The 57,413-nt window shown below is 49.6% G+C and carries 55 protein-coding genes and 2 pseudogenes (2 of these 57 cut by a window edge); 21 read left to right on the forward strand and 36 right to left on the reverse strand.

Features of this window, described 5'->3' with window-relative positions; all coding sequences use genetic code 11:
* Positions 1-1,386, forward strand: partial view of an ATPase RavA stimulator ViaA gene (gene viaA, locus BZG82_RS02260; protein WP_077765063.1) — the 3' portion only. The gene continues 84 nt to the left of window position 1, outside the view; the window shows 1,386 of its 1,470 coding nt (coding positions 85-1,470); its start codon lies off the left edge, out of view; its stop codon occupies positions 1,384-1,386.
* On the opposite strand, the gene BZG82_RS02265 is transcribed toward viaA, so the two are convergent.
* The 4 genes from BZG82_RS02265 to BZG82_RS02280 form a co-directional block, all read right to left on the reverse strand.
* Positions 1,380-2,297: an EamA family transporter gene (locus tag BZG82_RS02265; protein ID WP_077765064.1), complete on the reverse strand. Its 918-nt coding sequence runs from the start codon at positions 2,295-2,297 to the stop codon at positions 1,380-1,382. The two genes, viaA and BZG82_RS02265, sit on opposite strands and share 7 nt — an antisense overlap.
* A gap of 149 nt (positions 2,298-2,446) precedes the next feature.
* Complete coding sequence (locus BZG82_RS02270) at positions 2,447-3,241, reverse strand: ABC transporter ATP-binding protein (RefSeq protein ID WP_077676189.1); 795 nt, start codon at positions 3,239-3,241, stop codon at positions 2,447-2,449.
* Positions 3,238-4,149 carry an ABC transporter permease gene (locus BZG82_RS02275; protein ID WP_077765065.1) on the reverse strand — a complete coding sequence of 304 codons (912 nt, stop codon included), beginning with the start codon at positions 4,147-4,149 and terminating at the stop codon, positions 3,238-3,240. Before BZG82_RS02275 ends, BZG82_RS02270 begins: the two co-directional genes overlap by 4 nt.
* A 25-nt stretch (positions 4,150-4,174) precedes the next feature.
* On the reverse strand, positions 4,175-5,143 hold the full coding sequence (locus tag BZG82_RS02280; protein ID WP_077481197.1) for an ABC transporter substrate binding protein: 969 nt from the start codon (positions 5,141-5,143) through the stop codon (positions 4,175-4,177).
* Between the two features lie 511 nt (positions 5,144-5,654).
* Here BZG82_RS02280 and nhaD point away from each other — a divergent pair.
* Positions 5,655-7,085, forward strand: a complete 1,431-nt coding sequence (gene nhaD / locus BZG82_RS02285) for a sodium:proton antiporter NhaD (protein WP_077765066.1) — start codon at positions 5,655-5,657, stop codon at positions 7,083-7,085.
* A 103-nt stretch (positions 7,086-7,188) separates the two neighbouring features.
* Here the strand turns inward: nhaD and BZG82_RS02290 are convergent, their stop codons facing one another.
* The 4 genes from BZG82_RS02290 to BZG82_RS02305 are packed head-to-tail and all read right to left on the reverse strand — an operon-like array spanning position 7,189 to position 10,602.
* A complete protein-coding gene (locus BZG82_RS02290; protein ID WP_077457664.1) occupies positions 7,189-7,629 on the reverse strand; it encodes a universal stress protein in 441 nt (146 codons plus the stop codon).
* Between the two features lie 21 nt (positions 7,630-7,650).
* A complete protein-coding gene (locus BZG82_RS02295) occupies positions 7,651-8,934 on the reverse strand; it encodes a TRAP transporter large permease (RefSeq protein ID WP_069588401.1) in 1,284 nt (427 codons plus the stop codon).
* Between the two features lie 12 nt (positions 8,935-8,946).
* On the reverse strand, positions 8,947-9,522 hold the full coding sequence (locus tag BZG82_RS02300; RefSeq protein WP_069588399.1) for a TRAP transporter small permease: 576 nt from the start codon (positions 9,520-9,522) through the stop codon (positions 8,947-8,949).
* Positions 9,523-9,579: 57 nt separating this feature from the next.
* On the reverse strand, positions 9,580-10,602 hold the full coding sequence (locus BZG82_RS02305; protein WP_069588397.1) for a TRAP transporter substrate-binding protein: 1,023 nt from the start codon (positions 10,600-10,602) through the stop codon (positions 9,580-9,582).
* 809 nt (positions 10,603-11,411) lie between these two features.
* On the opposite strand from BZG82_RS02305, the gene BZG82_RS02310 reads away from it, so the two are divergent.
* From BZG82_RS02310 to BZG82_RS02350, 9 genes are all read left to right on the forward strand, one after another.
* Positions 11,412-13,154, forward strand: a complete 1,743-nt coding sequence (locus tag BZG82_RS02310) for an AMP-binding protein (protein ID WP_241837339.1) — start codon at positions 11,412-11,414, stop codon at positions 13,152-13,154.
* Between the two features lie 134 nt (positions 13,155-13,288).
* Positions 13,289-13,837, forward strand: coding sequence for an AMP-binding enzyme (locus BZG82_RS02315; protein ID WP_077480478.1), 549 nt, complete (start codon positions 13,289-13,291; stop codon positions 13,835-13,837).
* Positions 13,824-14,297, forward strand: coding sequence for an HIT family protein (locus BZG82_RS02320; RefSeq protein ID WP_077480476.1), 474 nt, complete (start codon positions 13,824-13,826; stop codon positions 14,295-14,297). Before BZG82_RS02315 ends, BZG82_RS02320 begins: the two co-directional genes overlap by 14 nt.
* A 67-nt stretch (positions 14,298-14,364) precedes the next feature.
* Positions 14,365-14,646 (forward strand): peptidylprolyl isomerase PpiC, encoded by a 282-nt coding sequence (gene ppiC / locus BZG82_RS02325; protein WP_069588393.1) that lies wholly within the window; start codon positions 14,365-14,367, stop codon positions 14,644-14,646.
* Between the two features lie 151 nt (positions 14,647-14,797).
* On the forward strand, positions 14,798-15,970 hold the full coding sequence (locus BZG82_RS02330) for a GGDEF domain-containing protein (RefSeq protein ID WP_077765067.1): 1,173 nt from the start codon (positions 14,798-14,800) through the stop codon (positions 15,968-15,970).
* A gap of 370 nt (positions 15,971-16,340) precedes the next feature.
* On the forward strand, positions 16,341-17,870 hold the full coding sequence (locus tag BZG82_RS02335) for an ABC-F family ATP-binding cassette domain-containing protein (RefSeq protein ID WP_077765068.1): 1,530 nt from the start codon (positions 16,341-16,343) through the stop codon (positions 17,868-17,870).
* Between the two features lie 144 nt (positions 17,871-18,014).
* Positions 18,015-18,662, forward strand: coding sequence for a hypothetical protein (locus BZG82_RS02340; RefSeq protein WP_077765069.1), 648 nt, complete (start codon positions 18,015-18,017; stop codon positions 18,660-18,662).
* Positions 18,659-19,417: a DUF3307 domain-containing protein gene (locus BZG82_RS02345; protein ID WP_077765070.1), complete on the forward strand. Its 759-nt coding sequence runs from the start codon at positions 18,659-18,661 to the stop codon at positions 19,415-19,417. Before BZG82_RS02340 ends, BZG82_RS02345 begins: the two co-directional genes overlap by 4 nt.
* Positions 19,418-19,621: 204 nt before the next feature.
* Complete coding sequence (locus tag BZG82_RS02350; RefSeq protein ID WP_077678400.1) at positions 19,622-21,781, forward strand: S9 family peptidase; 2,160 nt, start codon at positions 19,622-19,624, stop codon at positions 21,779-21,781.
* A 108-nt stretch (positions 21,782-21,889) separates the two neighbouring features.
* Here the strand turns inward: BZG82_RS02350 and BZG82_RS02355 are convergent, their stop codons facing one another.
* The gene (locus tag BZG82_RS02355) at positions 21,890-22,657 is read right to left on the reverse strand and encodes a siderophore-interacting protein (protein WP_077765071.1); all 768 of its coding nucleotides are present in this window, start codon (positions 22,655-22,657) and stop codon (positions 21,890-21,892) included.
* A gap of 166 nt (positions 22,658-22,823) precedes the next feature.
* On the opposite strand from BZG82_RS02355, the gene BZG82_RS02360 reads away from it, so the two are divergent.
* From BZG82_RS02360 to BZG82_RS02370, 3 genes are all read left to right on the forward strand, one after another.
* On the forward strand, positions 22,824-23,207 hold the full coding sequence (locus BZG82_RS02360; protein ID WP_077765072.1) for a cytochrome b562: 384 nt from the start codon (positions 22,824-22,826) through the stop codon (positions 23,205-23,207).
* Between the two features lie 37 nt (positions 23,208-23,244).
* Positions 23,245-23,982: a lipoate--protein ligase family protein gene (locus BZG82_RS02365; RefSeq protein WP_443216372.1), complete on the forward strand. Its 738-nt coding sequence runs from the start codon at positions 23,245-23,247 to the stop codon at positions 23,980-23,982.
* Between the two features lie 65 nt (positions 23,983-24,047).
* Positions 24,048-24,779 (forward strand): glutamine amidotransferase-related protein, encoded by a 732-nt coding sequence (locus BZG82_RS02370; protein ID WP_077765073.1) that lies wholly within the window; start codon positions 24,048-24,050, stop codon positions 24,777-24,779.
* 93 nt (positions 24,780-24,872) lie between these two features.
* Here BZG82_RS02370 and pcp read toward each other — a convergent pair whose 3' ends face one another.
* Complete coding sequence (gene pcp / locus BZG82_RS02375) at positions 24,873-25,517, reverse strand: pyroglutamyl-peptidase I (RefSeq protein WP_077765074.1); 645 nt, start codon at positions 25,515-25,517, stop codon at positions 24,873-24,875.
* Positions 25,518-25,678: 161 nt separating this feature from the next.
* Between pcp and BZG82_RS02380 the strand changes: the two genes are divergently transcribed.
* A complete protein-coding gene (locus tag BZG82_RS02380) occupies positions 25,679-26,419 on the forward strand; it encodes a substrate-binding periplasmic protein (protein WP_077765075.1) in 741 nt (246 codons plus the stop codon).
* A 73-nt stretch (positions 26,420-26,492) separates the two neighbouring features.
* On the opposite strand, the gene msrB is transcribed toward BZG82_RS02380, so the two are convergent.
* From msrB to BZG82_RS02395, 3 genes are all read right to left on the reverse strand, one after another.
* Positions 26,493-27,638 carry a peptide-methionine (R)-S-oxide reductase MsrB gene (gene msrB, locus BZG82_RS02385; RefSeq protein WP_077765076.1) on the reverse strand — a complete coding sequence of 382 codons (1,146 nt, stop codon included), beginning with the start codon at positions 27,636-27,638 and terminating at the stop codon, positions 26,493-26,495.
* A gap of 120 nt (positions 27,639-27,758) precedes the next feature.
* Positions 27,759-28,469 carry an LrgB family protein gene (locus tag BZG82_RS02390; protein ID WP_077765099.1) on the reverse strand — a complete coding sequence of 237 codons (711 nt, stop codon included), beginning with the start codon at positions 28,467-28,469 and terminating at the stop codon, positions 27,759-27,761.
* A 6-nt stretch (positions 28,470-28,475) separates the two neighbouring features.
* Entirely contained in the window at positions 28,476-28,907 is a 432-nt protein-coding gene (locus BZG82_RS02395) for a CidA/LrgA family protein (protein ID WP_046075946.1), read from the reverse strand.
* Positions 28,908-29,036: 129 nt separating this feature from the next.
* Between BZG82_RS02395 and BZG82_RS02400 the strand changes: the two genes are divergently transcribed.
* Positions 29,037-29,936 (forward strand): LysR family transcriptional regulator, encoded by a 900-nt coding sequence (locus BZG82_RS02400; protein ID WP_077765077.1) that lies wholly within the window; start codon positions 29,037-29,039, stop codon positions 29,934-29,936.
* A gap of 139 nt (positions 29,937-30,075) precedes the next feature.
* On the opposite strand, the pseudogene BZG82_RS02405 reads toward BZG82_RS02400, so the two are convergent.
* Positions 30,076-30,305: pseudogene (locus BZG82_RS02405) on the reverse strand (type II toxin-antitoxin system RelE/ParE family toxin).
* A 53-nt stretch (positions 30,306-30,358) separates the two neighbouring features.
* On the reverse strand, positions 30,359-30,640 hold the full coding sequence (locus tag BZG82_RS02410) for a type II toxin-antitoxin system Phd/YefM family antitoxin (RefSeq protein WP_077765078.1): 282 nt from the start codon (positions 30,638-30,640) through the stop codon (positions 30,359-30,361).
* A 607-nt stretch (positions 30,641-31,247) separates the two neighbouring features.
* On the opposite strand from BZG82_RS02410, the pseudogene BZG82_RS16470 reads away from it, so the two are divergent.
* Positions 31,248-31,662: pseudogene (locus tag BZG82_RS16470) on the forward strand (transposase); the annotation flags it as partial.
* 21 nt (positions 31,663-31,683) lie between these two features.
* On the opposite strand, the gene BZG82_RS02415 reads toward BZG82_RS16470, so the two are convergent.
* The 11 genes from BZG82_RS02415 to folM all read right to left on the reverse strand — a co-directional run bounded on the left by BZG82_RS02415 (position 31,684) and on the right by folM (position 40,363).
* Entirely contained in the window at positions 31,684-32,193 is a 510-nt protein-coding gene (locus BZG82_RS02415) for a hypothetical protein (protein WP_077480462.1), read from the reverse strand.
* A gap of 555 nt (positions 32,194-32,748) precedes the next feature.
* On the reverse strand, positions 32,749-33,630 hold the full coding sequence (locus tag BZG82_RS02420; protein WP_077765079.1) for a metal ABC transporter permease: 882 nt from the start codon (positions 33,628-33,630) through the stop codon (positions 32,749-32,751).
* Positions 33,627-34,472 carry a metal ABC transporter permease gene (locus BZG82_RS02425; RefSeq protein WP_074214347.1) on the reverse strand — a complete coding sequence of 282 codons (846 nt, stop codon included), beginning with the start codon at positions 34,470-34,472 and terminating at the stop codon, positions 33,627-33,629. The genes BZG82_RS02420 and BZG82_RS02425 overlap by 4 nt, the downstream gene beginning before the upstream one ends.
* Complete coding sequence (locus BZG82_RS02430) at positions 34,469-35,350, reverse strand: ATP-binding cassette domain-containing protein (RefSeq protein ID WP_077765080.1); 882 nt, start codon at positions 35,348-35,350, stop codon at positions 34,469-34,471. The genes BZG82_RS02425 and BZG82_RS02430 overlap by 4 nt, the downstream gene beginning before the upstream one ends.
* On the reverse strand, positions 35,337-36,239 hold the full coding sequence (locus BZG82_RS02435) for a metal ABC transporter substrate-binding protein (RefSeq protein WP_077765081.1): 903 nt from the start codon (positions 36,237-36,239) through the stop codon (positions 35,337-35,339). Before BZG82_RS02435 ends, BZG82_RS02430 begins: the two co-directional genes overlap by 14 nt.
* Positions 36,240-36,393: 154 nt before the next feature.
* Positions 36,394-37,101 carry an HAD family hydrolase gene (locus BZG82_RS02440; protein WP_077765082.1) on the reverse strand — a complete coding sequence of 236 codons (708 nt, stop codon included), beginning with the start codon at positions 37,099-37,101 and terminating at the stop codon, positions 36,394-36,396.
* A gap of 38 nt (positions 37,102-37,139) precedes the next feature.
* The gene (locus tag BZG82_RS02445) at positions 37,140-37,838 is read right to left on the reverse strand and encodes a substrate-binding periplasmic protein (protein ID WP_158075971.1); all 699 of its coding nucleotides are present in this window, start codon (positions 37,836-37,838) and stop codon (positions 37,140-37,142) included.
* Between the two features lie 221 nt (positions 37,839-38,059).
* Complete coding sequence (locus tag BZG82_RS02450; RefSeq protein WP_077481839.1) at positions 38,060-38,629, reverse strand: YceI family protein; 570 nt, start codon at positions 38,627-38,629, stop codon at positions 38,060-38,062.
* A complete protein-coding gene (locus BZG82_RS02455) occupies positions 38,626-39,165 on the reverse strand; it encodes a cytochrome b (protein WP_077765084.1) in 540 nt (179 codons plus the stop codon). The genes BZG82_RS02450 and BZG82_RS02455 overlap by 4 nt, the downstream gene beginning before the upstream one ends.
* Positions 39,166-39,275: 110 nt before the next feature.
* Complete coding sequence (gene folX / locus BZG82_RS02460; RefSeq protein WP_198536724.1) at positions 39,276-39,644, reverse strand: dihydroneopterin triphosphate 2'-epimerase; 369 nt, start codon at positions 39,642-39,644, stop codon at positions 39,276-39,278.
* A gap of 20 nt (positions 39,645-39,664) precedes the next feature.
* Entirely contained in the window at positions 39,665-40,363 is a 699-nt protein-coding gene (gene folM / locus BZG82_RS02465; RefSeq protein ID WP_077457176.1) for a dihydromonapterin reductase, read from the reverse strand.
* 219 nt (positions 40,364-40,582) lie between these two features.
* Between folM and BZG82_RS02470 the strand changes: the two genes are divergently transcribed.
* The gene (locus BZG82_RS02470; RefSeq protein ID WP_077765085.1) at positions 40,583-41,179 is read left to right on the forward strand and encodes a DNA-3-methyladenine glycosylase I; all 597 of its coding nucleotides are present in this window, start codon (positions 40,583-40,585) and stop codon (positions 41,177-41,179) included.
* Here the strand turns inward: BZG82_RS02470 and BZG82_RS02475 are convergent.
* The 3 genes from BZG82_RS02475 to BZG82_RS02485 form a co-directional block, all read right to left on the reverse strand.
* Complete coding sequence (locus BZG82_RS02475) at positions 41,170-41,661, reverse strand: C40 family peptidase (protein WP_077765086.1); 492 nt, start codon at positions 41,659-41,661, stop codon at positions 41,170-41,172. The two genes, BZG82_RS02470 and BZG82_RS02475, sit on opposite strands and share 10 nt — an antisense overlap.
* A complete protein-coding gene (locus BZG82_RS02480) occupies positions 41,658-42,887 on the reverse strand; it encodes a GGDEF domain-containing protein (RefSeq protein ID WP_077765087.1) in 1,230 nt (409 codons plus the stop codon). Before BZG82_RS02480 ends, BZG82_RS02475 begins: the two co-directional genes overlap by 4 nt.
* A gap of 329 nt (positions 42,888-43,216) precedes the next feature.
* Positions 43,217-45,199, reverse strand: a complete 1,983-nt coding sequence (locus BZG82_RS02485) for an exoribonuclease II (protein ID WP_077765088.1) — start codon at positions 45,197-45,199, stop codon at positions 43,217-43,219.
* Positions 45,200-45,570: 371 nt separating this feature from the next.
* Between BZG82_RS02485 and BZG82_RS02490 the strand changes: the two genes are divergently transcribed.
* Both BZG82_RS02490 and BZG82_RS02495 read left to right on the forward strand, forming a co-directional pair.
* On the forward strand, positions 45,571-47,376 hold the full coding sequence (locus BZG82_RS02490; RefSeq protein ID WP_077480871.1) for a DEAD/DEAH box helicase: 1,806 nt from the start codon (positions 45,571-45,573) through the stop codon (positions 47,374-47,376).
* 251 nt (positions 47,377-47,627) lie between these two features.
* Positions 47,628-49,088 (forward strand): TrkH family potassium uptake protein, encoded by a 1,461-nt coding sequence (locus BZG82_RS02495; protein ID WP_077765089.1) that lies wholly within the window; start codon positions 47,628-47,630, stop codon positions 49,086-49,088.
* Between the two features lie 8 nt (positions 49,089-49,096).
* On the opposite strand, the gene BZG82_RS02500 is transcribed toward BZG82_RS02495, so the two are convergent.
* The 3 genes from BZG82_RS02500 to BZG82_RS02510 form a co-directional block, all read right to left on the reverse strand.
* A complete protein-coding gene (locus BZG82_RS02500) occupies positions 49,097-50,767 on the reverse strand; it encodes a pyridoxal phosphate-dependent decarboxylase family protein (RefSeq protein WP_077765090.1) in 1,671 nt (556 codons plus the stop codon).
* Positions 50,768-50,875: 108 nt separating this feature from the next.
* A complete protein-coding gene (locus BZG82_RS02505) occupies positions 50,876-52,786 on the reverse strand; it encodes a methyl-accepting chemotaxis protein (protein ID WP_077480865.1) in 1,911 nt (636 codons plus the stop codon).
* A gap of 411 nt (positions 52,787-53,197) precedes the next feature.
* Positions 53,198-53,434 (reverse strand): DUF3283 family protein, encoded by a 237-nt coding sequence (locus BZG82_RS02510; protein WP_077765091.1) that lies wholly within the window; start codon positions 53,432-53,434, stop codon positions 53,198-53,200.
* A gap of 151 nt (positions 53,435-53,585) precedes the next feature.
* Here BZG82_RS02510 and BZG82_RS02515 point away from each other — a divergent pair, with 151 nt between their 5' ends.
* On the forward strand, positions 53,586-53,963 hold the full coding sequence (locus tag BZG82_RS02515; protein WP_077480861.1) for a helix-turn-helix domain-containing protein: 378 nt from the start codon (positions 53,586-53,588) through the stop codon (positions 53,961-53,963).
* Here BZG82_RS02515 and BZG82_RS16710 read toward each other — a convergent pair.
* The 4 genes from BZG82_RS16710 to pdsR form a co-directional block, all read right to left on the reverse strand.
* The gene (locus BZG82_RS16710; RefSeq protein WP_198928529.1) at positions 53,931-54,137 is read right to left on the reverse strand and encodes a DUF1289 domain-containing protein; all 207 of its coding nucleotides are present in this window, start codon (positions 54,135-54,137) and stop codon (positions 53,931-53,933) included. The two genes, BZG82_RS02515 and BZG82_RS16710, sit on opposite strands and share 33 nt — an antisense overlap.
* Positions 54,138-54,214: 77 nt before the next feature.
* Complete coding sequence (locus tag BZG82_RS02525) at positions 54,215-54,883, reverse strand: glutathione S-transferase family protein (protein WP_077662480.1); 669 nt, start codon at positions 54,881-54,883, stop codon at positions 54,215-54,217.
* Positions 54,884-54,935: 52 nt separating this feature from the next.
* Positions 54,936-57,179, reverse strand: a complete 2,244-nt coding sequence (gene pdsS, locus BZG82_RS02530) for a proteobacterial dedicated sortase system histidine kinase (protein WP_108742945.1) — start codon at positions 57,177-57,179, stop codon at positions 54,936-54,938.
* Positions 57,176-57,413, reverse strand: the final stretch of a protein-coding gene (pdsR, locus tag BZG82_RS02535; protein ID WP_069588746.1) for a proteobacterial dedicated sortase system response regulator. Its footprint extends 461 nt past the window's final position; 238 of the gene's 699 nt are visible here — the last part of the coding sequence; its start codon lies off the right edge, out of view; the stop codon is at positions 57,176-57,178. Before pdsR ends, pdsS begins: the two co-directional genes overlap by 4 nt.

The following is a 57,413-nucleotide window of genomic DNA, read 5'->3' on the forward strand; positions in this document are numbered from 1 at the left end:
CACCCCCAGTTACTGCTTCTCACTGAGCGCAGCCCGGCGATCAAACATGCTGTACAAAAACAGCTCGATAGATGGCGAGGTCACACCAAGCGCAAACTCATGCAGCAAGGGTTGTCACCGGCCCTGAAGCAAGAAATTCAGCTGTATGAGCAAGCGACAGAGAAATCGGCACGCGCTTTTGACTCCGACATTCAAACACTCCTCGCTGACTTGGAGTCGGTCTCTTCGTTTCATGCGCAAGCGTCATCATTGGCGGCACAACAGGCTGAACATCCTGACCCAATGTTTCAATCGTATTTTTGCAATAAATGGCATGCGCATTTAAAGGCAGAAATCCACGCGTTGCAGTCGGAAAATTTGGAAGCGCAAAAAGAGAAGCTTTTAGACGATCTTTACCGTCGTATTGCAACCTATCAAACGATGGATGGCGTCGATCAATCCGGTGATATCAGTAAAGTGGGCCGGTTGTGGGATATGGCCGCGAGCCATTTGTCTCAACATGACGTGACCTTACTGAAACGTTTTGTCACTTTCTTAGAGAAAAATCCTGATCTTCAAGCGATTGCGGAGCAGTTGGGACGGATGGCGAATCAAGTCAGTGCCAGTGGCCCCAGCCAGCAACCGACTGAAACCTTAAAAACAGTGCCAGAGCGACAAGTTGACGTTCCTGATGATATTACGGGTATTTGTCAAAGCGACCGCGTTGATCGCTTACTTCCTAATGAAGCGGTGCTGCTCTCAGATCCTGCGCTCGAAGTGGTGTTTTACAAGCAATTGGTGGATAAACAGCTACTGAACTATCAATTGTCGGGGAAGGCGCATCGCCGTCAAAAGGTAGAAACCAATGCACCGAGTCAGTCTAAGCCTGAGCAGATCAAAGGCCCATTTATCATTGCGGTCGATGCCTCTGGCTCCATGAGTGGCTTTCCGGAACAATGTGCAAAAGCCTTGGCGTATGTATTAATGCGTATCGCCGCTACCGAGCATCGTGACTGCTACGTGATGTTGTTTTCCACTGACCATATTAGCTATGAGCTGACTGGCGAACAGGGACTACAAGAAGCGATGAGCTTTCTTTCATACCGTTTTCATGGTGGTACCGATATGGCGCCAGTGATTGATAAAGCGCTCGATTTAATGGCAGGTGACCGCTACCAAAACGCTGATCTGGTGGTGGTGTCTGATTTTATCGCGCCCAAACAATCGGATGCGATGATCGAAAAAGTGAATGCATTGAAAGCGCAGCAAAATCGATTTCACGCAGTGAGCCTGTCTAAATATGGTAATCCAGAGCTGATGGCGATGTTTGATCACTGTTGGCGCTATCAGCCATCCTTAGCGGGGCGCTTAGTTAACCAATGGTGGCCGGGCAAACGCGATCACTGAGCGGACGCAGACGTTGCTTTTTTCGCCGATGCTTTTCTTGCCTGCCGAAGATAACGCCACAGTCTCGCGCCCAGTACGGAAATGGTTAGCCCAACCACGATCAATCCTGCCCCCACCCATTCGATGGGTGATAATCGCTCCCCCAGACCTATCGAGGCGGCACTCATTCCCACAATAGGGATTAATAACGCGAACGGTGTGACCGACGCTGAGGTATGTTGATTTAATAGCCAGCCCCACAAAGCAAAGGCCACCAAGGTAGAAATGTAGCCGACGTAAGCGATGGATAACCAGCCAGATAGCGGTGTTGCTTGCAGCAACTGGAGCGGATGTTGGCTCTCCAGTAAATAGGATAGGGCGAAGAGTGGTAGGGGAGGGATCAAGCTCACCCATACCATAAAATGCATCAGATTCACGCCTGGCATCTGTTTCATCACCAGATTGGCAATGGCCCAGAAAAACGCCGCGGCGACGATCATCGTTACACCTGTGAGGGTGGCACTACCTGTGGTGGTAAGAAAGAAAAGTGCAAACCCAGAAAGGGCAATGAACAGCCCCAGTCCTTGCGCGCGAGTGACGACTTCGCGCAGTACCACCGCACTCAGTAAGATGGTAAAGATCACCTGCGCTTGCAACAGCAAAGATGCAATCCCTGCCGATGCGTCGGCGTCCATTGCCACAAAGAGCAGGCTGAATTTAATCACGCCAAGACTGAGTCCAACGGTCAATAACTGCCACAGTGGGACGCGAGGACGCGGAACAAACAATACCGCGGGGATAGCAACAATTAAAAAGCGCAACCCAGAGAAAAGAATCGGCGGTAGTGTGTGTAAGCCTACTTTGATGACAGAGAAATTCACGCCCCAAATAACGACCACGGTAAGGGCGAGTGCGATACTTTTTGCGTTCATACCTAATTCCTTGGCAATACTGGCGTTAGGCTAGCATGGAAATGTCATAACCCCTAATTGTTAGACAGCTATGCCAATAAATTAGATCTGTTGATGGGGCCATCACGAAAAAAGGCGCCGAGAGGGCGCCTTGTGGCTTGGGAGGTGAGTTAACTGAGAAGCAAACTGTCGTCTGCCAGTGTCTCGCCGCGCACTTTATTGAACATCTCAAGCAGGTGCGGCACATCCATGTTTTTGCGCTCATCGCCATGCACATCAAGCACAATGTTTCCTTGGTGTAGCATCACGGTGCGGTCGCCACAGGCAAGGGCATCTTTCATGGAGTGCGTGACCATCATCGCAGTAAGGCTAAACTCATTGACGATGGTTTTGGTCAAATCAATCACGAACGCAGCCATGCGGGGGTCGAGCGCGGCGGTGTGCTCATCCAGCAATAAGAGTTTGCTTTCCGACAAGGTCGCCATGACCAAACTGACCGCTTGGCGTTGGCCACCGGAGAGCAAACCAATACTGTCGCTCAACCTATCTTCAAGGCCTAAACCTAAAATCGCGATCCTTTCTTGAAAGAGCTTGCGGCGCTTGTCACCGAGCGCACGTGTCCAGCCACGTCCTTTACCGCGACGATAAGCCAGTGCAAGGTTTTCTTCAATGGTCAGCGAGGCACAGGTGCCTGCCAGCGGATCTTGAAACACACGGGCTGCGAGGGTGGCGCGTTCATGAACGGCTTTCTTAGTCACGTCGACGCCATCAATATTGACGCTTCCGCCGATCATTGGCGTCTCGCCCGTCACCGCTCCGAGCAGTGTTGATTTGCCTGCGCCATTAGAGCCGATAATGGTGACAAACTCTTTTTCTGGAATCGTCAGACTTACGCCACGTAAGGCACGATTTTCAAGCACAGTACCGGGGTTAAAGGTTACTTGAATATTGGCTAATGAAATCATTCCGACACCTCTGCCTGCTTGGCGCGTTTTGATTTTTGATACTGCTGACGCATTTTAGGCGCGATAAGCGCGACGGCGACCAGTACGGCGGTAACCAGGTTGAGGTCCGAGGCTTGCAAGCCAAACATACCACTGGATAGCGCAAAGGCGACGGCGAGACGGTAGAGAATCGAACCGACAATAACGGCAACCACAGCCACCCACACTTTGCGGCCCGGTATCAGTGTTTGGCCTAAAATCACAGCGGCAAGGCCCACTACAATGGTGCCGACCCCCGAGGTAACATCGGCAAAACTATTAGTTTGTGCAAATAGCGCCCCAGCAAAGCCGACAAAGGCGTTGGATAGGGCTAAGCCAAAATAGGTATACATGGCGGTACTGCCGCCCTGTGCCTTAACCATACGAGGATTGACCCCAGTGGCGCGTAGGCCGAGACCAAAATCACTCGCGAGTAAGCGGATCACCAACAAACCGCTGATAATCACCAAAACACCGACTACGAGGGGACGCAGATAGACAGGTGCGATACCCAGCTGTTCGAATGGGGTAAGAATGGTTTCCTCACCCAACAAGGCGATATTCGGCCGGCCCATAATACGAATATTGATCGAAAAAGCGGCAATCATCGTCAAAATGCTCGAGAGCAGATTGAGGATGCCGCACTTCACCGTCAAAAACGCCGTCACCAAGCCAGTGATCCCACCGGCCAGAATAGCGACTGCGGTAGCAAACCAAGGGTTGTAGCCTGCGACGATAAGTGTGGCCGCCACCGCAGCGCCCATCGGGAAGCTGCCATCAACGGTAAGATCGGGAAAATCAAGCACCCGGAACGTCAGATAAACCCCTAAGGCGACCAAGCCATAGATAAGGCCTACTTCCAAGGTGCCAAAAAAAGCAATGGCAGTCATTCACTACTCCTAAGACTGATACTGACTAGTCTTGAATACGCGCGGCACGATCCAAAATCGTGTCGGGAACCGTGATGCCAAGTCGATTGGCTGCTGCACGATTAACGGCTAAGTCAGAGCCGAGCGCGACTTTGGCCGGCAGTGAAGACACGGGTTTCCCTTCCAGTACCGCAGCAACATAATCGGACGTTTGCACACCAACGGAGTAGTAATCAAAGCCGAGCGCTACCACTGCGCCGTTAGGGATATACGATGTCGATCCGCCAATTACTGGGGTATCAGCAGAATTAGCCGCTGCGACAAGACCATCGATCGCGCTGGCAACGGTATTATCGGTTGGCGCATAAATCACATCCGCTTGGGTGGCCACAACTTGCGCAGCAGATTGAACATCTGCACTTTTTAGCGCTGTGCCTTCCACAACCTTAATGCCTTGAGCACTGGCAGCTTCACGGAGTAATTCGACTAAGGTAACGGCATTGGCTTCCCCTGGATTGTAAACCACCCCAATGGTGGTGAGCTCGGGGAGTAACTCTTTAGCCAATGCAACGTGTTGAGCGACAGGAGAGAGGTCAGACAGACCGGTTACGTTGCCACTCGGAGCATCCATATTCTTAACCAGTTTCGCTCCCACAGGATCGGTAACGGCGGTAAAAATAACTGGGATATCTTTGGTTGCTGCTGCCAGTGCTTGTGCGGAAGGTGTCGCGATCCCAACCAGCACATCAGGTTGTTCGCCAACATATTGACGAGCGATTTGAACAGCAATAGCCGGGTTACCTTGCGCTGTTTGATATTTAAAATCTAGATTTTCACCCGGCGTATATCCTTTGGCTTTTAACCCATCGAGTAGACCGTTTCGCGCGGCATCAAGCGCAGGGTGCTCGACAATTTGGGAAACCGCAACCGTCGCGGTTTCTGCCAGTGCCGTCACAGAGACGCCAACAGACAGCGCGGCAGCGCAGGCCAATGTGGCGAGTTTAGGTGCTTTCATAGTGACTCCCTTCTTCTCATCATGCATGCCATGGGTGGTGATCAAGCAAGGATGTTAGATTGCGATGTTGTGTGTTAGTTAAAATATGGGTTTTGTTTTTATAGCAATTGAATTTATTTGCTTTTTATTCAAACTTAGTCGTTTTTTGCTGACGATGACAGCGTATGTCGACTAGTAAGTTGATATTATTAAGCTTGACAGTAAGCAATGTCATCTCTTTTTTGCCGATTCACCTCGCTTAAAGATAGACGTTCACGCCACATTTGTTAATATTATGTTTGCTTTTGTGCTGCTACGCGGCAAATGAGCAAAATAAACGATTATGAAAACCGGTTGAGTGCAAAAGCGTGCGCTGTTTGAGGTCTTTTTTGAGGCTGAGAATCGTGTCACGACAGGGTGCTGGCAGGTATTTATCCCCTATCCATATAGGGTTTTAGACAACACGGCCGATTAGGCCGGTTTTTTTATGCAATGTAGAAAAGTTAGGTAATCAATACTTGGAGGCTCAAGGATGAAGCGTTTGGTTGCGGCACTGGCGGTAGTTTCGCCGAGTGCGTTTGCCGCTACGACAGGACAAGGACTGGATTTAACCCAGAACTGGGTAGGCTATGCCTCTTTAGCCATTTTTGCCGTGGCTTACAGCTTGGTGATGCTAGAAGAAAAGCTTCATTTGCGTAAGTCAAAGCCCGTGCTATTGGCGGCGGGGTTAATCTGGTTGCTAATCGGATACGCGTACTCACAATGGGGAGACATGGCCCCCGCGCATGCAGCGCTTGAGCATAACCTTCTTGAATATGCAGAGCTACTGCTATTCTTGCTGGTGGCGATGACCTATATTTCCGCGATGGAAGAAAGGCGCCTATTTGATGGCTTAAAAGCGTGGATTTTAAGCAAAGGCTATGATTTACGCACCTTATTCTGGATCACTGGGGTACTTTCCTTCTTTATTTCTCCCATTGCGGATAACCTCACAACGGCACTATTGATGTGTACGATTGTGCTAAAAATCGGCGGTGACAACCCTCGCTTTGTGAACCTCGCGTGTATCAACATTGTTGTTGCCGCGAACGCAGGGGGCGCCTTCAGTCCCTTTGGTGATATCACCACACTGATGGTTTGGCAGGCGGGCAAAGTGACCTTTGCTGAGTTCGGAGCTTTGTTCATTCCATCTGTGGTCAACTATGTGATCCCCGCTTTTATTATGTCACTGTTTATCCCACGGACTCAGCCGGATGTGATGCAAGAGCACGTCGAGCTTAAACGTGGCGCGCGTCGTATTATGGTGTTGTTTTTACTCACCATTGCCACTGCGGTTGCGTTCCATGGCTTTATTCACTTCCCACCGGTGATGGGCATGATGATGGGCCTCGCGTACTTGCAGTTCTTCGGCTTTTACTTGCGTCGTACCCTGCCGCGCTCATTGGCACGTAAGCGTGCGATTGCGGAGGCGAAGAATGACGAAGCGGCATTACGTCGCCTAGGCTCAGTGGTGCCTTTTGATGTGTTTCGTCGCATCTCGCACGCGGAGTGGGATACCCTGCTTTTCTTCTATGGGGTCGTGATGTGTGTCGGGGGACTCAGCTTGATTGGTTACCTCACCATGGTCTCAAAAGTTATGTATCTGCAGTGGGATCCTATCTGGGCTAATAGCTTGGTTGGGGTGTTATCCGCGGTGGTCGATAATATTCCTGTGATGTTCGCAGTATTAACGATGAGCCCAGAAATGTCGCACGGAAACTGGTTGCTGGTGACATTAACGGCCGGTGTTGGCGGCAGCTTGCTCTCTTTGGGGTCAGCCGCAGGGGTGGCATTGATGGGACAAGCGCACGGCAAATACACCTTCTTTGGTCATTTGAAGTGGGCACCTGTCATTATGTTGGGGTATATCGCCTCTATCGCTGTGCATTTGGTGCTTAATAGCCACTACTTTCATATTCAATAACTGATAAGTTGGCACCATATAAAAACGCCGCTAGTTAATAGCGGCGTTTTGCTGTTTAGCGTAAGGGATTTTGCCGTGTAGTGAAGCAAAAGCCATCACGGCGTTAGACGACCATCGTGGGGCAGTGGGCGCGTCCAGCCACGCGATGTGACACACTGCCGAGGAACATACCGTCTTTATCTGAATGCGTCCCGTGTGCCCCCATCACAATCAAATCTACCTCTTTGCTTTTGGCAAACTTAATGATGGTTTTAGAGGGGCGACCGCCTTTTACAAAACCTCGTACATTTTCGCCGCCATTTTCAAGCGCATGTTGTTTGGCTTGCTCGACGATGTTACGCGCGTATTCGCTTAAGGTTTGATCTGGGATTTGTAATCGATCAGGGCGCACCATCGATAGCGATGCCTCAAACAAACTGTGATGCTTAAACACACACAAAAGATACAACTCTGCACCGGTGAGTTGTTGAATTTCTAGCGCTTTATCCAATGCGTTCAAGGCTGAAAAAGAGCCATCAACCGCAACGAGTATTCGTTTAAACATCCAGTTACTCCTGTTGTTAGGTTATCCAAACGCGATATCACGCAGGAATAACGCAATCTGAGGGAACATCACCAGCAGTGCGGCGGAGAGAAGCAGCATCGCAATAAAAGGGCCTGTCCCACGGATAACTTCCCAATAGGGTTTTTTGAAAATCGCAATCGCGGTAAAAATATCGCAGCCAAAGGGTGGTGTTGCTGAACCAATCGCGACTTGCAAGGTGATCACTATCCCCACATGTACAGGATCAAGACTAGTGGCTTCTATCGCAGGTGCAAATATAGGCGTTAACACCAAGATAACTACAATGGGGTCAACAAACATACAGGCGACGAAGAAAGCGATAGAAATTGAGGCAAGGACACCCATAGGGCCCATTTGGCTAATCCCGACAGCTTCTAGAATGGTTTGCGGGATTTGTGCAAATGAGATAATCCAAGAGAACCCATTACCGACCCCCACCAAAATGAAAACCACTGCAGTGATAAGGCCGGTTGAGCGCGCGATAGTAAAGACATCTCGACTGCTTAATGATCGGAATACCCCAAACTCCAAAATCATCGCATACAGCACACACACGGCAGCCGCCTCGGTGGGACTAAACACACCGCCATAAATCCCCCCCACAATAATTAATGGGAACATCAGTGGCCAAAGTGCTTTCCGGGTCGCCTGCATACGCTCTTTCCATGTGGCCTTTGGCTCAGTCGGCACTTTATTGACCGTCGCGTAATAGAGGCAGTACAAAGAGAAAAAGCACAGAATCATCAAACCAGGGCCAATCCCAGCGATGAATAGCTCGGCAATCGAGGTTTCGGAGATCACCCCGTAAATGATCATCCCGATACTCGGTGGGATCAAAAAGGCGATATCACTCGAGTTGATAATCAGCGCGAGTGAGAACGAATCGCTGTATCCGGCGCGCAATAATTTAGGACGTAAAGCAGAACCCACTGCGACCACTGTCGCTTGGGTTGAACCTGAAACGGCGCCGAACAGCGTACACGAGGTCGCCGTACTGATGGCTAAGCCGCCACGAATATGGCCGATAAACGTCATGACCATATCAATCAAGCGTGAAGCCGATTGACCACGGGTCATAATGTCTGCAGCAAGGATAAACATGGGCACAGCAATCAAGGACGCTGGGCGGATGCCGCCTAACACTTGTTGGATAAAGGTATCCATTTGACCGACGCCACCAAACATCATGTAAAAACCAGTTAAGGCGGCAGCCGTAAGGGGAATCATCATCGGAAAGCCAAGCACGAGCAAGACGATCATGATGAACATTAAAGTCAGGGCCATAAGAGTGCCTATTTAAACTTCACTTTCAGTCTCAGCGTAACCGTCAAGCACGCCGGCGGAGAGGTAAACATCTGGAGCGGTTAGGTTTTTATAAACGGTTAGTCCGTATTGGATCCCTGTGATGACAAATCCAAGGGGAACCCAGATATAGATCCACCAAATTTCAAAACCGAGGGCGGGCAAAATACGGCCTCGGTCGTATACCGAAACGATGTATTGATAAGAAAAATATGCGAGAACCAGCATAATCAAACCAGTTACTAACGCGATAGTGATCATTAGGATCTTACGTCCCTTAAACGGCAGGGTATCGTAAAGGGCAGACATACGAATATGTCGACCATGACGAGCGGCATAGCCAATCCCCGCGAACGTGATCAGAATGATCAGAATGCGGTTTATCTCACCGGAAAAGAACAGCCCTTGACCAAAGCCAAAACGCGCCACAACGTTCACGCAGGTATTGAGCGCCATTAACAGCACGCCTGCGGCGAGCATAAAAGACTCGATTTTGCAGATCAGGGTGTCCAATTTACCAAGAAGGCCGGGAAGCTCTGAGTGATAAGTGAGAGAGTCGGAATCGGTCATTACGTATTCCTCAAAATAAACAGGCACCGCAAGGCGCGGTGCCTGAACAACTGACAACTAGTTAGTAACGGCTTCGAGATCTTTCTTAAATTGATTAAGAAGGGCTTTGCCGCTTTCGCCGGTCATTTCATAGAAGGTTTCTTCAACCTGAGGGGCACGTGCTTTGAACTTAGCGATTTGCTCATCCGTCAGGCGTGTGACAGTCACGTCGTCACTCGACGCCTGAATTTTCTCCAATGACTTCTCAGCAAGGCCACGGATATGTTTCACCGTTTCATTGAAGGCATAATCAGCTGCGTCACGGATCATGGCTTGATCGTCTTTCGACAACCCATCAAAGAAGTCTTTGTTTGCCATGGAGGCAGTCGTAAACCAACCGTGGTGTGTGAAGATCAGGTTCGGCGATACTTCGTACAAGCCGCCTGATTCAATCCAGAAAATCGGGTTTTCTTGACCTTGGATCATATTGGTTTGGAGTGCGCCATATACTTCACCCCATGGCAATGGCGTTGGCGTTGCACCAAAGGCTTCATAGGTTGATGAAAGCAGTGGGTTAGTCATGACGCGGATCTTCTTGCCTTTCAGATCGGCCGGCTCAGTCACAGGCTCGTCGGCAGTCATGACCATTTCGCCCTCAGGGTACATTTTGAGAAGCTCAAGGCCTTGCTCTTCATACAGTTTCGGGAAATCTTCATTCACTGCCTTGCTCTGACGGAAGAACTCGATCACGGTTTCCATGTTGGTTGGCATCAGATAAGGGATGAAGAAAATTTGTGCCTCTGGGATCAATGAGCCAGTAAAGCCCGGCGATTGGTTAACAAATTGAAGAATACCGGCTTGGGTTTGCTCCATGATGTCATCAGACTCACCCAGCTCGCCGAAGCGATAGATTTGCAAAGAGTGTTCAGAGTTATCTTCGATGTATTCCTTAAACTTGTGTGCATACACGTCTTGTACGTCACCTTCATACTCTTCGTGCGCATAGCGCCAAGTATCGGCGCTGGCTAGGGCTGAAAAGCCAAGCGCAGCAGCAACGCATGAAACCGCAGTCAATTGCTTAAGATGGCTATAAATGGACATCGTGTCCCTCCGATATGTGGTTTAGCTTTCACTCGTGGTTAACGAGAGTGTGATTAAGATCTTTTTCTCACTTGACGAGTTGGCACTTTGTGCCTGTCTCTCCTATACCCGTGGAAGCATCTGCCGATGTTTTTGCCACCAGACAGACTATCCCAACAGCTTAAACATCAGAGCTGTAATTATTAAAGCCAGATGAATTTTGGCGTGTTTGCACTGTGACTGAGATCTTGTTTTTGCATCAAAAGAGAAAATCTCAGCGCAAAATAACAGCGATTCACTGAAGGAAACCAGGTTTATTCAGGGGGTTGCGGTCATGTAACAACACGGCAGATAATTGGATGGTGTTTTTTTTTAATAAAAGATATAGAGACAACAGTAAATAAAAATCTACACCAATGGTCGTTAATTGAACAATTTTGATTATATCACTAACCAATCTGTGATGGTTGCTTGGTATAGGCATCGGGCATTACTAAGTGCAGAGGTGAGAAAATTCATTCGGCCATTTAACCCCTTTCCTCAAAACGGTGAACGATACGTAAATTTCACGCTGTTTGAATACCGTTTCTAGCTCAGTCAATGAGTATTCAATGGAAGATTGGTATATCACAATGTTCTGAGCTTCCCACAACGCACTCCATCTAGTTACGTATCACTTCTAATCCTATGGACTTTGATTTCACTTATTAATGTTAACTTGATGTTATCAAAATGTTGCTTTTTGATGGTTGCTGTGTTTAGCATGACTAGAAATAAATGCCAGTATGATAAATAAATTAGGCTTTTAATGAGCGTCACATAAATCATTGATGGAACTGCAATCGCAGGTTTTTAAGGAAGAATTACTCATGACCGACTACCGCACCCCTTTGGACCAATTGCAAATAAACGTTAGGCAACACCCTGATAGAGTCTGGTTACATCAACCTGTTGATCGGCAATGGTATACTTATACTTGGTTAGAAGCTGATACGTCTGCCAGGAGGGTAGCTAAAGGTTTACTTGAAGCCGGGTTAGTGGCGGGTGATAAAGTATCGATCATCGCTAAAAACTCAGCAGAGTGGTACATCTGCGATTTGGCAATCATGATGGCCGGGCTTATCAGCGTACCTATCTATCCAACCGCCAGTGCGGACAATATCAAGTATGTGATTGAGCACAGTAGTGTTAAAGCTATATTCATCGGCAAACTCGATGATAGTGAAGATCTTTGTCAAGCCTTACCCGACTCTTTGATCACTATTGCTATGCCAAATTCCAAAGTCGATTGTCAGCTTGACTGGTACGCGTGGTTGTCAAAATTAGATCCGCTTGTAGAAGTCAATAAACCTGCGCTCAGCGATACCTTTTCTATCATCTATACCTCTGGCAGTACCGGACGGCCGAAAGGTGTTCTGCTCAGTTATTTGAATGTTGCATCTTCTGCCATTTCTGGTAGTGAAATTTTTTTTCAGCCAGATGACACACGTGTGATGTCCTACTTACCTTTAGCGCACATCACAGAGCGCTGCGTGGTTGAGCTACCTTCGATCTACAATCCTGCTGAAGTCTTTTTTACTGAATCTATCGATACCTTCATTGACGACGTCAAGTACGCTCGTCCAACTGCTTTTCTTTCCGTACCTAGACTATGGACAAAATTTCAGTCAAAAATTTTGGCAAAAATGCCGAACAATCGTTTGCAACTTCTACTTAAAATTCCCTTTGTGGGTCAGCTTGTGGCAAGAAAAATACGCGAGAATTTAGGTCTGCAAGAGTGCGTATTATTTGGATCCGGCAGTGCCCCCATCTCTCCTGAAGTCCTGCTTTGGTTCCACAAAATCGGTATCAGTATTGGTGAAGGGTGGGGTATGACCGAAAGCTCAGGCCTTTCTTGCAGCAACGTGCCGTTTGATCTCAATCACCTAGGTACTATTGGTACGCCGCAACCTTGTGTCGAAATGAAGTTATCGGCGGAAGGGGAAGTATTGATTAAAGGCGATGCAGTATTTACCACTTACTACAATGACGAAGTAGCGACTCAAGCTGCCTTTGAAGATGGTTGGTTTAAAACCGGAGATAAAGGAGAGCTACAGGCTGACGGTTCTTGGAAAATCATTGGCCGGGTTAAAGAGCAGTTTAAGACTGGTAAAGGCAAGTATGTATCACCGGTACCTATTGAAAGCAGCTTAGGACGAAATCCGGACATCGAACAGGTGTGTGTGATTGGCGTTGGTCGAAAACAACCGATCGCACTTATTGTGTTGGGAGAAGGCACTCATGGGCATACCTCTCAGGTAAGAAAAGATCTTAAGGAAACGTTAATAGCGGTCAACCAAGAGCTTGAAGCGCATGAAAAGCTGGATCACTTAATCGTGGTGGAAGAGCCTTGGAGCATCGAAAACGGCCTGCTTACCCCAACGTTGAAACTGAAAAGAGATCAAATTGAGCAACGTTACCATCACTTACTCAGTTTAAATCTGCCCTATAAAGTGATTTTAGAGAGCAAAATCAAAGATTTAGGTGATCACTCTAAACCTGTCTATGCCAAGCGAGTTTCGGCTAACGCTTAAATCAGTCGCGTAACATACGGAAAAATCATGTCTCAGTTATTAACTAAAACAGACAACTTAGCTAAGTTGTCTGTGAACAAACACAACGATGCATTCCACTTTTTCAATTGGCCTGACAAAATTGAGGACGACACATGGTGGCAATCGCCGGATGTGTTAAGTGTCAGCCTGACCGAACAGTACAATCTTTGATTGGTCCACAAGTGGTTGATGGATATTGGCAAGATGTAGAGAACACGTGCACTGCATTCATGACAGGCTTACCTGATGAAAGTGGCAGAGAGCAGAGGCTCTACAGAACGGGTGATTTGGCAAGCTACGACGATAGCGGAATCATTCATTTTCATGGTCGCGCAGACCATCAAGTCAAACTGCGTGGATATCGCGTCGAGCTGCAAGAGATTGAGTCTTTGCTTCGTCAATCTATGCACTCAGATCAGTTTGTGGTGATTCCCTACCCGTACGGAGAAAAAACCTGTACCGGTCTCACCCTGTGCCATACTCATCGCGGTGTCACTCAAGAAGATATATTAGAGCGTTGCCGACAGGCGCTGCCCATCTACATGGTCCCTGATACGGTGGTTTTTTTGCAGCAGCTGCCGATGAACAGCAGTGGGAAGTTAGATCGCCGCGCGATATCTGAACAGTTAAAAGCGATGGAGGAGTGCTTTGCCAAGCCATGACGCATGTATTATTTGTGCGATTAATAGTGATAACGTAGAACACTATCGGGTTGCTGAGAAAAATGGACTAAAAGCTGTACTCGACATTTATCCCATCACCGAAGGTCATGTCCTGATTGTGAGCCGCAGTCACGCCTCGCACCTTGAGCAGCTCTCTGCGCAAGAACATACCGAGTTATTTCAATTTGCGCATCAAATCGGCAAGCGGATGTTTGACGTGATGGATAATGTGAGTGATTACACCTTAGTAGTGAATAATGGTCGCGATGCTGGGCAACATATCCCCCATGTTCATATTCACCTGATCCCGCGACGCAAAGGAGACAGTCTGCATTTTTACTGGCGACTCATGACGCGATTTATCAACCCATTGGGTGGTAAGAAACGTGTCCAGCAGTTAGTGGAGTGGCAACGAAGGTGGCGAATGCACGGTAAGCATACGGACGGCGCAGAGAGGTAAAATTCAGTCCCCTTTAATGACTGGATTCGTTATAATCGCGGGCTTTTGTGGCAAGTAGGGTGGCATCATGGCCAAGAAAGCAGCGGCGTTGCACATACTGGTGAAAGATAAAACGCAAGCGACAACAATCCTCGCTCAGCTCAAACAAGGTGCGAACTTTCAAGCGTTGGCGAAAAAATACTCGCAATGCCCATCGGGAAAACGCGGTGGTGATCTGGGCGAATTTCGTCGTGGCGATATGGCTCCCTCTTTCGACAAAGCGGTATTCAATGGTGAATTATTGCGTCCTCTTGGGCCAATAAAAACCAAATTTGGTTGGCATATCATTAAAGTGTTATATCGCAACTAACCCCTGTGCGTTAACCCTTGCGATAAGCACTTGGTGACTGAAACTGTCATAAAAGTTAACGCATAGAAATTGATATTGCGCACATCGATTGCCCCAAGCCGCCACTGAGAAAGTGGTACATTAAAATCATGCCTTGAATAATGTCCACCTTATGTTTGAACTTGATGCACCTACATTACTGATCACGCTCACAGCGATCCAATGGTTGCTTGCCGCGTTTTTGTTGGTGCAAAACCGTAAAGAGCCCGGGATTAATGGATGGGCGGTGTCTCTGTTTATCCATGGGTTTAGCAATCTTTTCTTATTTGCCCGACCACACCTTCACCCTTATCTGGGGATCGTCTTTTACAATGCGTGTGTGATGGTAGCCTTTTCTGGCAGCCATTGGGCGCTGGGGCAAGTCTTTGCCCGCGATATACCGCGTTGGCAGTTGGCGATGCCCGTCGTGCTCTCGGTGGTATTGATGGCATCACACCTCGATGATATCGGGAGCCGCGTAGTTTACGCCAGTTTAATTGTCAGTATGCAGCTTGCGTTGATGACGCGAACCATTGTGAGGAGTACAAACACCGGCGGTCAGCGTTTAAAGCGTTGGCTTATAATGGTGATGGGCGGATTCAGTGTGGCTTACATAGGCAGAGCGACGTTCGCACATTTTTATCCTGATCTGTTTACGCAGCTGCTGGGTACGTCACTATTGCAAGCGGGACTGATTTTATCGGGCATCGCTTACAGCGTGATCAACACCTTGATTATCTTTTTGTATAAATTGGAGCGCGTCCACGAGAAGCTTCATCGTGAGGCGACCCGAGACAGTTTAACGGGGCTGTTAAATCGACGTGCGTTTTTGGCTAAAGCGAAACGGCGCGTTGAGACTGCCGCTTTCCCTCTCAGTGTATTGATGATCGACTTGGATGACTTTAAAACCATTAATGACTCATTTGGCCATTCTGTTGGTGATAAAGTATTGATTCAGTGTGCTGATGTGTTCGAACAAGTGATTGATGACCATGGTATTGTCGGACGCTTAGGAGGAGAAGAGTTTGCGGTCGTGTTGCCTTACTGCGACGGTGCTCGTGCGCAGCAAATATCGGCCGAATTGCTCCGCGCCGTTCAAAACAGTCGCGCTGAACTTGAAATAAGCTTGTCTGCCAGCATAGGAGTGACGACGACTTCCGAGGTGATGGATATAGACGGTTTGTTAGCCCAAGCCGATGATGCGCTTTATCAGGCGAAGCATGATGGAAAAAATACCTTTAAAGTGTACGTCTCGGCACTGGAAAGCGTCCCTCATGACGCCGAGCATATACCTAATATCGCTTGATGTATGCATATCTAGATTTTATGCACAAAATTGACTTCACCGATGAGGTTCATTATTCTCCGACGCTCATGTTGATATTTCGACTCTCTATTATGGCTTATATTCTATTTAAGAACTTCGTAAGAAGGCTTGGCTTCGCGCAAATACACGATGAAGTGTTGCTCGGAGCTTAACATCAAATCTTCATCAGGTATTGTCATACGCCATCCGCGTAGGGTTCTCAGTATCTGATGTAAAGCCGCGATAGAGAGTTAGGCCGGTGATGCTTCATCACCGGCCTTTTTGCATTCTGATCACAGCAGAATGCATCCATTTTAATGATGACGAAAGGCCGGTACTTGTTACCGGCCTTTTTTTATGGATAAGAAACATGAGTTTATTAGTGATTGAAAACATCTGTTTTCAAATTGAGGAAAAAGTGTTGTACCAAGGTGCGAGCGTGGTGCTACATCATGGTGAACATGTTGGCGTGACGGGTGCGAACGGTGTGGGGAAAAGTACCCTGTTGAAAATGCTACAAGGGGAGCTGCTGCCGGATAGTGGCGAGATTGTTTGGCAACCGAATATCCAAGTCGGTTATTTAGACCAGCATTTAACGATCGACCCAACACTGTCTATCTATGACTTTATGGCGTTGGCATATCGCGATCTTGTTGAGGTTGAGCGAGCGTTAAATGCTATCTACGCATCGATGTCGGCGGACACGTCAGACGCGGTGCTTGCCAAAGCGGCACGACTGCAAAGCCAATTAGAGGCACAAGATTTTTACCGTATCTCCCATTGTATTGAACAGGTCTCGGCTGGGCTGGGTATCGCGCCGTTGGGCATGCAAACCGCAATGGGCCAGTTAAGTGGCGGTCAACGGCATAAAGTGATGTTGGCAAAGTTACTGCTTGAACAAGCCGAAGTGATGTTACTCGACGAGCCGACGAACTTCCTCGATGCTGAGCACGTTGCTTGGTTGGCGGAGTTTCTTAATCACTATACGGGTACCTTTATGGTGGTATCGCATGATGAGGCTTTCCTTGAGTCGATCACGACAGCGATTGTTGATATCGACCAGAGCAAGATACGCAAATACAAAGGATCGTATCAGCAAGCGATGGCACAAAAGGCGCAGCAAAGTGAAACACAGCACAAGCAATACCTCACACAGCAGAAAAAAATGGATAAGTTGGCCACCTATATTCGCAAGAACGGTGCAGGTGTGAATGCGCGTATTGCCAAGGGGCGTAAGAAACAGCTTGCGAAAATGGTGCCGATTGAAAAAAAACAGATGCGTGAGCCGGTAAGCTTTGCGTTCCAATACAAACCGTTACGGTCGCAACATGTATTGGCCGCCAAGGGGTTGCAGATTGGCTATCGAACGCCGCTTTTGCCGCCGTTGTCACTTCAGATTCAACGGGGCGAAAAAGTCGCGATTATTGGCTTCAATGGCTTGGGCAAATCGACATTGTTAAAAACCTTATTGGGAGAAATCCCTGCACTACGGGGCCACATTGACGCAGCAAACGGTATACAGTGGGGATATTTTGAGCAAGGCTTACACTGGCGCTTTCCGGAAAGCTCTCCAGTTCAGGTCGTGTGTGGAGTAGGCCAGCTCACAGATAAAACCGCGCGCCAGAAGCTGGCTGAATGTGGTCTTAGTGGTAACAAGGCGGTGCGGCCATTGCATACATTGAGCGGGGGTGAGCAAACCAAAGTAAAGCTTTGTTGTTTAGCCGTGATGGCAACCAATGTACTGGTGTTAGATGAGCCCACCACACATCTTGATGTCGATGCAAAAATGGCGTTGCAGCACGCCCTTAAAGCGTATGCAGGCACCGTAATTGTGGTTTCTCACGAGCCACAATTTATTGAGCACTGGCCGGATAAGGTGATCGATATGACCCAGCTTTAGTAGCTAACGCGTTGGTAATAGTCACGTCAGTAACAGCGAGGTCGCATGATGCGGCCTCGCTTATATTTTTGCTATTTATGGGTGAATTTGTATTTTTTGCCAAAAAAGGCTAAATTTGGCGGGGTTGGTTAACAAGGATGAATAATGGCGACAGAAAGCAAGGCACCCATTGCGGTGATCAGTGGCGATCTGGTGGATTCAACCGCCTTAAATCGAGATGAGTATGAGCGAGTACTGGCGCAAATCAAAACCATACAAGCCCATATTTCACGAGCGCATTGCGCTAATCAGCACAGCATTATACGCGGTGATGAGTTTCAATCTGTGATCCATGATGTAGCGAACGCGCTTCACTATGTCGTCATGTATCGTGTCGCCATCAAAGCACTGGGAAAACCGTTTGATTGTCGCATCAGCTTTGCGATTGCCGAGCAAGCGGATTTGCGTGAGGCGGTGTCAGAGTCAATGGGACAAGCGTTTGTACTATCTGGCCGCGGCTTAAAAGCAATGAAAAACCAGCGGCTAGCCTTTTTTTGCGCCAATGCCAATCTTGAAGACAGATTTGCGTTGTTGATCCGTTATCTTGACCGGCAACTCAGCGATGCGACATCTCGTCAATGCGAAATGATGCTGCCTTTATTACAGCGCGATCAACCACTTGCGTACGGTGAGTTAGCGGCCGCACTTGGAGTCGCGAATGCAACCGTGAGTAAGTCCCTTAAAGCGGCGGGCTGGGGGCTTATCGAGGCATTGTTGGCCGAGTTTCAGCAAGCTGTGGGGGCGCAAGTATGATGGCCTTCCTTTCTTTGCTGGTTCCCTTGTTACTGACCCATCTTATTTATGATTTCTATCTACAGCCTGCGAATTGGTGGGCGAAATCGACAACACGCGCGCGAATACTGGATTGGGCGGTTGCACCGCTCCTCTACGGTTTATGTTTACTGGTGCCTGCGGTGTTTTGGACCCAGCACGTTTCGCCGCTATTGGGTGTATTGCTGGTTGGCATGGTGACCAAGTGTGTGGTGGCAGTGCTTGATGGCCAACTCGTCGCGCAGTCATCACTGGCCCGTTTCACGGTGAGCCAAGGCATACAGCTTTTGGTACTAGGGCTCATTGCCCTGAGTTTTGTGGCGCAGCCACCTTGGGTTGGACTGACCGAGATGCCTCTGTTTAGCGAGATCGTCGCAATTGGCACGGGCTATTTATTAATCTTAAAGCCGACATCAGTATTGATTGGTCATGTGTTACAGCGCTTTACGGTCACGTTGGACTCACCCTCTGATCATCAACACAATTATCATGGCCTCGTGGCTGCGGGGGCGTTGATTGGCTATTTAGAGCGTATTCTGATCCTGACCTTTACCTTGCTTGGCAGCTATACCGCTGTCGGTTTTGTGCTGGCAGCCAAGTCGATTTTCCGCTTTGGTGAGCTGACGCGTTCTGCCGATCGCAGCCTAACCGAATACGTTTTAATTGGTTCGTTATTGTCGGTGGTGATCACGACATTAGTGGGCGTTGTGATCACACAAAGCCTTACTTTGCTATGATTAGCCTTTTATAGCTAAAAGATAAGAATTAGCTGTTTTAGGCTTATAATATGGACTGGTATTAAGAAACGATGCGTCAGCCAATCGTTTGGCGAACGATAAAAAGAATATTGTTTATTGGAACTTGCTTAATACCCTCAGGTCAGTAATAGGATGCTTGCTTGTTAAATTACTGTTATGGCTAAATAAACCTGAAGGAAAAGTATGTCCCGACACATTTTACTCACCGGAGCACTGGCGGTGTCTTTGCTCTCAGGGTGCAGTTTTCAAGGAGAGTCACACGTGAAAGCTTCCAGCCCAGGCGAACTGAGTGCGCCTGTCGCGAAAAAAATCCCTCATGAAATGACCATTCACGGCGACACGCGCGTGGATAACTACTATTGGATGCGTGATGATGCACGCCAAGATCCTGACGTGATCGCCCATCTTAATCAAGAAAACGCCTATGCCGATCAGGTGCTCGCGCACACTGAGCCAATGCAGGCCAAGCTATTCGATGAAATCAAAGGCCGTATCGTCAAAGACGATGCCTCGGTCCCGGTTAAAAAAGGCAGTTATTTCTATTCCAGTGAAGTGGAAGGTGATAATGAGTACCGCACTTACGTGCGTGCGAAAGACTTTGCCGGCACCGACAAAACGGTAATTTTGGATGTCAATGCGCTCGCGAAAGGGCATGAGTTTTACAGCATTGGCCAACTCAGCGTCAGTCCAAACGAAAACCTATTAGCCTATGGGGAAGATACCCTCAGCCGCCGCGTTTATACCATTCAAGTCAAAGACCTCACTACCGGTGAGTACCTCGATGATAAGATTGAAGGCGCCTCGAGCAGTATTGTGTGGCAGAACGATAACCAAGCCTTCTACTATATCAAAAAAGACCCGCAAACCTTGCTGGGGTATCAGGTGTATCGCCACCGTTTGGGCACCCCACAATCCGCTGATACGTTAATTTACGAAGAAACGGATACCAGCTACTACACCGGCTTGAGTAAAAGCAAAGACGGTGAGCAGATCTTTATTTGGCACTCCAGCACTGAAACCAGCGGCGTATCGCTCGTGGATGCCAATGATCCGAATGCCACCGCCCAAGTGTTTTATCCGCGAGAAACCGGCATCGAATATGAAGTGGCAAAGCGTGGTGAGTGGTATTACATCTATACCAACTATCAAGCGGTGAACTTCCGCTTGATGAAGGTACACCAAAGCGAGCGTGACGATCGCAGCCAATGGCAAGATGTGATCGCGCCAAACGATAAGGTGCAGTTAGTTGATTTTACGCTATTTGATAACCACTTGGTCTACGAGCAGCGCGAAAATGGCTTGCCGCGTACCACGGTGCGTAACCTCACCACTGGGGAGGAATATCAGCTGAGGTTTAACGACTCGGCCTATGCGTCTTACCTGACCGGCAATGCAGAGATGGATAACACCGCGGTGCGCGTGTATTACACCAGCTTGACCACGCCGGGCACGTATTACGAGTTTGACTTGGCGTCGGGCGAGCGTGAAATGCTCAAACAAAACCAAGTGCTGGGTGATTTTAATCCGGACAACTACCATTCCGAGCGGTTGATGATCACCGCACGCGATGGCGCGCAAGTGCCTGTGTCTTTGGTGTACCGTAAAGATCGCTTCAAAAAAGATGGCACCAACCCGCTCTATCAATACGGCTATGGCTCCTACGGCGCGACCATGGATCCCATGTTCTCCACCACGCGTTTAAGCCTGCTAGATCGCGGTTTTGTCTTTGCTATTGCCCATATCCGTGGCTCTGAAATGCTAGGTCGCCCTTGGTATGACGATGGTAAAAAGCTTACCAAAAAGAATACCTTTAACGACTTTATTGATGTGACCAAAGCGCTGACTGCGCAAGGCTATGGCGATAAAGACAAGGTGTTTGCCGTCGGCGGCTCAGCAGGTGGCTTGTTAATGGGAGCGATCATCAACCAAGCACCAGAGTTGTATCTAGGGGTGGCCGCGCATGTGCCGTTTGTCGATATCGTCACCACCATGTTGGATGAGTCGATTCCACTGACCACCAACGAGTATGACGAGTGGGGCAACCCGAATGACAAAACCTACTATGAATACATGCTCAGCTATTCACCATACGACAACGTCACCGCGCAAGATTACCCCAACTTGTTGGTCACCACAGGCCTGCATGACTCACAAGTGCAGTACTTTGAGCCAATGAAATGGGTCGCGAAACTACGTGAGTTCAAAACTGACAACCATACGTTGGTGTTTAAAACCGACATGGAAGCCGGCCACGGCGGCGCATCGGGACGCTTTAAGCGCATTAAAGAAGACGCACTGGAATATGCCTTCTTCTTAGACTTACTCGACAAGCAGGGTAAGTAATCAAAGGGTATCCCTCTGAAACGAGAAAAGCGCCGTTATCGGCGCTTTTTTATACGGGTAGAGACGCGATAAGCACGCTCAATATCGATAAAAACGAGGTGCTCAGGCTTACTGATTGTTCTCCGCATCTTCACGCTTGATCACTTTGTGGCCTTCTTCGGTCACGCCATTTTTCCAATAGCTGCTGATGTAGATAAACTCACGCTCAACATCACGATCGTTACGGAAGTATTGGCGCAGTGCGCGCATGCTTTCAAATTCACAGGCACACCACACGGACACTTGCCCTGCTAACCAAGGCTGTGCTTTTACTGTTTCGGCCAATGTCGGTGTGGTTAGCCAAATAATCTCCATGCCAGCGGGAGCGTCGAGTGGTTGGGCATCTTCCTCGGTATCGAGCTGGATCACTGCATAACCTTTGGCATCGCGAGGCAAGGTTTTGATCTTGGCTGATAGCGCGGGTAATGCAGTCATGTCGGCCGCCATAAAGAACCAATCCGCGTCGCGATTAATCGGCGCAATCGTCCCTGGGCCGGCAATATTAATGGTATCACCTACTTGGGCATTCAGTGCCCAACGCGCGGCAAAGCCACAATCGGCTTGCTCGATTTGATGGCGAACCATATCTACTTCAATTTGCTGCTGGTCAGGCATAAAACGGCGAATGGTGTAGGTGCGCATCACAGGGCGCTCGCCTTCTGCTAATCCGCTCAGATCGGTGCTTCCCGCTTTATCAAACAGCAGCTTGATATAGCCGCCTTCACACTCCGTTGGGAAATCCGCGAAAGCGTCGCTTTGTAAGGTCAAGCGTTGCATATTAGGTGTGACGGTTTGGGTATCAATAACGTGAGTGAGGTGATAGTTCGGCTGTTTCATATTATCTAACTTAAAATCATTATCATTTACAATTAATCATACCATTCGGATGCGGGATGTGTAAGTGCTTTACATTGTTTTACGCTTCTATACTAGGCAATACCCTGAGAAGTGAGTAAGATACAGACGCATTATTATTACTAAAAAACAATCACATGGAGCAAAAATGAAGAAAGTCATACTCACGGGTGCGGTGGCGGTGCTGCTGTCGTTGAACGTCTCGGCCTCTGAGCTCAAGCCGATCATGAAAGAAATGAAAATGACCTTTAAAGAGGCGGCGAGCGCACAAAGTATCGAAGCCATGCAAGCGCCGGTTGCGAAACTAGAAACCCTGATCGCGCAAGCCAAAGCAGGTAGCTACCCACCGGAAAAAGCGGATATCTTTATGGAAGGGTTCGATAAATTGGCGGTGACCTTGGATAAGATTGATACGGCACTGAGCGAAGGCGATCTCGACCAAGCAAAACAAGGTCTGCGCCAAATTGATGCTTTGCGTGAAGAGTACCACGACAAACGCAACCCAAGCATTTGGCAGCGCTTATTCGGTTAATTGCGCAATCAGTGAACGTGACGATAGCGAGGACATGATGGCGACTCAAAAAACGATTTTGCGTTATCCCTCGTTGTCGGTGGCGTCTGCATTTGAGAAAGAGCAGGCGCTGATCCAACGAGTAGAGCAGGGCGAACTTAACGAGGCATTACTGCTTTGGCAGCCAGATGCGCAAACCTTGGTACTGCCGGCGGGCCAAAAATGGCCACAAACGCCTGAGTTGCGCCGCGCTCTATCAGCGTTAGGTTGGCAAGTACAGAGCCGCCGAACAGGCGGGGCGCCGGTGCCGCAACTACCCGGCGTGATCAACGTGTCTTATCTGACGGTGTGGCCGGCTAACACGCCGTATCATATTCAGACGGCTTACCAGTATTTTTGCACCATTTTACAGTCTTTTTTCCATCAGTTAGGCATTGTGACGACGGTGGGCGACACGCCCGGTTCGTATTGTGATGGTGACTACAACCTCAATATTTCCGGCAAAAAAGTGGTGGGAACCGCCCAGCGTATTCTGCATTTAGGCACGGGAGCAGGCTCAGCCAAACAAACCGTAATGCTGGCGCAAGCGTGTCTGCTGATTGATGCGGATTGCCAACATATTGTTGCCCCTGTATCGCTGTGTAATCAGCTTTGTGGTCACCCTGATCGCATTGAGGCTAAGGTGCATACTCCATTAGCCGCGCACCTAGGTGAACTGCCGGCAACCGAACAGCTGTTTCAGTTGCTAACTCAAGCGTTTATAGCGAGACCTCCACTCGTGGTGGGCAAGGCTTGAGGCCGCGACTCAATATAGTATGCTTTAGCACAATCATGCGTAAAACAAATCCCAAGGAGTGAGGAATGCGCGTCCATCTTGTTATTCACGAGGCGTTTGAAGGCCCAGGTGCCATTTTAGATTGGTGTGATGAGCGTGCCTATCATGTGACAACTAGTCATTTGTATCGGGGCGAGCCGTTGCCAGAAAGTGGTGAAGGCATTGACCTGCTGGTGGTACTCGGCGGGCCGCAAAGTCCAGATACGCCACAATCTGAATGCCCGCACTTTGATAGCCAGCGCGAGCAAGCGCTGATTAAGCAGTGTATCGAACAAGGCAGTGCGGTATTAGGGATTTGCCTCGGCGCGCAACTGATTGGTGAAGCCTTGGGCGCACCGTATCAAAAAAGTCCTGAGCCCGAGATTGGCTACTTCCCCATCCAGTTAAGCGAAGATGGCCATATCGACGAGCACATTCCGCACTTCGCGCCGCAAGAAATTGTGGGTCATTGGCACCATGATATGCCGGGGCTGACACCAAATAGTCGTGTATTGGCTAGCAGCGAAGGCTGTCCGCGCCAGATCGTGAAGTACGGACCACGGGTGTATGGCTTTCAATGCCATCTTGAATTGACGCCTCTGGCGGTTGAAGGCTTACTGCAAGCCGCCTATCCAGAGGGTGAGGCCGCTAACAAGCGCTTTATTCAAGACCCTGCCTCCATTCGCGCCTTTGATACAGCTCCGATGAATGCGCACTTGTTTGCCTTTCTCGATAGCGTGCTGACTGACAACGATCTCGTCACTGAGTGGCTGTTCTAAGCAATTAGGTTAGGAGCACGGTAACCGCCACTGTGCTCCACCTACTAAGCGCCACTGTTTGAGCGTCATCGTCTGAGCGCCATCTACCGCGCGTTAGTGCAACATGCCTTCACACACGGCGGTGATATCATCATCCAATAAACTTAACTCGATGGCTATCTTCATCGCTGCCACCACATCACTTACCGGCATGCTCGGGGCGCGGTGTTTGCACGCTTGTGCTGGGCTGTAGGGAATATGAATAAAGCCGGCGCGTACCTCGGTGTGATGAGCCAGCGCATGCATTAAGCCATAAAACACGTGATTACACACAAAGGTGCCCGCGGTGTAAGAAACACTGGCTGGATGATGCGCTTCGTTTAATGCGTTCACTAAACGGTTGATCGGCAAGGTAGAAAAATAGGCATTGGGCCCAGATGGCACCACCGGCGTACCATGCGGCTGCTTACCGGCGTTGTCGGGAATAGGCGCGTCCTGATAATTGATCGCTACCTTCTCCAAGCTTATCTCAGCGCGACCACCGGCTTGGCCAAGAGCAATCACCAACACCGGACTGAGCGATTCTAGCGCGCTGTGTAACGTCGATAAGCTGTCTTCAAAGGTGCAGGGCAGGCGCACGGCTTTAACGATGCACTCTTCATTAGGTTGCCAGCCTTCTAATGCTTTTGCCACTTGCCAAGACGGGTTGTCACTCTCGCCGCCGAACGGTTCAAATCCAGTAATTAAGATGGTGTGCATGCCATGTCCCTATTGATGTGATATGCCTGAGATAAAAGGACTTTACCGCAAACACCGACAGGGGTCACCTTTGTGTTTGTCGTGATTGATGGTTAAAAAATGAGCGAGTTGGCAAAGGCCTCGCTACGCTTAGTGAGTATTGTTCACAGTTAGGGTAGACAATGAAACACTTACTTTTAGCACTGATACTTGTCGCGGTACCGGCAACCGCTGATACCTTTAGAGCACATTGTCGTGATCGTGCTCCTGAGTTGATCCCTACCGAAACGGGATGCGATGGGCCAGTGGCTGAAATCATTACTGTCGCGATTGAGAAAATGGGCCATACCGTCGATTGGTCAACGGTACCGTGGGCAAGAACGATTAACGTCGCCGAAGTCGGGGAAGTTGATATTATTCCGCGTCATTCGATGAACAACGAGCGAGAGGCTTTTCTGAATGCCGTTCCTTATGGCTACAGCATTCGTGAAGTGTTTTATATCATCGGCCCAAACATTAGCCAGCAAATCAATAGTTTTGAAGAGCTCAAGCAGTATCGGATTGGCGCACTGCGTGATAGCTTCTACTCCGATTTGTTTAACAATACCGAGGATCTCAAGCGTCGCTATTACAACGATACGGAACAAATCATTAAAGTGCTGGAAAACGGGCGTATTGATGTGGCGGTGACATCGTCGAGCCACGATATTGATAAATTCACTGCGGTGAGCGCGTTCACTCAGGCCAATTTTGTGGACCGTTTTTATAACGGACGCTATATCAGCATCCCGAAAAAATCACCGGTGGCGAATTATTTCCCTGAGTTCGAGCGCACCATTCAGCAAATGGTAGCGTCAGGTGAAGTCAGTGCCATTTTTGAAAAATTCGGTCAAACGCCGCCTGAACAAAAACCGGATAACTGATCGCTTAATCATTCACATATAAATAACGCCCCAGTGAGAACTCGCTGGGGCGTTGTTTGTTTTAGCGTTAATTTTACTGATTATCAAACAGATAAAGATAATCCTCATAGCCCGCTTTGGCCATTTTATCGACCGGCACAAAGCGCATCGCGGCTGAGTTCATGCAATAGCGCAAGCCGGTGGGGGCGGGGCCATCTTCAAACACATGGCCAAGGTGCGAATCGGCAACCTTGCTACGGACCTCGGTGCGCGTGTAGAACAGGGAGTTATCCGGTTTGGTAACCACATACTGCTCATTGATGGGCTGTGTGAAGCTCGGCCAGCCGGTGCCGGATTTGTACTTATGGGTGGAGGAGAACAGCGGCTCACCCGAAACAATATCTACATAAATCCCGGCTTGCTTGTTGTCCCAATATCGATTGCGGAACGCGGGTTCAGTGCCGTCTTCTTGAGTGACTTCATACTCAATATCTGACAACATCGCGCGAATTTTTTCATCCGAGGGGCGCGAGTATCGGGTGTTCGTTGCTGTCATCTCTTCCGCTTTTTGCGCATTAATCATCTCACGCAAGGTGACCGGATTGTCTTTGCGATCGTCACCAAAAATCTCGTCCAGATACTGGTCACGCCCTGAGGCATAGCGGTAGTAGCTATAGCGAATGCTGTGGTTTTTGTAGTAATCCTGATGATAGCTTTCTGCTGGCCAGAATTTCTCGAACGGGATCAGCTCGGTTTTCAGCGGCTTTTTGAACACGCCTAACGCTTCAATTTCCGCCATAAAATCCGCGGCAATTTGTTTTTGTGTTTCAGAGCGATAAAAGATCGCGGGACGATATTGCGGGCCACGGTCAACGAACGAGCCTTGGTCATCGGTGGGGTCGATATGACGGAAAAACTGATCGAGCACCTGTTCGTAATCCACGATTTTTGGATCATAGGTGACATCAATCACCTCAATGTGGCCACTGGTGCCGGACGAGACCTCTTTATAGGTGGGATTTTCAAGCTCACCGCCTGAGTAGCCAGATACTACATCAATCACGCCGTCGAGTTTTTCAAGATCAGCTTCCGTACACCAAAAGCAGCCGCCGGCAAGGGTCGCCTTTTGGTAGCCTTGTGATGTGGTGGCAGTGTCTTTCACCGCTGCATAACTTGCTATCGATAGCAAACTGAACGCTGTGAACGCGATAACTCGCCACATTGATTTGTGCTGTTTCATGATCGCCTCGTTATTAGGGTTGGTGAGGATAAAGACCTGCGCATCAAGCAGAAACTTTCATCCTCTCCCACTTTTCTGTTGTTACAGATAACGTAGCGCAGAAAAGCCCTTAGCGATCACCTACCAAAGCAGCTGACCTAACACAGGCGCAAGCAACACAGTGACCATGCCCGCAATCATCATTACCACACTCGACACCACCCCTTCGGCATGGCCTATTTGATAAGCTTTAGCAGTGCCCGCTCCGTGTGCTGACGCCCCCAAGCTTGCGCCGCGGCCTAAGCGTGAGCGAATCGCAATCACGGTTAAAATACTTTCACCAATCGCCATGCCAATCACCCCAGTGAGAACCACAAACAGGGCGGTGAGATCGCTTTGCCCGCCAATCGCTTTGGTGGCTTCGACGGCAAAAGGGGTGGTGATTGAGCGCATCGCCAAACTGCGTTGCAGCAGTTCAGATAGCTCAAACACCCGCGCTAGCACCACAGTACTGGTAATCGCGACCAGCACAGACACTGTGACGCCTATCGATAGCGATAACCAATGGCGGCGGATGAGCGCGCGGTTATCATACACAGGGATCGCAAACGCCACAGTCGCCGGACCCAGCAGCCACAGCAGCCAGTATGATTGCGCCATGTAGTCTTGATACGGAATATTAAACCCGACTACCACCGCGACAATCAGCAAGGGCGCGAGCAACAATGGCATCACCATAATCGAGGGATGACGGCGATACAGCCATTTACTCATGTAATAAAAGCCAAGGGTCATTAAAAAGCAGGTAACGCTTAATAACGAGGCGTGAAGCCAAGTAGGTAAAGCAGACATCATGGCTTAGCACTCCGGTTTTAAATCAGGATGATGCGTGTGGTGATGGTTACTGCGGCGGCGCGCCATTTTAACCTCAAAACGATACACCTTATCGACCACCCAAGCGGTTGACGCAATTACCATCGCGGTACTTAAAATCAGTACAACCATGATCTTACCGCCTTCTTGCAGCAATAAATCTTGGTAGTTGACCACCGCCACCACCGCCGGCACAAAAAACAGCAACATCTCGGCTAACAGCCACGCTGCCCCGCGGCGCAACCAATCGGCACGGACAATTTTCAACATTAATGCACCTAACAACAGCAACATACCGGTGAGGTTAGCCGGTAGTGGAATAGCAAAGGTTGTGACCAACCAATCAGACAAAAACCAAATGCCTGCTAAGACAAAGACTTGCAGTAAGGTAAGTAAGGCGTTTTTAATCAATTGCATCGAAGGCGAGCCAAGAATCTGTGAGATGGCTCATAGTTTACGTCTTGGCAGAGAGTGAATAAAGTGACTTTTTTTTATTTAAACTATGCCAAAATGGCATGATTAACACACAGCTTTTAAGGGCCGTTTATGGATATTCGTGCGTTGCGCTATTTTATTGCTTTGGTGGAAAAGCAGAGCTTTACCGCCGCCTCGGCGTCGTTGCATGTGACGCAACCGACAATCAGTAAAATGGTGCGTAACCTTGAGCAAGATGTGGGTCAGCCGTTGTTGCACCGAGAGGGAAGGCGGCTTTGGTTAACCGATGCTGGTGAGGTGGTGTATCAGCGTGCGCAGAGCATTATTGCTGAGTTCGAGCAGCTAAATACCGAACTCGACGATCTCAACCAACTGGCGCGCGGCCAACTCAGGTTGGGGATGCCGCCGATGATAGGGCCGCTGTATGCCAATGTGTTGCGTGAATACCGTCAACGGTACCCAAACGTGGCGCTCAGTATTGTCGAATACGGTGGGCGGCGCACCGAACAAGCGCTGATCAATGGCGAGATTGATGTAGCAATCACCATGCTCACCGACACCCAGCCTGAGTGCTTGCAAAGCTTACCCTTACAAACTCACCCCATTTATGCAGTGCTGCCTAACCAAGCCGCGTGGCGCGAGCAAAAAAGCCTGACGTGGCAGGCAGTGAAAGACGAGCCGTTTTATCTATATAGCGCTGAATTTACCTTAAGCGATCGGATTATCGCCCGCTGTGAAGAGCATGGTTATCAGCCAACCATTGCCGCGCGTAGCAGTCAGTGGGACTTTTTAGCCGCCTTAGTGAAAAGTGGTGCGGGGGTAGCGTTTCTACCCGCACCTCTATGCCAGCGCCTCAGCGCCAGCTTGGAAGACAGTGAGTTATTACTAGTGAAGCCGATAAGCCCAGCGATTGAATGGCAACTCGGCTTAGTCTGGTACGGTGAGCGCTATGTCTCACGCACCGCCGAGGCTTGGATGAAATTGTGCCAGTCGACAGAGGTGCATCGATAGACTCAGCATTTTGATCTACAACGCCTCTTAGTACGCAATATGGTGGGGATCTTAAATTCGATACTCAGAGATGGCGTGAGGTGGGACGAAAAACTCGCCAAAATTTAGTGATTGAAGACATACTCGTTATAACACAGTTTTACACGTCATCTTCCGACAACATTTGACGACAATTACGAACTGTGAGTACGCGGATCTCATGGCTTAAGCTATAGATAATACGATAGTGACCAAAAATTATTTCACGATAGTTAGTATTGGGCAGTTCAGGAACAAAGCGCCCCATTTCAGGCATACTTCCAAGTAGTTCAGTTTTGTCAAAAACTTCGTTTACCCACTTTCCGCCGCAGGTGGATTATCCAAAGATATAAATTCCGCTGCATCGCCTAATTTCTGAAGCGCTAATGGAGACTAAACTACTTTCATTTCTTAATGCGCCCCAGTACTTGAGCACGAGCATCATCATTTGAAACACCAAGGCCTGAAGCTAATTGAGCTTCAGCTGTACGCATTTCTTCCAGTAACTCGATCTTCTCTTGCATTGCTTCATACTCTGAAACATCGAGAACAACAGCTACGCCTTTGCCATGCTGTGTGATGACCAATGGACGGCGAGTCTCATTGATTTGTTTGATGTAAGAAGCCACACCTGCACGAAATTCAGATAACGGCTGAATATCTTGATCGAAATGAATACGACTCATATTGAACCTCAAGTGGTACAAAGTAACGTACAAAAAATAGTTCAATTAACCGTTTTGAGCAAGGAGTTGGAGTTGATTCTGTGTTAATGGGCATTGGCTATGATCACATTTGTACGATAATCGTAATGGCTATCCCACCTGCACCAATACCAAATAAAAACAGCCTGCTACCAAAACAAACGCCACGATAAGTTTCCCAGCGCTTTGGTTTCTTGACGGTCACAGGAACTTACTGGATCATTTTTGTAGCGGCAACGTGCAATTTGCGTGGTAGCACGAAAATCCCGGAGGCGATTGATGGCACACCAAACAGCCATACCAATTGAAACAGCCAATAAGATCATTGCGCGTTTAACTCGTTCCCACGCTCCAGCGTGGGAATGTATATGGATTTTGAATTATGGGCAGGATTCGTCAAAAGATCACCGAACTGCACTTGATCTCTGTTCTAACACTCGCGGACAGCGTCAATATCTTTAGCGAACAAGCCGGTTCAATACTCTAGGTGGCGTGATTTTACTCAGGTTATGGAACATTCAGTGTCTGAATGATAACTAGATATGCATTCCCACGCGGGAGCGTGGGAACGAGAAAAAGACTGGTGTAGTTGATTGAAGCCTGTCCTGAATATCAGACTAAAAATGCGCTCTTACAGAGCGTGCCTGGCATTGGCAGCATTGGCAGCAGCATCTATCATCAGTAACGTCCCTGAGCTAGGCTATATAACCAACAAACAAGCGGCATCTCTCATTGGTGTTGCACCCGTGACAAAAGAAAGTGGGCGATATAAAGGCAAACGGGTGATTCAAGGTGGGCGTGCTCAAGTTCGTACCGTGTTGTATATGGCGATGATGTCTGCGATGCAATGTAACCCTGTTTTTAAAGCTACGTATACCCGATTGGTCGCCGCCGGAAAGCCGAAAAAAGTCGCCATTATTGCCTGTGTGCGTAAGATGGTGGTGATCTTAAATTCGATGCTCAGAGACGGCGTGATGTGGGATAAAAATCTCGCTAAAATTTAGGATTGACGACATACTCGTTTGTTATGTTCGTAGCTTTTGTAACCCTTGTATTGCTCGGTTGGTCGAATCTATTAAGTCTGTACGCTTCAGTTTCGTTCGAATAGCCAATGCTTCAATAAACTGCTTTTCAGCGAGTTCATAGTTACCAAGCTCCACGTTTAATTTACCCAAATGTTGTAAACTAAAACTCAAAGAAAGCTCACAACCGTAATCTTGGCTTTGTAAGTATGCTCTTTCAGCACCACCCATATCACCTGCGTATTGTGACGCAATACCCAAAATATGAGTAGACCAAAACTTGTGCTTATCACTAGATGTCGACATTTGAACTTTGGAAGCTAGCCAATAGGCCAAACTACAAAACCCTATAATACGTAAACAATCGGCTACTAAAATTTGCTGCCACTCTAGCTTTTCTGTTTTGCCTAACACCTTAAATTTTAGGCATTTGTAAATAGTTAAAGCCAGTTTATGGAAAACTCTGAAAGTTACCCTATCCCTCTGATAGCCCACAATTTCCTCCAAGAACATAACATTGCATTAGTACGCATATGCGATTTACCAAAACCGTTATACGCACTATTATCTTACTAACTAGTTGTTATAAAAAGAATCTATCGCTTATCATGCATATTCCTTTTCCGCGAAAGTGTGCATGCCGCCTATCTCTACTCAGGAATTCACACTATCCCCAAGCGTGAACCTGTAAACACATGACTAATAGGCTCYTTTTTTCATCCATTCTGGGATAGTGTGAATCTATCACGGATAACCGCGCACGTTTTGCGTGTATCTGCCCGATAAGCTGGTTAACCATCCAGTGTTTAGCCATGCTACCGCCGATCAGTTGTCGGCACCTAACACACCATTGAGTTGGCAGATTTGGGATTAGTGTATCAAGGGCTGTTTTGGTTTTCGTACGCTATTGTCCAAAGTGTTAGGTAAGCCATGTTTTGTGAGGTGGGTGCAAGAAGTTGGTTAGAACACAAGGGGCGAGTCGGGTTGGTGGGGCTGTGCGCGATTGGGGCTATGCCTCCGTCTCGCGCACTGCTGAGGTTTAAACGTCGCTATGTTCGTCGATGCCGATCAGTGTGATTGCGCCGAATGGGTGGTGGCAGAGCGCGTTGCTTTTGTGGTTTGGCGCGTCGGCTGCGGGCGTTGTTGGTTGCGGTGGATTTGATATTGCTGCCAAGCAAAGGTCACCACAAAACAGCCGGTGAGGAGCAATACAATGGTCGGACCGGGTGCGCTGTCGAGGTAAAACGACAGGGTGACGCCGCTCACGGCGGTGACCAAAGCAATGGCACAGGCAATCCATAGCATGCGGCTAAATTGTTTGCTGAGCATAAAGGCGGTGACGCCCGGTGCAATCAACATCGCTACCACTAAGATAATCCCCACGGCATGTAAGCCCGCCACAATGGTGGCAATCATTACTGAAAGCAGAAGCCAGTGAAGCTTTTGTACGGGGAGCCCGAGCACGCTGGCTTGTGCAGGGTCGAACGATAGCAGCATTAAATCTCGCCCTTTAAGCAGCACGAGCGCAAGCACGACTAAGCCGGTAATGGCGGCGGTGAGCAGCTGTTGGTGGTTAATTCCCAACAGGTTGCCAAATAGAATATGATCAAGGTGCAAATCAGACGGGAACTGGCCTTGCAAAATCAGCCCCAGCGCGAAAAAGCCAGAAAATACAATCCCCAGCAAGGTGTCTTCTTTCACACGACTATTTTGTTTGAGCCAATGCACACTGGTGGCGCATGCGGAGCCGGCGGCAAAGGCGCCAACAATCAGCGGCAGGCCAAATAAGTTTGCTAACACCAATCCCGGCAGCACCGCGTGAGCTACTGCATCGCCAATTAACGACCAGCCTTTTAATACTAAATAGCAAGAAAGCAGCGCGCAGGGCAGTGCCACTAAGACGGCCATCAGCAGTGCATCTTGCATAAAAGTCAGTTGATACGGATTCATTGCAGTGCCTCCTGACGTTTGGCGCGCCGCGCGAGTAAACCGTGTTTAGGGCCAAACACAAAGGCGGCTAGGAAGAGTCCCACTTGGGCCAGCACAATCAGTGCGCCGGCGTTAAGGTTGGCGAAATAGCTGATGTACACCCCAAATAGTGAGGTGAGTGTGCCGATGACACCGCTTAGCACCAACACGGGTCCGAAGCGATCACTCAATAAATAGGCGGTGGCGCCGGGGGCGATCACCAAGCAAATCACCAAAAAGGCACCGACACTTTTAAGTGCCGCCATGGTGCAGGCGCTGAGCAGCGCAAAAAACAGCACTTTAAGCCCCACCACGGGTAAGCCAATGCAGCGGGCGTGGCTTTCATCGAAAAAGGTCAGCATAAAATCACGCCATTTCACCGCCAGTACGGTGAGGCTCACCAAGGCAATGATCAGCATTTGCACCGCATCGAGTGGGGCAATGGCGAGCAAATTACCCAGCATAATTTGTTGAATATCGACCGCGACGGGCGAAATCGAGACCAGAAAGAGGCCGAAGGCGAAAAAGCTCGAAAAAATCAAACCGATGATCGCATCTTGTTTGATGTGGCTACGTTGATGCAAAAACAGCATCACGCTCGCGGCCATGCCGCCAGCAACAAAGGCACCGAGCGAAAAGGGCAGGCCTAGCATATAAGCGCCGGCAACGCCCGGTACAATCGCATGGGAGAGGGCATCGCCCATCAGCGACCAGCCTTTGAGCATCAAAAAGGCCGAGAGCAAGCCGCACACGCCGCCAATCAAGGTGGTGACCAGCAATGCTTTTTGCATGTATTGATAGGCGAGGGGATCGAGTAAGCTCATTCGTGCCGCTCCTGTGCGCTTTGTTCGCGCTTGCCATACACCACCAAGGGCCGCTCGTCGTCGGAAATCACCGATAGCTCGCGCGGATCGGCGTCTTGGTGGAGCTGATCGCTGGGCATCACATACTGGCGCAGTTTGCCACCAAAAATGGCACTGAGGTTCTCGGTAGTAAACACATGTTCGGTGCGTCCGCCTGCCACCACCGCGCGATTGACCAACACGGTACGATCGCAGAAGTCGGGTACGGTACCGAGGTTATGGGTGGCAATTAAAATGGTTTTGCCTTCGTCTTTGAGCTCGAGCAGCAAACGCATAATCGACTCTTCACTGGTCACATCCACGCCAGTAAAGGGCTCATCCAGTAAAATCAGCGGGCTGTGCTGAGCCAAGGCGCGGGCGAGAAAAACGCGTTTTTTCTGTCCGCCAGACAGTTCGCCAATTTGGCGCTGGCGAAATGCACTCATATCAACCCGGGCCAAGGCCTCATCTACCGCTTGATGATCCGCCGCTTTGGGGCGGCGCATAAATGACATCTTGCCGTAGCGGCCCATCATTACTACATCTTCCACTAACACCGGGAACGACCAGTCGATCTCTTCGGATTGAGGGACATAAGCGACCAAGCCTGCTTTTTGCGCTTGCTTAATGGGGGTGCCGTTGACCGCAATGCTGCCACTGCCGGGATTCACAAACCCCATGATGGCTTTAAACAAGGTGGATTTGCCGCTGCCATTGGCACCCACCAAGGCAGTGATGGTTTGCGCGGGCAGCGAGAAACTGGCGTGCTCAAGCGCACACAAGCCGTTTCGATAGACGACACGTACCTCGTTGACATCTAACACACTGGGCGTGTCGTCGGTTAAATCATAGTGCGTCATGGCGCAACCCCGCTAAGACGGTTTCTGTGGTCACTGTCAGTAAGGATAGATAGTCAGGCACGGGTCCGTCAGCGCTGCTGAGCGAATCAACATATAAAATGCCGCCATAGTGCGCGTCGGTTTCCGCGGCGACCTGTTTAGCGGGCGCATCGGACACTGTACTTTCGGAGAAGACAGCTCGCACTTGGTGTTCTCGCACGGTATCAATCAGCGCGCGCACTTGTTGCGGTGTGCCCTGACGCTCGGCGTTTATCGGCCATAAATAGGCTTCGTTGAGGTTTAAATCACGCGCCAGATAAGAGAAAGCGCCTTCGCTGCTTACTAGCCAACGCTGGGATTCGGGGACTGCGGATAAGGCATCTTGCGCACGCGCGAACACGGCTTGAATTTGTGCCTTGTAGGCTTTGGCATTGGCTTGGTAGTGCGTTTGGTTGGCAGGGTCGTACTTAATCAGGGCTTGCTCGATGTTATCAACGTATCGCATTGCATCAGAGGGCGACATCCACGCGTGTGGATTAGGTTTGCCACGATACGGGCCCGAGGCAATCACAATCGGCTCCACCCCGTCAGATAAGATCACATTCGGCACCTTATCAATGTGCTGGAAAAAACGTTCGAACCAGCGCTCTAAGCCTAATCCGTTCCACATCACCACATCCGCACCTTGTGCACGCAGAATATCACCCGGAGTGGGTTGGTAATTGTGAATTTCCGCGCCGGGTTTAGTAAGCGACACTACCTCGGCATGCTCGCCCGCTACGTTGGCGGCCATATCAGCCAAAATGGTAAAGCTGGTTACCACTTTTAGCTTGTCCGCGTGTTTTAATTGGTCGGCGTGCGCCATCGGAGAGAGCAAGAGCGCCGCAATAATTAGCAGGTGTTTTCTCATAAGCGTTAATCTCGTTCATTATGCGTGTGACTACGGCGTGAGGTCGCCAGCCGATCATACGCTAAAGATAACGGTTATGATAATCATTCTCAAGTAAGTGTTATTAAAAAGGGCACATGAGGTGCCCTGTCGTCACGCTTCCTGTGATCTTTTACTAATCACGAATGGTGTCGTAGCGAGCCCATTCCATAATGGTCCAATCTTTTTCTTGGGCGTGTAGGCTTAAGTGCGGGTCAGGGTTAACCGCAAAGGCGCTGTCGACTTGCTCAAGCAAGGGGACATCCCAGTGCGAATCACTGTAACCGTATGTGTGGCCGACCGTGTCATGACGATCAGATAGCCATGCCTGCATGTAGTCATGCTTGCCACGAAAATCACGCACGCAATGGGATATGCTGCCTGTATACACGCCATTCAATGTTTCAAGCTCAATCGCAATCACGGTATCGAGTTTGAGTAGTTCGCCAATCGGCCTTGCCAAGTGTGCGGCGGTATTTGATACCAACACACAATGATCGCCACGGTTGCGATGCCACTCGATGCGCTCTAACGCTTGTGGCACCACCACAGGGGCGACGCGCCGATCGATAAAGTCGGTCGCCCATGCAGCCACGGTTTGAGTGGATTTTCCTTTGATTGGGCTCAACTGCACTTGCATATATTGCTCAAGGTTGATGCGGCCTTTTTTAAAATCCAGATACGCCCGCTTTTCTTGGTCGACCACGTTTTGCGGGGCAAGGCCGCACTGACAAAGGTATTCCAGCCACGCTTGTTTGGTGTCGGTGGCAATCAGTGTTTCGTCTAAGTCGAAGAATGCAATGTTAATCGGAGAAGTCATAGCCAAACTGATGTAATGAGACATTGATAGGCATCCTAACGAGCAACTATGACGATAGGGTTTCACTCTGCAGTGGTATCGTCTGGTAAGAGCAGCCCATATTTTTGCTTCAAATCGTCAAAGGTGCCATTCCGTTTGATTATTTCTAACCCGCGGTTAAAGGCTTGAATATATTCTTGCGCCTTAGGGTTGGCCTTGCCGGCGGTGACATGGATGTGCTGTTTGATCATCGGAGTGGGGGAAAAGTGAAAATCATCGGTATTTAGGTTTAAGGGTTCGAGCTCGTGTTGCATCACAAAGCGATTGCCCACTGCCATATCAACCCGACCGGCAGCGAGCATTTGTAAGCTCGAACTTAGCGAGGTGGTTTCTACTCGTTGAAAATAATCTGCATCTAAAAACCATGAATCATAGCCGTAGTCGCGTACGCTGGCGATACGTTTGCCAGTAAGGCTTTTGGGGCCTTTGAAGTCAAAAAAGGTATCTTTTCGCATCATGATATCGATATTGGTGGCGAAATAGGGCTGACTAAATAGTAGGAATTCACTGCGTGCGTCTGTGTACCATGTGGTGGTGAGGAGATCGATCCGCCCATTTCTCACTTCGTACAAGCCGCGCGCCCAAGGGAAGAGTAAGAATTTGGTATCATAGCCTTGGGTAGAAAGGGCAGCGGTCACTACTTCAACAGAAAAGCCAGGTCTAGCTGTATCTCGAGTGACGTAAGGAGGCCAAGCGTCGTTGACTGCGGTAATAATTTTCATCTTCCCGTACGCCGGGAGGGTGAAAACACAGAAAGTAAATACGAGGAAAAAACGCTTAAAAGAGATGAGCCTCATAGATAGGTATCCTTATCGATCAATGGATATCATCGCCAGACTAAGGCGTCGTTTTTCATCAGTATAGTGAATGTTTTAGAGATCGATAATAAACGCCCCAGCAGGTGCCGGGGCGTATGGATTTGAGGGAGAGAAAGATTGCCCTCTTATTGGCGGATACCCTCTACGTGCAGCTCCATATCGACATATGTGGCTGGGCCCATAGTGGCAATGCCGAAATCAGCGAGCTCGAGGCGAGTGTTGCCCATAAAGCCTGCGCGGTAGTTACCCCAAGGGTCATCGCCGTGGCCAACCAATTCAGCGTCAATCTCAATCGGCTTGGTTTGCCCGTGTAAGGTGAGGTCGCCTGCAATGGTCATCGAACCATCGCCGTTATCTGTGACCTTGGTGCTCTTGAAAGTGGCTTGGCCAAACTTGCTCGCGTTGAGAAAATCTGCACTACGAATGTGCTTGTCGCGCTCGGCATGGTTAGAGTCCAAGCTGGTGGTATCGACGGTCACTGTTACGCTAGACGCACCAATGTTGTTGGGATCAAATTCAAACTGACCATCGAATTTGTTAAAGCGACCTTTGGTAAAGCTGTAACCTAGATGAGGCACTTTGAAGTTGACAGAGGCATGTGCGCCCTTGGTGTCAATCATATAAGTGTCTGCCAATGCAGGCCCAGATAAGAGTGTCGCGGCGCTAATTCCCATGGCTAACATGAGTTTTTTCATTTCGGGTTTCCTCCGATCATCTTCCGTAACGTATTGTCTTTGTCGATAAAATGGTGCTTTAATGCAGCCAGTGTGTGAATAACGGCTAAGGCAATCAGGGTAATGGCAACATAATAGTGTACGTCACCTGCGATATCCGACTGATTAGGGAAAAGCTCCCCTGCACTTGGCACGGTAAACCAAGTGAACACGTCGATACCTCGGCCATCTGAGGTAGAAATTAAATACCCAGACACAAACAGTACTGCGAGGAGCAAGTAAATCGTGTGGTGTGCTGCGGTCGCTGCTTTGCGTTCCCACGCTTTGCCCTCAACCTTAGGCATTGTATGAGTCATTTTCCACCCTAAGCGCAGTATGGTGGCGCCAGCGAGCAAGATCCCAATGGACTTATGCCAATGTGGGGCGGTTTGATACCAACTGCTGTAATAGCTAAGGTCGACCATCCACAGGCCCACGGCAAACAAGCCGATAATGACCAGAGTAGAAAGCCAGTGCAGCACCCGCATTACAGGATCGTAACTCGTTTTCGCTGTCATAGTCCCTGTCCTAATAACAATTCCAACACAGTATATAAGGTAAAATGGGATTCAGAACCAAGTTACCTTGAACAAGATGTTCGAATTATTCTAACGAACTCTTTACGCGGTTACGAATCGCGCTCTGTCCAACTGAGGCTCAGTGAGACGGAGTCGGCAAACCTTAACGCATGCGGCTTATCAATAGTCACTTGGGCGTAACGCACCCAGTGGTGATCGCGTGCAATGTCGAGCACGCCGGCGACCAGTTTTTCCAACAACAAAAAGCGGCCATTCTCAACATAGTCGATAATCGCTTTGGTGATCACTTTATAGTTCAGTGCGTCGTCAACATTATCCTCTTGGCTGGCTTTGTGGCCGGGATAGTGAATTTCTACGTTAATCACCACATCTTGCTTCTTTTCCTGCTCTTCGGGGTTAAAGCCGATATATGTACGCAAACGTAGGTTGGTAATTTTGATCACAGCGTCATTCATCATTGTGCTTTCCAGTTAGGCAATTACGCTAAATGGCGTCCGCCATCGAGTTTAAGGGATTGGCCCGTCATATGCTGACTGGCAAGAATAAAGTCGCAGGCGTTGATCACTTCCTGCTCGCCGGGCACTGTGCCCAAAATCGATTTTTTGCGCGCTTTCTCACGGTAGGCATCGTCATCGCCGTCGTTGAACATGATAAGCGCGGGGGAAATACTGTTTACTTTGATGTCGGGGGCGAGTTGTTGGGCAAACGATAGGGTGAGGTTTTCAAGCGCGGCTTTACTTGCGGCATAGGCAAGGTGTTTTGCGCTGCCTTTGTGGGCCACGTAATCGGTCAGGTGAATAATGTCGCCGCTATTCATCCATCGGGTTGCCGCCATATTGATCAGATAAGGCGTTTTAGCGTGGATTTGCATCATGCTGTCAAACAAAGCCGCGAAATCTTGGCTTTGTTTTTCACTGTCCCACGATGAGGCATTGTGGATTAAACAATCAAACACCGGATTGTGCGCGTCAATGGCTTGGATAAATGCATGGATGCCGGCATCGGTAGAAAAGTCCGCCTGAATACAATGAGCGCCTCGCTCGATAAGCTCACTCACTTGAGGACGCGGTGTCCGATACGACACAGTGACTTGATGCCCTTGCGCAAGAAAGTGACAAGCAAGCGCGTAGCCGATCCGTTGTCCTGCCCCTGTGATAAGAATATGCTTTTTTGTCACGTGTTTTCCTTTATGGTTACCACTGAGAGTGAATGCACTCTGACAACAACGAGTATGTTACGTTTCATGGACTTGTAGCGATCAAAGATAGCGACATGTTAACGAAATCGACAGATTTATACCGAGTTAACTCGCTGATTTCGTGGCATGAACAACAAAATCGCGGACAATCGGAACAAATGCATTACCATCATGCAACCAACTTTGAGGGAAATTGTCATGGAACCTTGCCAATGGGCACAACAGAGTGAGTCGGAGCAGCATTATCACGATACCGAGTGGGGCGTGCCGACATTTGATGATCAAGCGATCTTTGAGTTCATTTGTTTAGAGGGCGCGCAAGCAGGATTAAGTTGGCGGCTGATTTTAGAAAAGCGTTCCGCGTATCGAGCCGCTTTTTCTGATTTCGATTTCTATCAACTGGCAAACGTGGCTGAGCCGAATATTGCTGAGATCATGGCCAACCACGAGATTGTCCGTAATCGCTTGAAAGTGGCGTCTGTGTTTACCAATGCAAAAGCGGCGGTGACGCTGGTGGAAGAGTATGGATCCTTGGCGAAGGCGCTGTGGCAGTTTACTGGCGGTGTACCGATCGTGAACCACCACCAATCGGATGCCGATGTCGCCACCGCGACCGACGAGTCCCGTGCCATGAGTCGCTTTTTGAAAAAGCGTGGGTTTAAATTTGTGGGCGAGACCATTTGTTATTCGCTGATGCAAGCGCTTGGCATGGTCAATGATCATGTCGTCACTTGTCCGCGTTATCAACCCTGTTGCGAACTGGCTGAGTCGGTAAAAGCCTCGCCTCAGAAATAACGACGGAATTGCCAGAAGCGTGCTTGCCAATATGGATTATCAAGGCGTGACACTGTCACTCCTTGTGACGTAGACGCATGCATAAATTGCTGGTTGCCGAGATAGATACCAACATGGCGCAAGCCGGGGCGAATGTGGAAGAAAACCAAATCACCCAATTGGGCATCCTTATAATCAACCGGATAGCCGCCCTTTGCTTGGCCATGAGTTGTGCGCGGTAAGGGCGTGGATAGCGCATCACGATAAACGCGCTGGGTATAGGCCGAGCAATCGATGCCTTGGCGTGAGGTACCTCCCCAACGATAAGGCGTGCCTTGCCATTGCTGATAGTGCTGCGTCAGTGCGTAGTGCAATGCTTGGCTGCTTGCGGAGTGTGAGGGAACCGAGGAGACGGGCGTTGTGCTTGAGTCCGGATCAGATGGTGAGCTGCTACATGCGCTTAGCAACAGGATGAAGGTACACACTAACCCCAGCTTTATCATTCGCTTCCTCGAATACAGTTTCTTCCCGCCTGTTTAGCTTTATACAGTGCTTGATCGGCCAGTTGCAACACTTCATCCGGTTGGCAGGCTTGCGAGGCATCGGCGAAGCCGATACTGACAGTCACATGAACGGTTGCGGTGTCTTTTTTCTGCCCTCGTTTTTGCTTGCCTTCATTCGGGTTGGTAGGGCGGTTTTCTTCACGAAGTACCAACGGGTACTGGGCGATATCCTCTCGTAATGCGTCAAGAAAAGGCAGGCATTGATCGGTGGTTTTCCCCTTGAATAAAAGGGTAAATTCTTCCCCGCCATAGCGGAAAGCGGTTGCGCCACCTTCGCATTGTGATAGCAAACTCCCCACCAGTTTTAATACATCGTCACCGGTTTCATGGCCATAGGTATCATTGAAGCGCTTAAAGTGATCCACATCGAGCATGGCGATAGTGTAACGGCGACCGAGGTGCTTTAACTCATCTTGCAGTGCCCGACGACTTGGAATGGCGGTTAAACCGTCTAAAAAGGCTAATTGATGACTAAACGCGACTTGGTTGGCAATGAGGAGCAAGCCGGCAATGGCAAAACTAAACGATGACACATAGGCCATATCAAAAAAGATCACCGTGACCGATGTACAGGTGAGCGCGATAAAGGTGGCATGATCGTCGACACTGTTTTTATGTAAAACACGTATCGCGGCCATACACAGCGCAATCAGCAGCATCACGATCAAAAGCAGGGGGAGTGGGCTAAAGGCGGGAATGCGCACAAACACTGGATGCTGATATAGCCAGGTCGCCAATTCACCATATTGCATCACTAACAGCGCGCCCCAGCCAATCTCGAGTGCCAACGCGGCAAAAAATAACAAGCCAAACAGCGAGGTCAGCTTTCTATCGCGGGTGATGCGAATATAGAGCAAATTGATCGGCAGCAATACAACCAGAAGTACATATTCCAAATAGGTTGTGCCGTCAGTCAGTGGCGATTGCAGCCGGGTTAAAATGACGGTGTAGCTAATAAGTAATATCACCACAGTCATGCCAACACGCGCACTCTTGAACAAGTGACTTAATAGCAGGGCAGTAAATAATAAATAGAAGGGCGCAGCATAGAGTAAGTTTAGGTATGGCGAAAGCGAGGCCAGCAACGGGTGATAACCTGCAGCAAAAACAAGGAAGATAAGTAGCGGCACGCCCAAACGTGCTAACGGTGAATGTAACAGCCCCATGACACCTTATATACTGCGTGGCGAGTGTGAAAAATCAATGTTTGTGTTTTAGATATCATAGTTTGCGCATGGTGAAAGAGTGCCAAATTCAGAGCCTTAAACAAACAGACTGTGACCAGCCTTGTGCTTTTTCCTCCGATGCGCCATCAAGGCTCGTTATCGATGGGATGGTGGCTCGATTACTTTGGCGCCTTGCCGTTAGATAGCGGAAAGCTAATGACTAACTTATCATTTCAAGCGCAATACGCCCAATAAAAAAGCCAAGCGGTAAGGCTTGGCTTTGAAGGGGAGTTGACTCGCCGTAGAGAGCCACAAGAAAGAGGGTGAGATTATTCGTCTTTCGCTTGTTCAGGCAGCGCAAACACTTGGGTTGGTTTTGCCACAATGGAGCGCGTGGATTCTTTGATATCCGCAATCACCACTTCCAGACTGTCGCCAAGCTTAAACTCAACGTTGCCATCAATGGTCACTGTGCCTGTTTCTTTATCACAGGCAATGCGGGTTTTGTTATCGATGATCAGCGACGATGGAATAAACGCCGGTGCGCCATTTTCGATTAGGCGAACACGCATACCCGCGCGGTTAACATCAAAGATTTCCGCTGTGTAGCGGGTTTGTGCTTCCACTTCTGGCTTCAACAAACGGACGTACAGCCAATCAGCGACATCGCGCTCGGCCATGCGGTGGTGTTTGCGATGACCAGCCAGTTCTTCACCGATCGTATCCGCAGGGGCATTGGCTTCGGTTTCGCCGCGAATGATCGCTTTGAGTAAGCGGTGGTTAATCATATCGCCGTACTTACGGATAGGCGATGTCCATGTAGCGTAGACATCAAGGCCCATCGCGTAGTGAGGAGCAGGCTCATGACCAATTTCACTGTACGCTTGGAAACGACGCAGGCGGTTGTCGAGATAGGTGCTGTCTAGGCTGTTTAACCAACGGCGCAATGCGCTAAAGCCTTCAACGGTTGCCAAGCTCTCGCTCTCGGCTTCTCCGTCATGGGCTTTGACCAACTCGACCACATCGTTCAGCTTGTCACTGTTAAAGCCTGCGTGAGTATTAAAAATACCGAAACCGAAGGATTCACGCAGTTTGCGACCTGCACAAATGTTAGCGCTGATCATCGCCTCTTCAACGATACGGTTAGCGATGCGGCGCGCGTCAGTATGAATCGCGATCACATCGTTATCTTCGCTGAGCTCAAAGCGATAGTCAGGACGATCGGGGAAGGTCACCGCATGCGTTTCACGCCATTCAATGCGGGCAAGTGCAAACTGGTGCAACTGATGGATTTGATCCGCGATGTCGCTGCTCTCTGGCTGCCATGCCGCCTGTTCGCCTTGCTCGATGTAGTCCGACACCTTGTCGTAGGCTAGCTGGCCGTGTGATTGGATCCATGCAGAGAAGAACTCGGCGTCATCGGCAATGGTGCCATCGGCAGCGATATTGAAGGTACAGCAAAGCGCCGGACGTTTTTCGTGGGCACGTAGTGAACACAAATCGTCACTCAGATCGCGAGGCAACATTGGGATGTTGCGACCAGGCAAGTAAATGGTGAAGCCGCGGCTGCGAGCCACTTGGTCAAGGTCGTCATCCGCATCGATATACGCAGTCGGATCGGCAATCGCGACTGTCATGGTAAAGCCGCCTTGCTCGTTGGCTTTTACATATAACGCATCGTCCATATCTTTGGTCGATTCGCTATCAATGGTCACGAAGGGAAGCGCGGTCAGATCGCGGCGCTCTAAACCTTGCTCCAACATCGCCCATGCTTCTTTAGGCGCAGGCTCTTGGTTTGGTAAGTTATGTTTTGCTAGCGTGACCCACCAAGGCGCAATCTTGTCATTGGCATCGGTGATTTTTTCACTGACTTGGCAGAAGAAGTTGTCGTCGCCTTTGAGTGGGTGACGGATCAGGGATGCGACAACCCAGTCGCCATCTTTGAGTTCGTCTTGCGATAAGCCGCGCTGGGTTTTGGCACGAATCGCATCTTTGATTTGCGGATGATCCGGCACAATGTTAAGACGGTTACGAATCCACTGGACGCGACCAATAAAGCGGTCAATGCTTTGCTCAATCAAGGCATCCGGCTCTGCGACCTCACGCTCTTTTTCTGTGCGAACGAAGGCTTCAACACGATCACCGTGCATCACTTTCTTCATATACGGTGGTGGAATAAAGAGGCTGGTTTTATCGTCCACTTCTAAAAAGCCGAAGCCTTTTTCAGTGGCTTTTACCGTTCCCTCTTTCTTGGGCAGGGTTTCTTGGATCTGTTGCTTAAGTTGCGCTAGCAGGGGATTGTCTTGAAACATAACATCGGTCTCGGTTTTCGAATCGCCACACTATACGTATTCGCTCACCCAAAACCAACCCGTGACCGGAAATTGCTATCGATGGTGTGGTATGTCGTGGATCCAAGTGAATCGCCAGTAATCGGTTGATGCGTAACCATACAGGGATTGTATGCGAGATAAACAATGTGCCACATGAGTACGCGAAAGCGGCAAAATTTGTGAAGTTGTTCAACTTTTTCTGGCTTTTTTCGCCTGAATAGCGCAGAATGCACACCCTTAATTACCGAGGCCCGTGGCGCTGGTGACTTACACTGTGAAAGAGCAGTGTAGCTGGTTGAGCAGAACGCTGAAGGGGCCCCGTTTCGCTACACTCATAGATTGGGATCCCAATGCAAGAATCTGTAACCAAATTTCGCCAGTTAGATCTGGCCGACACCCTTTTATCTGCACTTGACGCCATGGGCTTTGAATCGCCAACACCGATTCAAGCTGCGTCTATTCCTGTGCTGCTAGAAGGCCGTGATGCGCTAGGTAAAGCGCAGACGGGTACGGGCAAAACCGCGGCGTTTTCTTTGCCGCTGTTGAACAAAGTTGATTTAAGCCAGCATAAACCTCAAGCCATCGTGATGGCGCCGACTCGCGAGTTGGCCATTCAGGTTGCTGCCGAGATGAAAACCTTGGCGCAAAACATCAAAGGCCTCAAAATTCTTGAGATCTACGGTGGTGCGTCGATCGTTGATCAAATGAAAGCGCTGAAAAGCGGCGCGCACATTATCGTGGGTACTCCAGGTCGTGTAAAAGATTTGATTAACCGCGATCGTTTGAAGCTGGATGAAGTACATACCTTTATTCTCGACGAAGCTGACGAAATGCTCAAAATGGGCTTCGTAGACGACGTCACTTGGATCATGGAGCAAGCGCCTGAATCGGCACAACGCGTGTTGTTCTCTGCCACCATGCCTCCAATCGTTAAACAAATCGTTGATCGTTTCTTGCGTAAGCCTGCTCGCATCGACGTTGCGGGAAGCAACCGTACGGTTGAGAAAGTTGAGCAACAATTCTGGGTCGTGAAAGGCGTAGAAAAAGACGAAGCGATGAGCCGTCTTTTGGAAACGCAAGACACCGACGCATCGATTGTGTTCGTTCGTACTCGTCAAGATACCGAGCGTCTTGCGGACTGGTTGTCTGCACGTGGTTTTAAAGCCGCTGCACTGCACGGTGATATTCCGCAATCTCAACGTGAGCGTACGGTTGACCACATCAAACGTGGCGTGATTGATATTTTGGTGGCAACTGACGTTGTCGCGCGTGGTCTTGATGTGCCACGTATCACCCATGTCTTTAACTATGACATTCCGTTTGATGTTGAATCTTACATTCACCGCATTGGTCGTACCGGTCGTGCTGGACGTGCAGGTAAAGCGATCTTGTTGGTACGCACCAACCAGATGCGTATGCTGCGTACCATTGAGCGTGTCACTCAGACGCGCATGGACGAAATCCAGTTGCCGAACCGCGACAAAGTAGCGGAATCTCGCGTAGCCCGTTTGGCTAGCGAACTGGCTGAGAAAAAAGATGCTGACTCAATCGCACCTTTCGTCAGCTTGATTGAACAGCTACAAAACGACATCGAAGTTGATGCGACGACCTTAGCGGCGATGCTACTTCAGCGTCAGCAAGGCAAGCGTCCATTGTTCTACAAAGGCCCTGATCCAATGATTGCGGCGATGGAACGTGAAAACCAACGTCGTGAGCGTCGTCGTGATGATCGCCAAAATGGCCGTGACCGCCGTGAAACCAACCCGGCAGACTGGGATACCTATCAGTTAAGCGTGGGTCGTGAGCAAGGCGTACAAGTTAAAGACATCGTGGGCGCGATTGCTAACGAGCTAGGTCTAGATAAAAACAACATTGGTGCGATCAAACTGGCACCGGGACACACTTACGTACAGTTGCCTAAGACCATGCCAAAAGAAGTCTTTGCGCAGCTTCAGAAGCTACGTATTCGCCAGAAAGAAACCAACGCACAACGCGTTGAAGGCAATGTGATCCGTGACCGTCGCCCAAGCGATCGCAATGGCGGTGGCCGTGGTCGTCAAGACCGTGACAACCGTGGTCGTGGCGAACGTCGCTTCAACCGTGACCGTGGCAACGATCGCGGCTCATTCCGCGGTGAGCGTCGCCAAGCGCAGTAAATAATAGAAAGCCGGGTAGCAATGCCCGGCTTTTTTGATCCATGTCTGCGACGTAATGCCTTGTTGGCAGGGTATTAACGACGCTGATATGCCTGTGGCATTGTGGGACATTCCCAATGTGCCAGCTATATACTTTTAACGGTGCGCGGTTTAATGTGCACTTTTACCGTTGTCGCCTTTATGGCGTGATAACGCGAGTGGTTCGAAGGGCTTGCAGGCCACTGGCGCGTTAATGATGAGTTTCCCATGTCATGATTAACTTTCAAAACACACTGCGTCTATTGGGCATGCCTATTTTATGGATGGGTATTGTCCAATTTGTGTTTGGACTTCTGTCGCTATTCCTATTTCGCGATCATGTGTCGACACAGTTTTTTTATCCCTCTTTACTGATGATGATGGCCTCTTTGGTTATCTCTTGGCTATTTCGCAAAAGTAAGTTAAGCCAAGTCACCTTCCGTGATGCTTTATTGTTCTCGACCTTTACGTGGATTTTGGTCGGTATATTGGGTGGGATCCCGATTAAACTGGTGACAGGGGTGAACTTCTCGGATGCCACCTTTGAGTCGATCAGTGCACTCAGCACCGCTGGTGCCACCATACTCAGTGGGCTAGATGACATGCCCGCCTCTTTCCTGTTGTATCGCCAGTTTTTACAATGGATGGGCGGACTTGGTGTGGTTATCTTTGTGGTCGCGGTGCTTCCCATGTTGAACGTGGGCGGGATGCGGCTGTTAAAAGCAGAAACTCCCGGACCCATCAAAGACGAGAAATTGTCCCCGCGGATCTCCAAAACGGCCCACTATTTATGGGGCGTGTATGTGGTGATCACGTTAGCGTGTGCCCTTGCGTATTATTTGGCGGGGATGAGTGCTTACGATGCCATTGCCCATAGTTTCTCAACCGTTTCAACCGGTGGCTTCTCGACCCATGATGCCAGTATGTGGCACTTTCAAAGCCATTTGATGTTGATGATTTCCAATGTCTTTATGCTGCTTGGCGCGATTAACTTCGGTTTGCACTTTCGTATTTTTCGCATCGGTTGGCGGGGTGTGCGTTTGTATTTCGACGATGAAGAATCACGAGTCTTCCTCATTGTCGTTGCCTGCTTATCCCTGATGTTGGGATTGTATTTATACGGTGAATCACGCTATGAATCGGTATGGGTTGCGCTAAGCTTTGCCGCGTTTCATGTGGTGTCTTTTATTACCAGCACGGGGTTTGGTGCTGCTGATTTAAGCTCTTGGCCTGCGGCGACGGGATTGTTCTTGGTATTCTGTGCTTATTTGGGCGGCTGCTCTGGCTCTACCGCCGGCGGGAACAAAATTATTCGCGATATCATCACGTTTAAAATTATTCGTCGCCAGTTGCACCAATTGATTCATCCCTCAGCAATGCTGCCGATCCGTTATCAAGACAAAGTAGTGTCCAACGACGTGACGCAAGCGGTCATGGCCTTTATGTCTCTGGCTGCGCTGACCACTGGCGTTTTCACCTTGTTGATGATGATGACAGGCCTCGACTTTTGGTCTGCATTTACTGCGGTCGTCGCGTGTATCAATGTATTGGGCCCAGGTTTTGGAGAGGTTGGCAGCAACTTCCAGCCGGTGACTGATACCGGTATTTGGATTCTCAATGCCGCAATGATTTTGGGGCGGTTAGAATATTTCACCGTCTTGGCTCTGTTTATGCCGCACTTTTGGCGTTGGTAAGCCCGCGTTTAGGCGGGCTGTTCAGTCTCCGTTGCCATTAGGGCATCGACAAATTCACTGATATGGCGCTGCTCGGTATACGGATTAAGGAACACGGCTTTTTCGCCGGGAATAAACAAGCACTGGCCATCGGTGTCGAACTCCGTGTGGGCAATGGATTCAACCCAATTGGTATGAAGCTTTCGACCTTGCCGAGCCAAAAAGTGCTCGCGGTGAAATAAGCTGTGCTGGGTAATACTGTCGATACGCGCGCCTAACTGATGGAGTTTTTGTTCGCGCTCGAACAGGGTATCCACATCGAGGTTATCAGCGGGTTGATACAGGCGAAAGGCCACTGTGGGCCCCAAATTCTCTCTCGCGACCACCTTGCAATAAGGTAAATCGCTCAATCGTCCCTTCAGATACTCCGCATTTTGTAAGCCATGCGCAATCATAGTCTGATAGCCTCGCTTGCCCAGCATATTAAGCGCACAGTATGCACCATAAGCACCCGCTGCACCGCGAGAACACTCAATGGTAGATTGCAAATGGGTATGGGTGGTTTTGCTTGCTTCAAAATAAGAGAAATAGTGAGGGTCTTGTTTGAGGCATTCCATATCTTCGCTATTTTTGAACATCACCAAACTGGAGGTATAAGGGACAAATCCCCATTTTTGGAAATCGATCGTGATGGAATCGGCATAACGCAAACCACGGACCCGCGGGAGTAAGGCAGCGAGCTTTTGCGCGGTCACGGTGTTAATGCCGAGCGGGTTGTCGTTAAAGTCGTAATCATTGAACATGATCAGTGGCCAACCGACGGCCGCATCCACATGGATATGGGGCTTGATATCTACGTTATATTGCTGGCAAGCACGCTCTCGGATCTGATACACGCGTTCAATGTCATCAATTGCAAAAGTGTCTGTGGTCCCAAAGGTGAGTAAGATGGTGGGAACTGCTAGCCCTTGCGCCAAACAGCCGTTTAAGGTGTAGGCAAAATCATCCAAATCCATCCGGTTACGCGCATCGACTTTGACGCGAAGCACTTGATTAGGAATATCTGTCCCTAACAGGCCGAGGTTCGTCATGTTAGAATAGTGACCGGCCAATGAGTTAATCATCCGAAAGTCTTGCCCTTGCAGACCCCGCTGCCCAGACAGCGGAAACTGTTTTCTCAGCCCAAGCAAGTAACCGTAAAGGTTGCCAAAGGTGCCACCTTGGGTAAAAAGCCCCGTGGCGCGTTGGTCATCATAACCAATCAAGTTGGCGACTTGGCGTACGATAGTTTGCTCAAGCTCTACCGACAATCCCGCGTATTCGCTGTACACCAAGTTTGGATTGGCCAAAGTAGCCAGTAGTGCGCCATGAATGGCAGGGTCGCAGGGCGCGGTAATCACATTTTCGACCGCTTGCGGTGCGGTCCAGTCTTTGGAGTGTGTCGCCGCGTGTAAAGCGAGCGGCGGAAAAATATGATGACTCAGGTCACTGTGGCTCGGCACATGTTGTTGCTCAAGCAAATGTATATCGGGTGACGTTGGTGCGGGGAGCATGCCTTGCTCGAGCCACTGGGCTAAACCCGGGGTACGATAAATGGGCCAGCGGTTTGGGTCGCGGTTAAAAAAATGTGCCCGCATGGTTTGGTAATGTTTAGCAAATGTGGGGGTGATGGCATAGCCGTCGGGGTGAGCACTAGACATAACTACATCTCCAACTGCGAAGTCAGGCAGGGGGCCCTGCCTGACGATAACAACAACCGAATAAAGCGTAAGGGTGCTTGTGCCGCTTGAAACGGACTCCGTGCAAAACTACTGCAGTTTAAAATTGGATACTAAGCGATCAAGCTCCTGATTCGATTGTGATAATGAGTCAGTCGCGGAAACGGTTTGTTTGCCGCTCTCGACTAAGCTGCTCACCATGTCGCGAATCGAGAGCATGTTTTTACTCAACTCCTCCGCCACGGCACTTTGTTCTTCGGTCGCGGTTGCGATTTGGGTGCTGACATCATCAATTTCACGTACGGAGGCGCTCATGATGGTCAGGCTGTTTGAGACTTCCGACGTCTTATCCGCCGTGCTTTGACACTGCTCTTTGGTTTTTCCCATCGCCTCAACCACGCTCGATGTGCCATCAAGGAGGGCAGTCAGCATATCTGAGATTTCGGTCGTGCTGCTTTGCGTGCGCGCGGCGAGGGCACGAACTTCATCGGCAACCACCGCGAACCCACGGCCTTGCTCACCGGCCCGCGCGGCTTCAATCGCGGCGTTAAGGGCAAGCAGGTTGGTTTGCTCGGAAATTTCCCCGATCACATTGAGCACGTCGCTGATTTTGTTTGCATCCTGATTCATGCTGGTGATTCGGGCTGACATATCTTCCACTTCATCTACCAGTGCACTCACGGTGACGACGGCATTGTCGACCACTTCAAGCGATTGACTGGCTTCTTTACTGGCCGATTCTGTGATGTCATTCGATTGCGAGACGTTATGAGCAATACTGCGTGCACTTTCACTCATCTCAGTAATCGCGGTCACCACTTGTTCGGTTTCTGCCGAGTGCGCCTCGAGAACAGACTCGTTTTCTTGGGTGTTTTGCGACAGCTGAGTGATGTTGCTCGAAATCATTTGACTGGCTTGGGAGACCTTCAGCATCATATTTTGCAGGTTTTCGACAAAGGTATTAAAGCCGCGGCTGATTTGGGCCAAATCATCGTTGCCATTGACCTCAAGTCGTGCGGTGAGATCGCCGCTCCCTTTGGAGAGATCTAACACCGCTTGTTTCAATTTGATCAGTGGACGGTATGAGTAATTGATGATCAGATAGATCGCTGCCAAGCTCAGCGCCAGCAGGATGATCCCCGTCACTAAAGATTCAATTTTAGCACTGCGAATGTCTGCCAACGCCGTTTGCTGATCCACAAACACCATCAGCGTCCAATAGCGATTTTCCGTGAGGTTAACGCGCTGGAAATAGCCATCAAAATTAATGCCCATATAGGGAAAGCTCAAGTGACCGCGCTCATCGGTGCGGAACATGTTCTCCATATCACTGAAGGTGGCACTAACCTGAGAGGGCGTTTTGCCGATATCGTTCGGATCATCACTAGCAAAAAAGACTGCGTTTTGATCGGTCAGTGTCGCGGCCCCACCGGCAAAGCGCATATTGCTTACCTGAGTGATCACGCTTTCCAGTGGAATGTCACCAAGCAACGCACCGATGAAACGGCCATTTTCAAACACGGGGGCGACCGCGCTGATCACCTTACCGCCAGTCACTTTGTCGGTATAAATACCGGTTAAGTGAATGGATTGATCGGCTTTGACTTGCCGATACCAGTCGCGATCGCGGAAGTTGAATTGGTTGGTGGTCACACCATCGCCCGAATGATTCGACATAAACGAATCACCGGTTTCATACGTCATGATCACATTGGCGATACCGGCGGTGTCTGCCAACATCCTCACTTGTGCCACGTTTTCTTGCGCGGTGAGGCCCGTTGTGAAGTGATTTGCACCTTTTTCAATAGCCGAGAGTTGCGAGGTAACCAACTGCTCTAACTCTGTGACATGGTGATCAAGTTTGTTTTGTGTTTGTGTGGTGAGTGACTCAATCATTTTCTCTCGTAGCGAGAGCGTATTGAGTGTTCCCAACACCACGAGAGAGACGGTCACCAACAGACCGACCCCCACCATAATGCGTGATTTAAACCCCAACGTCATAGTTTTTACCCCTTACTGAGCTAACGCTTGTCTGTCTAAAAAGTAAGGGTGCTTCCTACGGGCGGTAATCGTACACTGTCCGCTTTTCTATGCGGTTTTTATTATGGTTACCGCGGAGTCACCCAGCCAACACCGTTTTAAAGTTAGTTAAATGTTCGGCAACTCGCCAAATAATGAATGCTTTTTGATAAGAATAACAGTAGAGCGGGTTGGTGGATTTAGCTAGTCGAAATGACAAAAAAATGTATGACAATTTGGCGTTACTTGTGTGCTAGAGGTGTAATAAAACACAGGCATCTTTGCTGTTTTAAACAGATGATTTATTGGCAGGGAGAATAACTGGTTTAAAGTCGGTTACTTTTATCCGTGCGGAGCGCTTTGTGTAAACGCGCCTTAATAGGCGCGGGATGATTAGCTGACAGAGGGGTCTTGTTCGGGAATGATGAAGGCGTCAGGTTGGGCTCGATACTTTTCGACACATTGGAGGTAGAAGTCCCGTTGCCATTCAGTCAATGCATACGCTTCTTGCTCGAATAGGCTCGATTCTGCTTTGTTGTTGACCACTTTCCAAACTGCGTAGGCGGCTTGTTTGTCGAGTTCTATTTTTTGTTTTTCATCGGCAGGCAGGTTCGCCAAATTAATGTCCATAGGGGGCTCTTGTGTTTGGGCGCGTAGTCGCGATCCTAGCGAAGTCGATGCCACACGGCAAGATTAACTCGCGCTTAACGGCAGGCTGACATTCGTCGGTCGTGGCTTGTTACCCTTGCAGCCAATGCTCTTTTTTCGATTGGACACTAGGATGACGTTTAACCAAGAGGATCGACAAGCCCTCTATGACACGTGGATGTCGTACAAAGCCAAAGCACGGATCACGCAAATTGAAATGGCAAAACGCTTAGAAGTCAGCCACCTTACCTTTTCACGTTGTATTCATGGCGATGCCACACTCGACAGCCGTTTTGTGTTCGCATTTTGTCAAGCGATGGGCGTAGAGCCCAACAAAATCTTACCCAGCCTGCGTGAGCGCGAACAAGCGTACCAAGATGTGTTGGTAACCAGTAAAGTCATTGTCGATGGCGACATTGAAGCCGTGTACTACGAAGGTAACCAAGTGATTATTGAATACCGTAAACCACTGGTGGCATCAGCTGAATCGTCGTTTGAACGGGTTTCGTGAGGGGTGAATGGGCTCAGGCGGTTTGGGGTCAGGACGCTGTGGGAGCTCGGCCATAATCACGGCGCGCTGATCGTCGGTCATTTTGCCCCACGCAATGATTTCATCGAGGGTACGCTTGCACCCTACACAAACATCTTCTTCACGGCGGCACAAACCAATACAGGGCGTTAACACGACAAAACCTCGACAGCATAGACAGAACAAAAAGGGCAGGCCAATGATGCGCCTGCCCGTCTAGTATACCGCTCTGCTTAGCGTGTGACCATGCCGCGAATTTGTTTGGCACGCTCTTCATCTGTCGCGTCAGAGGGGGCGGGCGTGAGTAGCGCCTTTTGGCAGGCGGGCCTTTCTGCCAGCGTATCTAGCCACGCTTTTAAGGCATCGAGCCCCGAAATATCAATGCCGCTCCACTCATGAATGCGCGCCCAAGGCCAGGTGGCCATATCGGCAATGGTGTATTCGTCGCCGGCAAGGTAGGGGTGTTTTTGCAACTGGCCATCAACCACTTCGAGTAGGCGTCGCCCCTCTTTTTGATAGCGTTCGATTGCGGCTGGGATTTTCTCTGGGAAATAGCGGTAAAACACATTCGCTTGGCCCATCATGGGTCCAACTCCACCCATTTGAAACATGAGCCACTGGATAGTTTGCGAGCGCGCTTTAGGGTCTGACGGTAGAAACTGCCCCGTCTTTTCCGCGAGATAGAGCAAAATGGCACCGGACTCAAACACGGCAAAATTGTCGTTGTCCTGATCGACAATGGCAGGAATACGGCCATTGGGGTTAATCGCCAGAAATTCCGGTTGCTTCTGTTCGTTCGCCATTAAATCGAGTGCATGCAATTGATACGGCAGCCCCATTTCTTCCAAGGCGATCGCGACTTTGTAGCCATTGGGTGTGGCGGCTGAATAAAAGTCAATCATGTTAGCTCTCCCTGTCAGTGAACCCTCAGTATCGACACGATAAAGGGGAAGATCAATCCTCGCCAAGCTGCTGCGAACTTGGCCATATAAGTGACATTGTCACACCATCTTGGCTGGCGCGATTGCTAGCCACGAGTGTCGCTTGGTGAAAGTCTGCAATCAGACGCGCAATGTAAAGACCTAAACCAAGATGCGGTTTGTCCGATTTATGCGACTCTGACCGCACGCTAACCATCGATTGGAACAGCTGATCACGCATATGTTCGGGCAGTAGCGGCCCGGCGTTACTTACTGTGATAGTAATATGCTCAGCGTCAAGGCTCAGCGCAAGATCAATCGGGGTGGCGCCATCATCAAACTCAACCGCGTTGGACACGAGCTTATCCAATAACTGCGCGAGATAATCGGGTACAGCGAATACGCTGACGGTCTGCGCTGGTAGCATGACGTTAAACCGATGATCCGGATACGCTAGTTGATAGCCTTGCCCGCAGCCTTCTATCAGTGCATTGAGATTGACCGGCTCTTTATCGGCATTATCAAAGCTTTGTTCAAGGCGTGTGGCTTCGGTTAAGGTCGATAAGATCCCTGCAAGGCGTTGCACCCCGTCTTGGGCGCGGTTGATGTAGGTGAGCTGGTCAGGGTCCGCTTGCGTATACGCCATGTTTTCCAATGACGATCGCACTACCGCAATGGGCGTTCTCAGCTCATGGGATAAGCGAGACGACATTTTTTCAAGATACTGGTTATAGCCAGCAATGCGTCCCACCATGTCGGTGATGGTTTGGGTTAGTAAACCGATTTCATCGTGGCTGGTTGCCGGTGTGATTGTGCCCGTGACACGCCCTTGGCTATCGATAGCATGATTCGCTTCTTGTTGGAGGCGACGCAGACGTTTGGCGATATGCGAGCCGAATAACAGCAGCAAGAGCACGCCGGTACAAATCACCGCGAGCATCACGGAAAAGAGGGTTTCGAGGGCCTCATTACGCAGGCTACGGATCCCGTTGGTGGTCTCTTCAACAATCACGGCCCCCGCTACTTTACCGTCTAACCAAATTGGGTAGGCTGCGGTTAAGATCATCGCTTGGTTGTCATCTGAACTGCGCCAACTGGCGTAAGGCCGCCCTTGTAAGGCTTGTTGCGCCTGTACGCCCTTATAAATTGAGGCTTGTTGCATCGCATCGACAAAATGCTCAGGCGGGGTTACAAGCAGTTTATCGTACCAAGGGCGTAGCAGCGTTTGTGTTATCCAGTCCATGACGCCTTGCTGCTCTGGGATCGCTTGGCGAGGTTGCCAGACACCGGTGGAAGTTTGGATGTCACCCGCTTTTGCTAGCACGCGACTGTGTTGATCAACCACCCATACACTGGAGGCGCCATTATTCATCCGCTCAATTAATGCTTGAATGGGGGCCGAGGGCATCATAAAGCTGCCCAGCGTTGCCGCTGAACGTGTCGATGCGGTACCAATAATCGCGCGTAGGCCGCGGTTAAAACTGTCGTCCACATCGTAGTAAGCGATGCCGAGCTGCTGGCCGACCCACGCCGCTGGCAGTTTGATCTCAACTTGATAGCCTTGCTCGGTGGCGCGCCACTTAGCAGCAATGGGAAGTGGTTGGGGCGGACCTTCGATATTTACGCCGGTGGCATTGTCGGCAAGACCGTTATCAAGATGGATGATTTTTGCATTGTCAGAATTACGCGCTTGTCCGATGGCGACGCGATAAAACGCCCCTTGCGGTGAGGTGAGTGCCAATATGAGATGATCTTGGCTGTCGATATCGCCTGTCGCTTGCGGCGTGGCAGGGGTGCTATCGATAATATCGAGCGCGAAATACACCGCAGTGTCGGTGCTGCCACTCATGATCGCCAAAGAAAGCGTGTCACTGTTGTATGCACCTTGGCTAAAGATCAGTCCGTTGCGTTGATAAAGGCGCTGATGATGGCGATAGGGTTGCCAATCCTCTAAGTTGCCATCTAAGCGAATAGGCTGGGTTAAGCGAAATGCATGTAAATCTTTGCCCGGCTCTAAGGTCGAGGGTGGGGCATGCTGGATAAATAAGCTGGGGCGATCGTTCATCCCCATCGCAAAGGCCCGAGCGGTGCCCATTAGCGTCTGCTCTTGGCCTTGGCGTAAAACACTTTCCATTTCCCACACGTACTGGTAGCCCAAATAGGGCAGCAGCAGTAGAAAACTCGAGAGAATCACAATCTTGGTGCGGATCCCGGCCAGCCCTTCTCGCACCCAGCGACGTCCTTTTAAGCCATAACGACGCAGTCGACTCAGGCTCATGGGTGTTCCTCATCCCAGCGATACCCCATGCCATAGACGGTGCTAATGCAATTAAATTGGCTATCGACGGCGAGAAACTTTTTACGGATCCGTTTCACGTGCGAGGTTATGGTGCTGTCGTCCACCACCGCGTGTGCTTCATCCATTAATGCTTGACGGCTTTTGACGTGGCCCGGACGTTTAACCAAGGCATGGACCATCCAAAACTCGGTCACAGTGAGATCGATCAAGGTG

This window comes from Salinivibrio sp. PR5 (assembly GCF_001996085.1).
GTDB lineage: Bacteria > Pseudomonadota > Gammaproteobacteria > Enterobacterales > Vibrionaceae > Salinivibrio > Salinivibrio proteolyticus.

Excerpts from the sequence above, each read along its gene's own strand:
- BZG82_RS02265 (WP_077765064.1), bottom strand. The coding sequence starts at position 2,297 with ATGAACGCAAAAAGTATCGCACTCGCCCTTACCGTGGTCGTTATTTGG.
- BZG82_RS02270 (WP_077676189.1), bottom strand. The coding sequence starts at position 3,241 with ATGATTTCATTAGCCAATATTCAAGTAACCTTTAACCCCGGTACTGTG.
- BZG82_RS02275 (WP_077765065.1), bottom strand. The coding sequence starts at position 4,149 with ATGACTGCCATTGCTTTTTTTGGCACCTTGGAAGTAGGCCTTATCTAT.
- BZG82_RS02280 (WP_077481197.1), bottom strand. The coding sequence starts at position 5,143 with ATGAAAGCACCTAAACTCGCCACATTGGCCTGCGCTGCCGCGCTGTCT.
- nhaD (WP_077765066.1), top strand. The coding sequence starts at position 5,655 with ATGAAGCGTTTGGTTGCGGCACTGGCGGTAGTTTCGCCGAGTGCGTTT.
- BZG82_RS02290 (WP_077457664.1), bottom strand. The coding sequence starts at position 7,629 with ATGTTTAAACGAATACTCGTTGCGGTTGATGGCTCTTTTTCAGCCTTG.
- BZG82_RS02295 (WP_069588401.1), bottom strand. The coding sequence starts at position 8,934 with ATGGCCCTGACTTTAATGTTCATCATGATCGTCTTGCTCGTGCTTGGC.
- BZG82_RS02300 (WP_069588399.1), bottom strand. The coding sequence starts at position 9,522 with ATGACCGATTCCGACTCTCTCACTTATCACTCAGAGCTTCCCGGCCTT.
- BZG82_RS02305 (WP_069588397.1), bottom strand. The coding sequence starts at position 10,602 with ATGTCCATTTATAGCCATCTTAAGCAATTGACTGCGGTTTCATGCGTT.
- BZG82_RS02310 (WP_241837339.1), top strand. The coding sequence starts at position 11,412 with ATGGAACTGCAATCGCAGGTTTTTAAGGAAGAATTACTCATGACCGAC.
- BZG82_RS02315 (WP_077480478.1), top strand. The coding sequence starts at position 13,289 with ATGGTGGCAATCGCCGGATGTGTTAAGTGTCAGCCTGACCGAACAGTA.
- ppiC (WP_069588393.1), top strand. The coding sequence starts at position 14,365 with ATGGCCAAGAAAGCAGCGGCGTTGCACATACTGGTGAAAGATAAAACG.
- BZG82_RS02330 (WP_077765067.1), top strand. The coding sequence starts at position 14,798 with ATGTTTGAACTTGATGCACCTACATTACTGATCACGCTCACAGCGATC.
- BZG82_RS02335 (WP_077765068.1), top strand. The coding sequence starts at position 16,341 with ATGAGTTTATTAGTGATTGAAAACATCTGTTTTCAAATTGAGGAAAAA.
- BZG82_RS02340 (WP_077765069.1), top strand. The coding sequence starts at position 18,015 with ATGGCGACAGAAAGCAAGGCACCCATTGCGGTGATCAGTGGCGATCTG.
- BZG82_RS02345 (WP_077765070.1), top strand. The coding sequence starts at position 18,659 with ATGATGGCCTTCCTTTCTTTGCTGGTTCCCTTGTTACTGACCCATCTT.
- BZG82_RS02350 (WP_077678400.1), top strand. The coding sequence starts at position 19,622 with ATGTCCCGACACATTTTACTCACCGGAGCACTGGCGGTGTCTTTGCTC.
- BZG82_RS02355 (WP_077765071.1), bottom strand. The coding sequence starts at position 22,657 with ATGAAACAGCCGAACTATCACCTCACTCACGTTATTGATACCCAAACC.
- BZG82_RS02360 (WP_077765072.1), top strand. The coding sequence starts at position 22,824 with ATGAAGAAAGTCATACTCACGGGTGCGGTGGCGGTGCTGCTGTCGTTG.
- BZG82_RS02365 (WP_443216372.1), top strand. The coding sequence starts at position 23,245 with ATGGCGACTCAAAAAACGATTTTGCGTTATCCCTCGTTGTCGGTGGCG.
- BZG82_RS02370 (WP_077765073.1), top strand. The coding sequence starts at position 24,048 with ATGCGCGTCCATCTTGTTATTCACGAGGCGTTTGAAGGCCCAGGTGCC.
- pcp (WP_077765074.1), bottom strand. The coding sequence starts at position 25,517 with ATGCACACCATCTTAATTACTGGATTTGAACCGTTCGGCGGCGAGAGT.
- BZG82_RS02380 (WP_077765075.1), top strand. The coding sequence starts at position 25,679 with ATGAAACACTTACTTTTAGCACTGATACTTGTCGCGGTACCGGCAACC.
- msrB (WP_077765076.1), bottom strand. The coding sequence starts at position 27,638 with ATGAAACAGCACAAATCAATGTGGCGAGTTATCGCGTTCACAGCGTTC.
- BZG82_RS02390 (WP_077765099.1), bottom strand. The coding sequence starts at position 28,469 with ATGTCTGCTTTACCTACTTGGCTTCACGCCTCGTTATTAAGCGTTACC.
- BZG82_RS02395 (WP_046075946.1), bottom strand. The coding sequence starts at position 28,907 with ATGCAATTGATTAAAAACGCCTTACTTACCTTACTGCAAGTCTTTGTC.
- BZG82_RS02400 (WP_077765077.1), top strand. The coding sequence starts at position 29,037 with ATGGATATTCGTGCGTTGCGCTATTTTATTGCTTTGGTGGAAAAGCAG.
- BZG82_RS02410 (WP_077765078.1), bottom strand. The coding sequence starts at position 30,640 with ATGAGTCGTATTCATTTCGATCAAGATATTCAGCCGTTATCTGAATTT.
- BZG82_RS02415 (WP_077480462.1), bottom strand. The coding sequence starts at position 32,193 with ATGTTCTTGGAGGAAATTGTGGGCTATCAGAGGGATAGGGTAACTTTC.
- BZG82_RS02420 (WP_077765079.1), bottom strand. The coding sequence starts at position 33,630 with ATGAATCCGTATCAACTGACTTTTATGCAAGATGCACTGCTGATGGCC.
- BZG82_RS02425 (WP_074214347.1), bottom strand. The coding sequence starts at position 34,472 with ATGAGCTTACTCGATCCCCTCGCCTATCAATACATGCAAAAAGCATTG.
- BZG82_RS02430 (WP_077765080.1), bottom strand. The coding sequence starts at position 35,350 with ATGACGCACTATGATTTAACCGACGACACGCCCAGTGTGTTAGATGTC.
- BZG82_RS02435 (WP_077765081.1), bottom strand. The coding sequence starts at position 36,239 with ATGAGAAAACACCTGCTAATTATTGCGGCGCTCTTGCTCTCTCCGATG.
- BZG82_RS02440 (WP_077765082.1), bottom strand. The coding sequence starts at position 37,101 with ATGTCTCATTACATCAGTTTGGCTATGACTTCTCCGATTAACATTGCA.
- BZG82_RS02445 (WP_158075971.1), bottom strand. The coding sequence starts at position 37,838 with ATGAAAATTATTACCGCAGTCAACGACGCTTGGCCTCCTTACGTCACT.
- BZG82_RS02450 (WP_077481839.1), bottom strand. The coding sequence starts at position 38,629 with ATGAAAAAACTCATGTTAGCCATGGGAATTAGCGCCGCGACACTCTTA.
- BZG82_RS02455 (WP_077765084.1), bottom strand. The coding sequence starts at position 39,165 with ATGACAGCGAAAACGAGTTACGATCCTGTAATGCGGGTGCTGCACTGG.
- folX (WP_198536724.1), bottom strand. The coding sequence starts at position 39,644 with ATGATGAATGACGCTGTGATCAAAATTACCAACCTACGTTTGCGTACA.
- BZG82_RS02470 (WP_077765085.1), top strand. The coding sequence starts at position 40,583 with ATGGAACCTTGCCAATGGGCACAACAGAGTGAGTCGGAGCAGCATTAT.
- BZG82_RS02475 (WP_077765086.1), bottom strand. The coding sequence starts at position 41,661 with ATGATAAAGCTGGGGTTAGTGTGTACCTTCATCCTGTTGCTAAGCGCA.
- BZG82_RS02480 (WP_077765087.1), bottom strand. The coding sequence starts at position 42,887 with ATGGGGCTGTTACATTCACCGTTAGCACGTTTGGGCGTGCCGCTACTT.
- BZG82_RS02485 (WP_077765088.1), bottom strand. The coding sequence starts at position 45,199 with ATGTTTCAAGACAATCCCCTGCTAGCGCAACTTAAGCAACAGATCCAA.
- BZG82_RS02490 (WP_077480871.1), top strand. The coding sequence starts at position 45,571 with ATGCAAGAATCTGTAACCAAATTTCGCCAGTTAGATCTGGCCGACACC.
- BZG82_RS02495 (WP_077765089.1), top strand. The coding sequence starts at position 47,628 with ATGATTAACTTTCAAAACACACTGCGTCTATTGGGCATGCCTATTTTA.
- BZG82_RS02500 (WP_077765090.1), bottom strand. The coding sequence starts at position 50,767 with ATGTCTAGTGCTCACCCCGACGGCTATGCCATCACCCCCACATTTGCT.
- BZG82_RS02505 (WP_077480865.1), bottom strand. The coding sequence starts at position 52,786 with ATGACGTTGGGGTTTAAATCACGCATTATGGTGGGGGTCGGTCTGTTG.
- BZG82_RS02510 (WP_077765091.1), bottom strand. The coding sequence starts at position 53,434 with ATGGACATTAATTTGGCGAACCTGCCTGCCGATGAAAAACAAAAAATA.
- BZG82_RS02515 (WP_077480861.1), top strand. The coding sequence starts at position 53,586 with ATGACGTTTAACCAAGAGGATCGACAAGCCCTCTATGACACGTGGATG.
- BZG82_RS02525 (WP_077662480.1), bottom strand. The coding sequence starts at position 54,883 with ATGATTGACTTTTATTCAGCCGCCACACCCAATGGCTACAAAGTCGCG.
- pdsS (WP_108742945.1), bottom strand. The coding sequence starts at position 57,179 with ATGAGCCTGAGTCGACTGCGTCGTTATGGCTTAAAAGGACGTCGCTGG.